Origin of the sequence: Halorubrum sp. SD690R (genome assembly GCF_005435035.1) — an archaeon.
GTDB classification, from domain to species: domain Archaea; phylum Halobacteriota; class Halobacteria; order Halobacteriales; family Haloferacaceae; genus Halorubrum; species Halorubrum ezzemoulense.
On record NZ_SGTV01000004.1, the window covers coordinates 109,768 to 162,725 of the forward strand.

Genomic DNA, 52,958 nt, shown 5'->3' on the forward strand with positions numbered 1-52,958 from the left:
CCGTCGTCGAGTACGGGAGCGTGAGCTCGAAGGTCCCGTCGTCGTCCGCGGTGGCGTACTGCGTGTACTCGAAGGTCTGCCCGTTCGGCTTGCGGAGCTCGACGGTCGCTTCGACCTCCTGACCGGGAGCAGCGCCCGAGCCCTCGACGGTCGCGCCCGGAACCCGCTCGAACGTCTTGACGAAGTCGTCGCCGAACGCGCCGAACAGCGACTCGCCGAACGTCGCCTGGAGGTCGACGCCGAACCGCTGGGCGAGGATCTGCGCCTGCTGGGCGTACGGCGACCGACCGGGGGCCTGCGTGGCATGGACCAACCGGTAGTGTTCGAGCGCGTCGACGCGCTCGGAGGGGACGCCCATGACGCCGCCGACCTGCGCGGAGCCGTCCTCCTCGACGTACGACCGCGCCGCGGAGAGGTTGTCGAACCGCTGGACCGGCTGTCCCTCGCTCGGCAGGACCTTGATGTCGACCTGCTCGCCCTCGGCCGTCTGTGCCGTCTGCGGCTCCCAGTCGACGACGACCGGCTGCGGCTCGACCGCGCTCCCGTAGTGCTGGTAGAGCCGGATCATCTGGCTCTCGTGGTAGCGCTGGGTGCGGGTCTGGAGCGCGGCCCGGAGCCCGCCCTGCTGGCCGTTCTGGCCCTCCACGCGCTGGTAGAGCAGCTCGTTGAAGTCGCGCACCGTCTCGTTGCCGCTGTAGAACGTGACCGGCGCGTTGAACTTGGAGTTCGGCGACGCCATCTGCCAGTCGACCATCACGTAGCGGGTGTCGTTGCCCTCGGTGCTCTGGCTCGCGAGCACCTCCGCGGCCTCTTCCTCGCTCGGCGCGAGCAGGTAGTCCGCGGCTTCGCCCGCGTTCTGCTGGAACGGATTGGCGTTCGGGATGCGCTCGGCGCGCGTGGTGATCCAGTGGCCGTAGTCCCACCACGACTGGACGCCGTACGCGCCCTCGGGGTACTCGAAGTCGCCGTCTGCGGGCCGCTCGTAGGTACCGTACAGCTCCATCGGGTTGTCCGCGCCCTCGAGTTCACCTGGTTGGGGCGTCTCGTCGTTCATCCACTGGAGGCTCTCGTCCCACTGGACGACGCTGCCAGGCCCGCTGGAGTTGCCCGCCTGCCAGACCGGGGTGGCGACGCCGACGAGCGGGACGAGGAGGACCGCGAGGACGGCGGCGACGGTGAGCACCTGCCACCCCTCGATATCGCGGAGCGCGGCGAGCGAGGTGAGATCGATGGCGTCGAGCGCCACCTGGAGGAAGTATGCCGTCCCGACCGCAACGACGACGGCGAGGTAGTAGTTGAAGCGGCCTTGGGTGAACGCGGCGCTCCCGATGAACGCCGCCCACACGACGAAGAACAACTCCTCAGCGTCGTACTCAACGAGCAGTGTTGCGCCGACGAGGAACCCGGCGGCAATGAGTAGGCCGACCACCTGCCAGTCGACGCCAACGAGCCCGCCGATCGCACTGTACGCCTGCGGGACCGCGTAGACGGTACCGATGACGGCGAGTGCGGTCGGGATGTAGAGGGTGTGGTTGATGTCGTCAGACCGGTACAGTGGGCGTGCGAGGATGTAGAGGACCGCCGCGAGCGCGAGGAAGAAAGCGAGCCCGTACTGCCCGAGGACGAAGTCGGCGAAGGAAGCCCCTTGGAGTGGGGGCTGGGCCTCGCCGATGGTGCGGGCATTCGCGGTCGCAGAGAAGCCGACGGTGCTGAGCAGTCGCCCGGTCAGAACGGACCACAGTGACGGAATTGCGACCCAAATAGAAACCGCTGAAGCAAGAATTAATCCCACGACGGCCGCGGGGTAAGTGTCACTATCGAGTTCGTTCGACTCCCACTGGCGAGCCAACCATGCGAGAAAGATTGAGCCGAGTGCGACACCTAGCGGAAGAATGATCTGAAGATACGAGTATTCACTCACCGCAAAGCGGAAGGTGTCAAGCGGGATCACTTGCATCAGGCCGGCGACAATCATTGCGACCGCGCCCGCAAACGCTACCGGCTCGGGGCTTTTGCCGTGGTAGGTGTCGCTCGTGAGTTTGACCGCGAGGAAAATGCCCGTGAATCCGACCATCAGTATGCCGGGCTGCCACGTCCACATGTACAGACCGAGGGCGACGCCCGCTGCGGCGGCGTAGGCGACAGGGCGACGGAGTGCCTCCCAGTCTTGGTCGGCGACGAGTTCCCACACCGGTTTCTCACGTTCGGCGACGCCGAGCGCGACGAGGAACGCGAGGACCGCTGTACTCTGGAAGAGGACCTCTGCCGCACTGTGATCGGGGAACCCGACGAGCGTGTAGCGGAGGAAGGTCCCCGAGAACAGCGCCAGCGTCGCCGCGCCGACGAGCGCGGGCACGCGGTCGACGAACCGCTGCGCGATGAAGTACGTCGGCACGGCAACGAGTGCGCCAGTGATAGGAGCCATGACGAGCATGACCTCCTCGGTGCTGCCCATGATCGGTCGGGCGATCCAGATGCCAACGGCCATGATGTGGTCCCATAGCGTCCCGAACTGGCCGGCGTTGGTCCCGACTGGGAAGCCCGTCCACACGTCGTACGGGAGCGTGCTCGGCCAGTTTTCGAGAAGGTAACTCGTCGTACGGAAGTGATACCACGCGTCGTTGCCGCGGAAGTACACCTCACCGTTCCGGATGAAGTTCTCGTACGAGCGCAGTCGCGTCCACAGCATGAACGCGACCACCCCGAGGAGGACGGGAACGGGGTACCACCGCGTGAGGAGATCGGACGGGGACGCGTCCGATTTATCGGGCGGATCGTTCGAATCGCTCATTACCGCATGGAACTGGCAAAACGCGCATAAGGCTTGTCATATACCCGCGCCCGCTGGACGTTCTCGGGGGTACCCGCACGCGAATTGGCACCCGCCTGCGACGCGAGGCGGAACCCCTAAGCGCGCGGGTCGAAAGCGTGTCGGTGTGAAGCTCTCGGTCGTCGTCTGTACGTACACGCTCGACATGTACGAGCACTTCTGTGAGGCCGCAGACAGCGTCCTCGCGCAGACCCACGACGACGTCGAGCTCGTCGTGGTCGTCGACGGGGTACCCGAGGTGTACGAGCGCGTCGCTGAGGATTACGGCTACCGCGAGGACACGGTAATCGAGTGTAACGACGAGAACGTGGGTTTATTAACGAGTCGGAATCGGGGCGCGGAGCTGGCGACTGGGGATGTAGTCGCGTTCATCGATGACGACGCGGTCGCGGACGAGGCGTGGGCCGAGCGGCTGGTTCGGGCGTACGATGAGGAAGACGCGATCGCAGCGGGCGGGAAGATGATACCCGAGTGGGTCGCTGGGAAGCCCGCGTATCTTCCCGAGGAGTTCTACTGGCTGATCGGGGTGACGCACAAGGGATTCGCGGACGGATCGGGCGAGGTGCGAAACACCTTCGGATCGAACATCTCGTTCCGGGCGGACGTGTTCGAGGACTTAGGCGGGTTCGATGTCGACATCGGCGGGCGGAAGGGCGACAAGAACCTCCAAGGCGGCGAGACGGAGCTATGTGCACGAATGCACGAGAAGTACGGACAGGGTGTGTGGTACGACCCCGAGGCGGAGGTGGCGCACAAGGTGTTCGAGTACCGGACGGAGTTTCGGTGGTTGGTTGATCGGGCGTTCTGGCAAGGGTACTCGAAGCGGGCGATGGAGTCGATGGTTAATGACGGGCAGGCTAGTGAGGAGGCGTTCCTCAAGCGACTGGCGATGGAATTCGTTCCCGATCGTCTCGCGACGCTCATACGGAACCCATCCATCCCGGAAATGATCCAGTTGATCACGCTGGTCGTGTTCACTGCGTTAGTGGGTGTGGGCTACCTGTACGGTTACACGCGCTACTGAATGGACAGCGATAAACTCTCGTCGGTTGAACCACGCTTTATGACAGACAGTGGTGTCTGCGTCGTAACGCATCCGCTGAGTGCCGCCGGGGAGAACGCGACGCGGACCCTTCTAAATGTTCTCGCGGAACTCGGACCGGTATCACTGGTGACTGCGGACCTCCCGGCTGATTCCACAATCCGCGAGGACCGAGAAGTCGTAGAACTGACCCAGAAGGAAACAGGCGATAGCGTCCCGGTCGCAGCCGTGCGATTCATCCTGAACCAGCTGCGGATGTGCGTCGCTATCGGCAGGCGCCCCGAGGAGACGATCCTGTTCTTCGGCGCGACCGCGTATCTCCTCCCGATTCTGTTCTCGCGTTCGATCGGTAAGACGGTATTTGTCGAACCGAGAGGTGACGTACCGCTAACCTTGCGACTTACATGGGAACAGCGGATGCCGGACGCCTTCGCCGCAGCGCTCGCCGGAAGTGTTCGCTTGCTCGAGCGGATTGGATTCCTGACCGCCCACACCGTGGTCACATACACGCCGAACATGGCTCGGGAATTAGGTCTCGATCCCGATTCTCCGAGGGTGTACGCCCACGGTGCTAGGTACGTTGACACAGAAGCCTTCCGACCGGAGATTCCGTTCGAGGAGCGTGACACCGTCGTCGGATTTGTGGGTCGACTCGACGAGGAGAAGGGGATACGAGAGCTCGCAGCGGTCGCGAGTCGGCTCCCCGACGGACTCACCTTTCGTTTCGTTGGTGACGGGCCGCTCCACGAGTGGTTAGAGTCGGAGTTGACTGAGGAGATCGAGGACGGGACGGTCGAACTGGCGGGATGGGTCGACCACGATGATGTGCCTGCGGAACTCACCCGCATGAAGCTGCTCGTGATGCCGTCGCAACCAACGGAGGGACTTCCGACGACAATTCTGGAGGCGATGGCCTGTGGGACGCCGGTCTACGCCACGCCTGTCTCGGGGGTTCCCGATGTTGTCCTGGACGACGAGACCGGATTTACGATGCGTGAGGACGACCATGAGGAGATGGCTCGACGCGTCGTTTCAGCCCTTGAGAGCAAGGAATTAAACGAGATGAGCCGTCGATGTCGAGAACTCATCGAGACGGAATACAGCTTTGACGCGGCAGTGCGGAGGTATCAGCGTCTCCTCAAGAAGGAAAGCTAGCGAGCGTCCATCGGTTTCCCAGCCGTTCGACGACTGATCCGTCGGGGATATCGATAGACCGTTCGAATTATGAACGCCAAAAGGCTAGTTATCGAGAGATGATTGAGTTTAACAATGAACGGATCGGCAGTGATCAACGACCATACATCGTCGCCGAGGCTGGCGTCAACTTCCGCGATGACATTGAGCTCGGGAAGGCCTTCGTTGAGGAAGCGGCCGCCGCGGGAGCTGATGCCGTCAAGTTCCAGACGCACGTTCCCGTGGCCGAGATGGTCGAGTCGGAGATGGACGACCTCGGGATGTCCGACCTGTACGATCGGATGGGTGTTTACGAGCTCTCTCTGGAGGAGCATCGAGAGTTGAAACGCCACTGCGAGGAACACGATGTCACCTTTCTCTCGACCCCGTTCTCACCGGCAGCCGTCGAGCGCCTCGAGGAAGTTGGTGTGGGCGCCTATAAGGTCGGTTCTGGCGAACTAACCAATCATCATCTCCTCCGGACTATCGCTGAGACAGGCAAGCCGATGATCGTCTCCACTGGCATGCACGACATGGAGACTGTTCGGGAGACGGCTGCACTCCTCAACGAACACGCTTCAGAGTTCATGTTCCTCTACTGCGTCTCAGAGTATCCCACTGAGCCGTCGGACTTCAATCTCGGCCTCATTGAGCGGATGGGTGCAGAGTTCGACGTTCCGGTTGGGTTCTCGGATCATTCGACCGGCGTCGAGGCCGCCGCGATCGCGATGGCGCGCGGGGCCGCCCTCGTCGAGAAGCACTTCACGATTGATCGGCGTTTGCCTGGAGGTGATCAAGAGGTGTCGATCGAGCCCGAAGAACTCGAGAAGTTGGCCGAGTACGCGACTCTCTGCCACGAGACGATGGCCGATGAGAAGGAAGTCCGGGACGACGAATCCGCGATCGCCGAATGGGCTCGACACAGCGTGGTTACGGCGAATGACGTGACGGCCGGAGAAACGCTCACGACCGAGAAGCTGACGACGAAACGCCCCGGAACCGGAATTCCTGCGACAGAGTTTGAAAATGTCGTCGGAAGTGTTGTAACACGCGACATGAAAGCGGACACGACGGTACGGGAGACGGATCTGGAATAATCTGTTCATCGCGTCATACCCAAGTTCACGCACCACGGAACCAGTGAATTTATTCAGCCGATGAACCCTACCTCTAGCTATGCGAAAGATCTGCTTCCCCGTGACCACCCGAGGGAACTACGGAAAATTCAAGCCGGTGATGCGGGCTGTGAAGGCCCACCCTGAGTTGGAACTTCAGCTCATCGTGGCCGGTGGTGCGCTCCTACACAAATACGGGAACTTCGTCGAAGACGGTTATCTGGGCGAGTTCGAGGTGGACAAGAAGATCTACTTCCTTTTGGAAGGGGAGAATCCGATTACGATGGCGAAGTCGACTGGAATCGCGTTGACCGAGTTCACGTCTGCCTTCGAGAATCTCGATCCGGACGTCGTCATGACGATCGCCGATCGGTTCGAGGAGCTCGCTATCGGGACGGCCGCTGCCTTCCAGAACATCCCGTTGGCACACATCGAAGGGGGAGAGGTGTCCGGATCGGTCGACGAGAGCATTCGACACGCGATAACGAAGATGTCTCACCTCCACTTCCCGTCGACTGAGCGTGCCGCGGAACGTGTTCGCAAGCTGGGCGAGCGGCCGGAGAGTATCTTCAACGTGGGAACACCGAGCCTCGACGTAATATCGAACCTCGATTTAGACGACATTGAAACCGTGGAGTCGGATCTTCGTGATAAGGGCGTCGGCGCTGATATTCGCTTGAGTGACGACTACCTACTGGTCATACAGCATCCGATCACAACCGAGTACGATCAAAACCGGCGGTATATCGACGAAACGATCAAGGCAATCGATGAGCTCAATCGACCGACGGTCTGGCTCTGGCCCAACATGGATGCGGGATCCGACGCAGTCTCGAAAGGAATTCGGGTCTATCGGGAGCAAAACGATCAGGACTTCATCCGCTTTTTCACGAGCCTTCCGTTGGAACAGTACGCAGTCCTTCTGAACAATGCTTCCTGTATCGTCGGGAATTCAAGCAGCGGAATTCGCGAGTCAGCCTATCTCGGGGTACCCTCCGTTAACATCGGAAATCGACAAAACGGTCGTCAGCGGGCTGATAACGTTGTGGATGTCCCCCACGACGCGGACGCTATCAAAGAAGCTATCGGAAGCCAGATGAGCCACGAACCGTATGAATCCAGCGACATCTACGGCGATGGAAACTCTGGAGAGTGGATCGCGGATGTCATCGCCGAATTCGAGTTCAACATCCAAAAACAGATCTCGTATTGAGAGAGTGAGGCAGGGACCTCCCGGGTGAGGACACGCCATCTAAACCGAGCCCAAGAGGAACTTCGATGGTCTCAGGCAACTCGATACATCACGATTTTACCTCTCATCATCGACGTATTCCATGATCTGTTCAGCCAGCCAGAAGTCGAACTCGGTGTCAATATCGATCGAACGGCGTTCGGACATCTCGAAGAGTTCGACGGTTCCACTCCGGAGATTTCTCTGTGTTAAGAACAGATCCGTGTCCACGACGTAAATCGCGCCGTTCTCGACGTACTCCGAGGATTTATTCTGTCTCCGACTGACATCGCTGGTGTAGTTTAGTTGCTTGGCGCCCTCTGACTTTGGTTGCCACCGGTAGCTATGGTCCTCGAAAGTCGAAATGACGGTCGTGACATCGGAAGTCCGGTGGCGCTCCACAGCACGATCGATGTGGTTCGCGTTTCGAAGTGGTGAGGTCGGTTGGAGGAGAACGATCGCCGAACACGTATAATTCTCCTCGTCCTCAAGATACGAGATCGCGTGCTCGACGACCGGCGCCATCGATGCCCCGTCTGTCGCGAGTTCGTCTGGCCGGAGGAACGGTGCCTCGGCACCACACTCCCGAGCTACTCGTCTGATCTCCGGATCGTCAGTCGTCACGATTGTTCGATCCAACTTGTCGGCGTTCTCCGCGGCCGCGATGGTGTGAGCGATGAGTGGCTGTCCCGCGAGCGTCCGAACGTTCTTTCGCTCGACTCCCTTCGAGCCGCCGCGGGCGGGAATTATCCCTAGATACTCCGTCTCCGTCATTATGTCTGTGAGATTTTTCCACTGCTATAGTCGTAGGGGATTTCGGTCCGTCTGAAACCCGATGTCCGCTCGCGGACGGCTTTCACGGGATAAACACCATCAGAGCAGCGCGCGGAAGTATGGGTAATCGGAGAGGATAGAGACAGTCTTCTGTCGGACCGTGGACGATAGTATAAGCAGTGCGATCGAGTAGACGCCTGCGGCCAGAAGAACGAGGACGACCGTCTCGATCCGCCCCGAGTCGAGGACTGGGGATAGCCCGAACACGGCAAGAACCATGATCGAACTGGCGACGACTTGGAGTCCGATCTCCCGGTACGGGACCCGGATCGGTATAATCTGGTTGACCCAGTAGTACCCGAATAAGAGACCGATGGTCGCCGAACTTGTAGTTCCGATAGCTGCCCCGTACCAGCCGAATAGGGGAATTAGCGTGAAATTCAGGGCGACGTTTGAGGCCACCGCCACGGCGTTGATCCGAAAACCGATATCAGGTCGGTCGATCGCGTTTATCGTGTTTTTGAACAGCCCGTTATACGCGTTCGTGAGCCTGGCGATGACCAAGAGGACGAGGATCAAAGCCCCCTGACCATACTCGGGACCATAGATCTCGAGGACTCGAGGACCGACTGTTAGCGCCCCTGCCAATCCGGGGATCATGAATATGCCCGCGAACGAGAGCCCCTCAGTGCAAAGCTCGCTGATCTCATCGTAGCGATTGTCGGTACTTAGTTCACTGAATGTCGGGAACAGCGTAGTTCCGATAGACGAGCTGACGACCGAGAGGGCTGAAGCCATCGTCCAGGCGGCCTGATAGATGCCGATCAGGGTCGAACTCACGAACAGCGCCAGAATGACTGTGTCGAGCCAGTTGAACGCTTTGACTGACAGCTGTCCCAACCAAGAGTATCTCGCATACTCGAAGAGCCGCCTGAAGTGTTCTCTGCTCGGCCAAGTGGGACGTACCGAGTTGATAGTGACTGCGAACGCTGTAGCGACCAGAAACGAGAGCGAGTGGCCCCAGAGTAGTCCCGAGACTCCCAGTCCCAAGAGGAGGGTCAGCCCAATCTGGAGTCCGGTTCGGACTACCCTTCCAGATGTCCAGATGATACTTGCTTGTGCGACCTTTTTTTGTCCATGAAGAACAGCACTCATGAAGTTCGCAGCGAACGAAAAGAAGACAAGCGTCGCCATCTCGATGCTTACTGGATGACCAACGTACGACTCGACTCTCTGGGGGAAGAGCAATATACAGGTGATTACCGAAAGAGCGATAACCGTGTTTAACAGGGCACCCGCCGACAATATCTCGCCTTGGTCGACCTGTTCACTCACGCGCTTATTGACTGCGGAATCAACCGCTGACGCCGGCAAATACACCCAATACAGAACTCCTACCGCCACCGAGTAAGCTCCTAGTGTCTCTGGCCCGAGATAGGAAGCGATGTAGAATGTCGCCACGAACCCGACCAGTGTACTGAACTGGCCTGATGTAAAAACGACAATGGAAGTTTTTGCTAGTCGCATCGATGAGACTCTATGATATAACCGTATAATATCTCATTTTGAGACGGAGAATAGAATCTTTTCATTTTGATTGAAGTGTCGTAGAGCGATCTAGAGAGTAAGGTTGATTTTGATACACTACATACATGTTGTATTACAGGATAAAGCTCTGTTGGGATCATTGTTCTCACAAATAGAAAGTCATAATATCAGTATTGGTATAGAATCCATTCATTCATTATCGAAATCACCAATTGAAGATGTTAAAACCATTTTGGAAATACTATGATCTCGGTATGTAAACAGTTCTGTGATTTATATCCGTCAAATTTATATATGCGATTGGGAATTCGTATTTATGACGCTCACTGATTTTCTTCGGAAGTATATTAATAAGTCTCAGCGAGACGGGATCCCTAACGCAGCACGAGGAGCTGTTGTTGAAGCGACCTCAAAGACAGTTCTTCGACGAATTATTGATTGGCAATCTGAACCAATATGGTCAGATGATTGGGATATATGTTTGGTTCTTGATAGCTGCCGTTGGGATACCTGGAAGACAGTTGATGGACGAGGACGGCCTGCTTGGTCAGTTGGCGGATCTAGTCTTGAATGGCTAGAGAGAACGTTTGCTGAAGAATACGAGGAACAGATGGCCCGAACAGGGTATGTTACAGCAAACCCCAATACTGATAGAACGGATTTATTGGATGGGCGGTTAGCGTATATAGACGAGTTATGGCGTGATCGATGGGATGTTGAAGAACAAAAAACGGTCACTCCGGTTGATGTTACGGATCGAGCAATTTGGGCATGGTTGCAGCGCGAACAGCTTGGTTTCGACCAGCTGATTGTTCACTACATGCAACCACACGCTCCATTTCGGTCACTCGGTGAGCGTGGTGGTTGGGGTCCTCAGAATACAGGATACGAGAGTATCTGGAATCTACTTCGAGACGGTGAAATTAGTCAAGAAACGCTAACAGAGGCATACGCTGACAACCTTGTGTGGGTTCTTGAAGAAGTAGAGCGCTGGGAAGAAAAAACTGGAGGGGATCTACTTGTGACCTCTGATCACGGGAATGCGATGGGTGAACTGGGAGAGTGGGGACACAAGCAAAAGAATACAGGAAATCCAGTAGTACGGCGGGTTCCTTGGCTTAATATTGAAGGCACAGGAAAAGATGTAGACTCTGAATCGGTCGATCCACCGGGAGATCCACCGGTAACGAATCAGAACATGTCTGTTGCAGTTGAGGAACGACTGCGTGGATTCGGCTACCTCTGACTTGAGGTATCTACGTCCGTCTATCAGAGTACATCGATTGGCTCCGCAATCGACGTAAAAAGACGACGTATTCCCGGCTGAAATTACATCGCGAGTAATCGATAGTTGCCGTGAACAGGATCTTCCGGAAGTGACTGTCGATCGAGCGGTTTAAACTTCACATCACTGGAGTGGATACTTGCTACTTTCAGATCATATCCGACAGTAGTAAGTAGGTCGATCAGTTCCTCCTGAGTTCCGCCCATATTACTGATATATTCTGGGTGCACTTCGACAAGTAATTCCGGCATCATCTGATTGAGTAACGTCTTCGCACCACGTAACGCCTTCAGTTCGGCCCCCTCAATATCGATCTTCATCACTGTTGGAGGGTTATTACTGGAGATATACGAGTCCAATCGTATGGTTTGGGCGTCATCGGTGTCTGATACGTAGACGTTGTTAATGACCTGTCGGTCACCTACGTTTCTCCGTAGTATTTCGAATGTTTCGGAGTTTGCCTCAAAGCTATGTATATTTAGATTATTAACTCCACATTTTTCAGCAAAGATTGAAAAAATACCCCATCTTGCCCCGACATTATAAAATACATCGTCTTCTGAGAGACGTTCGTACAACCTTCGTAACAGCAGGGGCTCGTACATCTCTCCAGTTGCGTAGTCATATGCTCGGCCCCAGTCAGGATCGACCTCCAGTTCAATATCACCGGCTGGTGTAGTAGTGGTTATGGACCTGTCGTCTTTGTACAGGAAGTAGGCCTTCGTCAGCAGAGTTCTTCGTCTCCAGTCGTAATAGTCTCGAACAGTATCAAACGTAGCAGACGCAATACTCTTCGCGCTCTTCGGTATCATCTGGACTCAGTTCGTGTGGTGGAACAATTAACCATTTCGGTGAGTCCCTTTTGGTGTCTATATCACTTCGAACTCGTTGATGATATAGTTCCTTTTAATTATTGTATTGAGAAACAATTCTCAGTATCTACGTGAATTGTTCACCTCATTAGTGGGACCGAGCCAAGTACGTATTTTTCGCAGATTGAGACTCAAATACCGAGTTGTTTGCTCTTTGATTACTGTTTTCGAGTTTCGGCCAGCGATTCGAGATATTGGAACGCCGTCCTATTCCCTGCCGGAAGGAGAGAGACTAATAGCAAACCAATAACAGGTGTCTCCACCATTCCATCACGGAGAAGATCTAAGAACACTGACCGCGATCGTGAAGTACGACCGATCCGGAGCAGATGCTTACCGTAGCGGTACTTAGCCATCTGCTCCCGCTCAGAGCGATACTCCTCAAGCTCAGGGAATTCCTCACAGAGTAGGTCGATCTCTCGGAGTTCGTTATCGTACAGCATTTCCGGGTCGCCTGTGGCTGAGTCCTCTCTTCGGCGCTTGTACGCCAGTGCTTTGTCTATCTTCGAAACGTCGTACCGTTTGAACAACCGGACCCACAGGTGGGGATCCTCTCTGACCTCGAGACGTTCGTCGAACGGTTCTGACCGGAAACAGTCGGCTCGGCCAAACACGGTGAGGTGGGGGACGCCGTGACCTTCCCTGAAATATTTCACATAGTGGTGTTCGGGATCGTCTACCGGAAGGGCTGACAGATACGTCACGCTTCCGTCCTCGTCAATCACGTACTCGTCAGCATATACAAGGTCGTATCCTTGATTGAGATGCGTAACTTGTATTTCGACCTTCTCTTCTGCGTAGTAGTCGTCGTCTGAGAGGAATCCGATGAACTCGCCGGTCGCCGCGTCGATACCCGCGTTCCAAGCGGCTGGTAATCCTGCCGGCTCTTGATACTGATAAGTGACCCAGGAGTACTCCTCGCCTAGTTCGCGGAGCCAGTCTAAGCCAGTACTGTCGACGATGACCAGTTCGATGTCGTCGTAGGTTTGGTCTGCAATACTCTGTATAGACTGGCCAATATGTTCTGTCTTAGGTTCGTAAGTCGGGAGTATGATCGACACGCAATCGATGGAGTCCGACCCTATCGAATCGGGTAGAGAGATGTTCGGGCGATCCATAGCGCTATCGTAGACGCCGTATCCTTTCAACTGACCGGTCTTTCACGTGAATCATTTTTCTCCTTAGTTTAACCATCACAGAGAAAACATGATCGAGGACGCAGCACCGTCACGGATCACGATACCCCAAGCGACGGAGACGTTCTTCTACACCGGGATCAACCGCGCTACTGTCGTATGATTTCGGCTCGTACATCCCGTGGTCGACGGCGGAGGTCTCAACCCACGGAACGGTTCGGACGGCTTCGGTCTTTACGTCTTCGGGGTGTCGGTATATCCCTTTCTCGCCGAATGCGTTTGCGTGGTCGGCCGTGATGATTGCCGTCTCCGCGTCGTAATTCTCGAGTAATGTCTCCACGCTGTTGAGAACGTATTTACAGTTCTCTCGGTAAGCGTGCCAAACTTCATCATGGGTCAGCTCCCCGCGGCGTAACCGGGGGAAAATGTCGGTTCCGCCCCCCTCCCCGAACCGATCGAGGTCGATCTTTGATCCGAGGTTAACGGGAATACTCGGGAAGTGCGGTTGCATGTAGTGTACCAACAAGCGCTTCGGAGATTCGTTTCGGCCGATGTCGACTGCTCGATCGGTGAGCGGACCCGGGGGTTGTGTCCCAAGCTCGTCCGACCACGCGTACGTCCAGACCTCGTCGACGGCGTCGAATCCGGACGTATCGACTTGACTCGTGTACGGGTTTCCGGTCACATACGTTGTTTCTGCGAGATAGTTAGCGTATTCCGGAGTGAAGTTTCGCTCCATCCATTGATTTGACTGCGACGCGTTCGACCGTCGCTTCGGCACGTCTTCGGGGATGAAATCAAAGTCGGCAGCACACTCAGCTAACACGTCCGGTCGACATGCATCTAGAATGATACATAGATCCCAGTCGTCCCAAACAGAATATTCAGGGACATTATTGAAGAGGTAATAACTATTGAGTACTCGCTTCCAGAGATCTCTCGAGACGTATCTCGCTGCCTCTCCGGGGTTCTTGATCCCTTTTATTATACGTTCCATCTCTGATGAGACTGAGGAATGGCCATGGTATACAAATATCGGTTGCAATCTTCGTCAGTCGATATCATTTGATGAATTTTTACAATTATATACCATCACATAACCGTTTTACCAATTTAATAGTATAATAAACGTTTTCGGTGCGTCTGTGGCGACACTATCCTTATATCAACGTTCGCTCTCCCCGAATCTATGGCCGGCCATGTTATTTCTGTCCTTGATAGCATCACCCTAGGTTGGAACGATTGTGATCCGTATCGTATATATGTGCGGATATCACTCTAAAACTGATCTATATGGCCGTAGAAGTGAGATTAAAACTTTCACTCACATCTCTTCTGTAATTCCCGAAATATTTCAGAAGTTAGTCAACTATCAGTTATATATTCTTCCGAAGCGTGTGTTCGACTTATCGAAACCATTTTTACTGCGTATATCAACCAGCGAATGTTCAATGCCTGAAGGAGCACCAGTATCGGTTGTCAGTTTTAGTCACCTCGGATACGATTCAGATCAGATCAGCGAAGTGACTTACAACACTGTAAAGAAACTCGCCGATGACGGGCTCTTACGGGCACTATACGTACTGGACACCGAACCTACAGTCAGTCTAGATGAGTGGATGATCGAGACGCCGATTCCAGGCGGAAAAACTCTTCCACGTATAATTTATCTTCTTGATCAACTCGCTCCAATTGATGGTTTTGACCCTCGCCAGGTGATATCAGAAATTTTCGATCGAATAGTAGCCAGTAACATAGGTGGTGGTCAAATTGTACACTTATTCCCAGAGTTCCAACACACCGCTGAGCGTGCTAAACGCGAAGAGCTCACGACGGTGGTGTACGCACGTGGGTGCCATCCTGAAGAAACTCTGAGACTCTATGAAGAAGAGCAATCCCGGTTCGATGCCGACATCGAGGTACCCTATGATTGGTTCCACAGGTATCAGCGAACCTACGACCACGCCGACCACGTCTTTTACCTATGTGACTACGTCAGAGAAACCTTCATCGAACGGGGATTCTCCGAAGACTGCCTATTCAAGGTTGGTCCGCTTACTGTTGATCCGAACGTATATCGTCCCAGTCGCAGTAAATCAACAGAATTCACCGTCCTCGCCGTCTCGAACATGACGCCACTGAAGGGAACTCGATATCTTCTCGATGCTTGGGACCTAATTGATATCGACGAGGCTCAGTTGGTTCTGTGTGGCGGAATAAGCGACGATGTCCAAGCCGAGCTCGGTCCCCGGATCGAACAGGATGCGTCGATCAATCATCTGGGCCACGTTGACGATATCGCTGAGCAGTATCGTCAGGCATCGGTTTTCGTTCATCCATCATTGACCGAGGGGTTCGGAAAGGTCTACCCCGAGGCAATGGCATCGGAGGTACCGGTCATCGCCACGGAGAACGGACCAACCGAGTTCATCGACGATGCCGGATTCATCGTACCGATCCGGGATCCCAAAGCGATAGCCGAGAAGCTTCGATACCTCCACGATAATCCAGATGAAGCTCAACACATGGGCGAACGGGGACGCACCATCGTTGAGGCGAATTCGTGGGAAGGTTTTTCCCAGCGGGTCTTTGATGGTCATAAGACCATATTAAAAAATTTGCAATAAATCACCGTGTTAATATATTAATATAAAGCCATTATTGTCAATTTTCTTGAAATGAGTAGTTCATAAGTTTTGGCGTTACTATTTAAACTGGAACCGCTCAAGGGACGTGGGCATCGACTAGGGTAGCACTTGATGAAATCTATTTAGGATATAAATAACCAAATTGCATTATATTATAAATTTGTTTCCATGACGGTATTGACAATTTGATCAACTGATTGACCAATGTCTAAAAGTTGGGTGTTTTGAACGATTTCTTCATCAGCGTCTATTGACGAGATTCTTTTCTGAATTTTTTCTTCCAAATCGTCATCGTTTGCAAATTCGACTCCAGAAATTGGTTTCAATTCGTTCAATCCATGATCCCAGTCATCGCTGAGTATAATCGGCGTACCCAGCGCAATACTCTCAACAAATGCTGAGGAAAAATGTGAAACAGCAATATCTGTGTTGTTCAATGCATCACGTATATTGTCGAAATCCACAATATACTGATCCCATCCATGTTCGCGGTACCAATCACCGTTTTCAACTGGATGAAGCTTAATCGCAAGTGTCCATCTGTTGTCGTTACAGGCTTGAACGAGACTCTCAACGAGTTCTGTATATAATTGATTTCGTTCCGCTGAGTGAGTAGTTACCTGAGACCCTCCGAGAAATAGTACATCTAAATCGGAGGTTATCGACTCTTTCGATTTGGATAGATGGTCATGCCATGGACTTCCAGTTACTTTGATTCTCGTATCTGGATGGGCCAACTGCTCAAAATTTTGAACCCACGCTTCACCCCACACGAAGATCGTGGCCGGAAAGAGCGTTGTAGCGGCCCATTCGTCCTTCTCCGGACTTCGCTGAACGCCGTGCTGGTATACATACAAGTGCTCCGGAGATGTGGCACGTACCTGGTACGGCATCAAAGAGTACGTATGGACGGTCGGATCGTCCTCCATCAACTGCTCCAATGACGAAAATTTTAGATATTCCAGAAATGTCGAGTTGAACGCGTATGTCAGTGATGAATCTTGGAATTCACCTGATGTGATTCGCCTGAGCCGGTAGATCGAAACGATAGATCGAACAATATGGCCAAAAAGATCGGACAAATGGACAAACCGGAGCAGTTGGGTAAACGATTCTGTTCGGAATCCCTTCGCTCGCCACTCGTCCATTCGATCGGCAGCACTAGGGGAACATAGGAACATTACGTCTTCACCTTCGTCGAGGAGCCGTTTTCCGATCTCCTCGAACGTGTGGGTGCGATATGCGTAAGTTGAAGTCATGACGAACACGTGATCTGGCGGCGTGGCGGAAGACAATTCAGTCCGACTGAGTCTCCGTTCGATATGATATACCGTCCGTTTGAAGATAGTGTACACGATAATCAGAGGCGCGAAGACTACCGAGAAAATGAACGGAACTTCATCTTTCTCTGCGATCGTCTGCTCTCTTCCTTTAGTGGAAACGTCGAGAGCTCGCAGCCCGGCGTACGCGGTGGGATTTTCGTCGAGATATCTTCGGACGCGCTCGATGTCCATACACTGACTCCTGTCGCGTTTCGCAGTAATAAAGCTCTGGAAGAGGAAGCGATCCTCGGTGTCGCAATTAGGCGGCTATCACATCTATCCACTCAGGAAAGACCAAGGTCCGAGACGGGTGGACGATCGAACGCACGGAAATAAATTCGGGTGACCACCGTCGAGGAAGGCTGTTCGGCGAGTCAGCATCGGATGAAGTGATACAATCAAAACCAAAGAGCGCGAAGCTGGGATGGCCAAAAGACGCCCTAATGGGTTGAAACCGGAACCGACAAACGAACTCTGATCGAATGACAGTCCATGCAGGTTCTGGTCACAGGTGGTGCAGGGTTCATTGGGTCGAATCTCGCCGAGCGTCTCCTTGCAGGCGGCCATCGCGTCGCCGTGCTTGACAATCTCGATCCCTACTACGACCTCGATATAAAACGCCGCAATCTCAGTACTTGTCGAGAAGTCGGTGAGGACCGCTTCGAATTCGTCGAAGGTTCGATCACCGACGAGTCACTCGTTGAGGAGGTTGTCGCTAGCCGTGATGTGGATATTATCTTCCACAAGGCCGCGAAGGCGGGCGTCCGTCCGAGCGTCGAACAACCGAAGGAGTACAACGCGAACAACGTCGGTGGACTCCTCACGGTCCTTGAGGCGGCCGCAGATCACGGTGTCGACCGCTTCGTCAACGCCTCTTCTTCCTCGGTGTATGGTGTTCCCGAGTACCTCCCTTACGACGAGGATCACCCGAACCACCCGAAGAGTCCCTATGCCGTGACCAAACTCTCCGCGGAGCACTACTGTAACGTCTACGACGATCTCCACGATCTCCCGACTGTCAACCTCCGCTACTTCACGGTGTACGGTCCACGGATGCGGCCGAATATGGCGATCTCGAACTTCGTCTCGCGGTGTCTCAATGGCGAGCCGCCGATCATCTACGGCGACGGCGAGCAGACGCGTGACTTCACGTTCGTCGACGACGTAGTTGACGCCAACCTCGCGCTCCTGGACACCGATGCGGCCGACGGCGAGACGATGAACATCGGATCCAGCGACAACATCTCGATCCGCGAGCTCGCCGAGTACGTCGTCGAGGAAACCGGTGCCGATGTCGACATCGTCCACGAGGAGGGGAAGGACGCGGACGCGAGACATACACATGCTAATGTCTCGAAGGCGGGCGATCTCATCGACTACGAACCCAGCGTGGACATCCGCCAAGGCGTCTCGGCGTTCATCGACTGGTACCGCGAGAACCGAGACTGGTACGAACCGCTGGTCCGAAACTGACTGAGCCGAAGGTATTTACTAGCGACCCGCCGACTAGCCGCCAATGAAAGCGATCGTGCTCGCAGCCGGCCAAGGGACTCGTCTCCGACCTCTCACGGACGACAAACCGAAGGGGATGGTCGAGGTCGCGGGGAAACCGATCCTCTCCCATTGCTTCGATCAGCTCGCGGAACTTGGTGCGGGCGAGTTTGTCGTCGTGGTCGGGTATAAAAAGGAAGTCATTATCGACCACTACGGTGACGCCTACGAAGGAATTCCGATCACGTATTCACACCAACGGAATGCGAAGGGTCTCGCACACGCTCTCCTCACGGTCGAAGACCACATCGACGACGACTTTATGCTGATGCTCGGCGACAACATCTTCGACGCAAATCTGGAGGACGTGGTGAAACGCCAGCGCGAGGACCGCGCGGACGCTGCGTTCCTCGTCGAAGAGGTGCCGTGGGAGGAAGCCTCTCGCTACGGGGTCTGCGATACGAACCAGTACGGCGAGATAACGGATGTCGTCGAGAAGCCGGACGACCCGCCGAGCAACCTCGTGATGACCGGCTTCTACACCTTCACACCCGCAATTTTCCACGCCTGTCACCTGACGCAGCCGTCCGACCGCGGCGAGTACGAACTCTCGGACGCGATAGATCTCCTCATCCAGTCCGGCCGCACGATCGACGCCATCGGTCTCGACGGCTGGCGTATCGACATCGGGTATCCCGAAGACCGCGACGAAGCGGAACGTCGTCTCACGGGGGGCGAAGAAAATGCGGATAACTCTACTGAGGAAGCGACTGTCGACTCCTGAGGACCGATCGAGCCTCTTGCTGCCGGTTCGGTGTGTCAGGTCAGCGAGTCCGCGGTGACTCACAGTCGATTAAATGGTTTTGCCGAGCGTCACTCCTGCAATAACCGTGAAACCGACCGCCGTATGTTCTCTTTACGTTCCCACCCCAACTCTTCATGAGCACCGGACGTATCCACCCCGAACTCCTCCACCATCGTCTCCGCACTTCGCGGATTCTCGACCAACTCGATATCCACGTCGATCCCCTGCTCTTCGCGCGCGACCTCCCGAACGATCTCGGCCACGCGCATCACGCTCAGGTCCTCCTCACTCGCAATTTCGAACGCCTCCGTCCCGGTCACCCCACTTTCAAGCTGCTCCAGTAGTCGCTCCGCGCTCCGGACGTACACGCGCGCCACGTCTTTCACGTGGACGAAGTTCCGGGCCTGCGTGCCGGGCTCGTAGACGGTCAGCGTCTCGCCCGCGAGCGCCCGGTTCACGAAGAAGTTGATCACGGTCGGTTTCCCCACCTCCGTCCCGTCGACGACGTGCTCGCCGTAGAGGTTCGACTTCAGGAAGAGGTGCGCAGGGAACGCGCCGTCGGCGAACGCCTCGATCGACCGCTCGCCGAGCAGCTTCGTCCGCCCGTACCAGTTGAGCGGGTCGCGGGGCTGGTCGGCGGTGATCGGGAACGACTGCGGGTCTCCCAACACCGCCATACTGAACGGGAACGCCAGCGCCGCGCCCGTCTTCCGACAGAACCACGCGACGTTGTTCGTCCCGGTGACGTTCACCTCGTAGGCGAGGTCCGAGTTCTGTTCGCAGTCGTCGACGCCGCTTATCGCCGCGAGGTGACAGACCACGTCCGCGCCCGCGAGCGCGTCCTCCAGTCGGTCGCGGTTCCGAATATCGACGTGGTCGATCTCCACGTCGCCGATCGAATCCACCTGTCCGCGGTACTGGTTGTCGATCGCGACAATCTCCCAGTCGGGATGCGCCTCTTGAAACTCCACGATCACGCGGCTGCCGATGTACCCGGCCGCGCCAGTGACCGCGATCGTCGGCGTCTCGGTTGACCTGCCGCTGCTCTTGCTGTCCGCTTCGGTCTCTGTCGTATCAGTCATACCTGTGTCGCCTCCGTACCGGTCAGTTCGCTCGCGATGTTGCGGATCCCCTCGCGCAGCGTCCACTCCGTCTCGAAGCCCGTCTCGGCCAGGCGGTCGAAGTTCACGTGATAGGAGGGGCCGGGCTGTTCGTCTTCGAGATACGTCACGTCTAGGTCGCGCTCCAGTTCCTCGCGGACGATTTCCGCGATTTCGCTGATGCGGTAGTTCCCCTCGTTCGATCCGACGTTGTACACCCGCTTGGGCCACGCGTCCGGATCCAAGGCGGCGTCGAGGTACGCTCTCGCCGCGTCGCGCACGTGGATGAACGGGCGCCAGTTCGAGCCGTCGCCGTACACCGTCAGCGGCCGGTCGGTGAGCCCGCGGAAGACGAAGTGGTTCACCACGAGGTTGAAGCGGACCCCCGGCGACCACCCGTAGTTCGTGCTCATGCGGAGCGCGGTCGCGTCGAAGTCGTACGCCTCGACCGCCTCGTCGAGCAGGCGCTCGCAGGCGACCTTCGACTCGGCGTACGGGTTGAGCGGGTTCTGCTCGGTCGTCTCGTCGATGTCGCGGCTCGCTGCGCGCCCGTAGTTGTTACACGAGGAGGCGACCACGACGCTGTCGACGTCGAACTTCCCCGCGGCCGTGAGCACGTTCTCGGTGCCGTCGCGGTTGACCGCGAACGTCTCCTCGCGCCGGTCGTGCGTCGACGCGGCGCCGGTGATCGCCGCGAGGTGGATCACGGCGTCGGCGCCGCGGGTCGCACTCTCGACGGCGCCGTACTCCCGCACGTCGCCGCGGCGGAAGTCGAGCCGGTCGCCGACGCAACCGGCGAGATGCGCCGGCGAGCCCGCCGCCAGCGAGTCGAGGACGACGACATCGCTCACGCGGGAATCGTCGAGCAGGCGCGGGACGAGCGCGCTCCCGATGTAGCCGCAGCCGCCGGTGACGAGGACGCGCCGGCCGTCGCCGCGGGCGGCGTCGGTCTCGCCCAACTCACTCATCGGTCAGCACGCCCGGCAGGAACCGGTCCTCGTGGGCCGCGATCCGGTCCCGCTCCTCGACGAGCGTCCCGAGCACGTCGCGGATACCCGCTTCGAGCTCCTGCCGCTGGCCCCCGACCAGGTCGAGGAACCGCTCGTTCTCCATCTCCATCTTGTGTTCCTCGTCCTCTTCGCGCGGGTTCTCGTAGTGCTTCACTTCCGGGTCGAGGTCGAACTCTGCGCCCACCTCGGCGATCGTCTCCGCGAGTTCGACGATGGCGACCGGTCGGGTGACCTGATTGTACACGTCGATCCCGTCATCGCCGGAGTGACCCTCGTCGACGAGTCGGACGAGGCTCTCGACGGCGTCTTCGAGGCTCACCATCGGCTTGCGCTGCTCGCCTTTGCCGTACACCGTGATCGGGTAGCCGGCGACCGCCTGCGCGCAGAACCGGTTCACGACCGTGCCGAAGTAGTAGTCGAAGTCGAACCGCGTCGGGCTCTCGTGCGCCCGCGTCTCTGCGGTCTCGGTGCCGTAGACGATGGCGGTCCGGACCTCGCTCATCGAGAAGTCGAACTGCGATTCCGCGAGCCGCATGTTCGCCGCGTCGAACGACTTCGTCTGGTGGTACCAGCTGCCGCCCATCGCCGGGAACGGGACCTCGTCCGTGCCGCCCTTCCGATCGACCTCCAGCCCGCCCTCAGGAATCGGGAAGTGCGGGGCGCCGTAGATGCCGGTCGTCGTCGTCTCGATGAAGTGGGTGTCCGACAGCCCCGTCTCGTGGAGGCCGTGGAGCAGGTTCAGCGTCATCGAGACGTTGTTGCGCTGGGTGTACAGCGCGCGCTCGCCGTTGATCGACGAGTAGGGCGCGCTGGGCTGGGCGGCCGCGTGGAGCACGGTGTCGGGCTCGTGGGTGTCCAGCAGCTGGAGGACGAAGTCGCGGTCCGCGAGGTCGCCCTCGACCAGGCTGAGGTTCTCGACGCGCCCGAACCGCTCTTCGGGCTCTTCGACCCGCGTCGCCGACACGCTACCCGACTCGGCGACCCAGTCACGCCGCGAGAAGTCGTCGACGCAGACGATCCGTTCGTCGACGCGGTCGGCCAGTCGCAGCGCGGTCGGCCATCCGAGGTACCCGTCGGCACCGGTGAGTAGGACAGTCATCGTTACTCGGTAGTCGAGTAACTACGAGTAAATGCTTTGCGGTTAGGTTCGCTGTCGCGAGAGCGACCGGGGCGAGAGCGACGCGTCCGCGCCGGTCGACGCCGCCCCAGCCGGCGCTCACACTACTCGACGGCGCCTCCGCTCGCGGTCGGGTCGCGTTCGGCGTCTGGGTCCGGATCGGCGGGGACGCTCTCGTGGCGCCACAGCAGGTCGAAGTACTGCCACATGCCCGCCACGAACGACGGGTTCTCCGTCACCGCGGCCTGCCGGTGGTGGTTCGGCACGTCCTCCTGTTCGACCATGAGCAGCCCCTGTCCGGACTCGTACGACAGGCTCGGGTCGACGAAGGTTCCGCGCCACGGAAGTACGCGGTCGCTCACGCGCACCGCGACCGACGGGAACTCCGCGGCGAGCGAATCGCGGATCTCGGCCTGTCGCTCCCGGTTCTCCGCCGAGAGCGAGCCGGGGTTCAACAGTAGCACGTCGATGTCGACGCCGCGGTCGACCGCGTCCCGCATCGCCGGCCGGACCGCGTCGACGTACCCGAAGCTCTTCGAGAGCACGTACACCGCCTCCTCCGCCTCGCTGAACAGCCGCCGCGTCTCGCGCTCGCTCGGCTCCCCCACGTCGACGACGTGGAACAGGTCCTCGGTCGGGCTGAGCTCGTCGACGCCGCGGTCGCGGACCGGTGCGTACTCGTCGACGAACGCTTCCTCGACGGCCGCCACGTCCTCGCGGAACCGCTCGTAGGCGTGCCGGCGGTTCTCGACCGCGCGCTCGGCGATCGCCGCCGGCTCGTGGGGCTCGTACCGCTTCGGACGGCCCGGGATCACCTTCACGTACCCGGCCTCCGAGAGCGCGTCGAGGACGCCGTAGATCCGCGCCTTCGGGATCCCGGTCGCCTCGGCGAGGTCGGGCGCCGTGGTCCGGCCGAGGAGCAGCAGCTCCTCTAACGCGTCGGCTTCGTACTCCGTCAGATCGAGCAACGAGAAGAGGTCTTCCCCGGAATCGGCCATAGGCGTTCGTCCTCGTTCGCTCCGTAAGTACGTACTGGTGCCGCCGGAAAGGTTATTACGTGGGCGCTAATACGGTTACTCAGAACATGAGTAACTCCGACCCCACCGACGACGCGCACCTCGCCGACGTCCCCGACGGCGCGGGCTGTACGGAAATTTGGGAGCGCCTCTCCGACGGCCGCGACGAGGAACCGGACGAGGAGTAGCGACTGACTTTCTGGGCGCCGATTTCTGCGGTTCACCGGCCCGATGCCGGCTCGACGCCGGTTCGAACCTCGGGTACCGCCGGGTGTCGATGCGGAACAAACGCCGGGTGTCGAACGGAGCAAACACCGCGTGTCGAACGGAGCAAACACCGCGGAACAAGCGCCGCCGAAAAGAGCCGAAACTGCGCTACTCGACCGTGACGCTCTTCGCGAGGTTCCGCGGCTTGTCGATCGATCGGCCCTTATCGTTCGCCACGTGGTACGCGAACAGCTGGAGGTAGACGTTCGCGACGAGCGGTTCTGCGATCCCAACGTCCGGGACCGGAAGCGACACGTCCAGCGTACTGTACTCGTCGCCGGCGGAGACGCAGCCGATCGCGGGCGCTCCGCGCGTCTGCGCCTCGGTCACGTTGTTCATCGTCTCGTCGGCGCGCGCGCCGTCGGTCAAGACGGCCAGCACGGGCGTGTCGGGCGTCACGAGCGCGAGCGGGCCGTGTTTCAGCTCGCCGGCGGGGAATCCCTCGGCGTGGTCGTAGGAGATCTCTTTGAGCTTCAGCGCGCCCTCCAGCGCGACCGGGACGCCGAGCTTCCGGCCGACGAAGAAGAACGCCTCGCTGTCGCCGTACTCGGTCGCGGCCTCACGCACGCGGTCCTCGTTGTCGAGGACCTGCTGGACCGCACCGGGGAGGTCGCGGAGCCCCTCCAGCACGGGGCGCGCGTCGGCGGCGGCCAGCGCGCCGCGCTCGCGGCCGATCGCCACCGCGAGCATCGTCAGCGTCGCCACCTGCGAGGCGAACGTCTTCGTCGCGGCCACGCCGATCTCGGGGCCGGCCCGGATGAACGCGGTGTCGTCCACCTCGCGCGTGACGGTGCTGCCGAGCGTGTTCGTCACGGCGAACGTCCGCGCCCCGGCCGCGTTCGCGCGGCGGATCGCACCGAGCGTGTCGGCGGTCTCGCCGCTCTGGGTCACGGCGACGACGAGCGTGCGGTCGGCGCTGCGGCCCGCGCCGAACTCGTACTCGCTCGCGGTCTCGACGGTCGCGCGCACGCCGGACAGGTCCTCGAACAGCTGCGCGGCGTAGCGGCCCGCGTAGTTGGAGGTGCCGCACGCGACGATCTGGATCTCCTCGAGGTCGGCGAGGAAGCCCGGCGGGAACGAGACGTCGAGGTCGGCGTCACCGGCGTCGACGTCGAGCCGTCCCGCGATGGTCTGGCGCAGCGACTCCGGCTGCTCGTGGATCTCCTTCCGCATGTAGTGTTCGTAGCCGCCCTTCTCGGCCGCGTCGGCCTCCCACGTCACCGTCTCGGTCTCGCGGTCGACCAGCTCGCCGTCGGCGTAGACCTCGACGCCCTCGGCCGACAGCGACGCCACGTCGCCGTCTTCGAGGTAGGTCACGTCCCGGGTGTGTTCGAGGAACGCCGTCACGTCGCTGGCGACGAAGGTGGCGTCCTCGTCGTGGCCCAATACGAGGGGGCTGCCCCGGCGCGCCACGACGATCCGGTCGTCGCCATCGCGGACCGCACAGATCGCGTAGCTCCCCTCCAGCCGGCTCTCGACGGCTCGCACCGCGTCGAGGAGGCCGCCGCCGCCCGACGCCGCCGCGAGTTCCTCCTCGATCAGGTGCGGGATGACCTCGGTGTCGGTGTCGCTCGTGAACTCGTGGTCGGACAGCTCCGTCTTGAGCGCCTCGTGGTTCTCGACGATCCCGTTGTGGACGACGGCGACGTCGCCGACGCAGTCGGTGTGCGGATGGGCGTTCTCGTCCGTCGGCGGACCGTGCGTGCTCCAGCGCGTGTGCCCGATCCCGAGCGCCGCGTCGGCCACGTCGGGCACGGTGAGGTTGTCGACCTCGCCCGACCGCTTCGCGACGGTGAGCCCGCTCGCCTCGCCGACGAGCGCGACCCCCGCCGAGTCGTAGCCGCGGTACTCTAGATTGCGGAGCCCCTCGTGGACGATGTCGCCCACGCGGGCGAACCCGCCCCCGTCGCCCGCGGCGTCGCCGGTCGCCCCGTCGTTCGCGGCCGACTCTCCGTCGTCCAGCGCGATACCGTCGCCGATGTAGCCGGTGATTCCACACATCGTTATCCCCTCCGAACGACCGCGCCCGACTCGATCCGCCCGTCGATCACGACCCCCGCGTCGGCGGTGACGTCGTCGCCGACGACCGCGCCGTCGGCGAGCGTCGCGCCGCTCCCGACGGTGGCGTTGTCGCCGACCACGCCGCCGAGCTCAACGCCGCGGTGGACGGCGTCGCCCACGACGACCGTCGCCGGGCCGCCGGCGACCGTCGCGTTCGGACCGATCCGGGCGTTGCCGGCGACGATCGCGTCCCTGACCACCGCCCCGGCGCCGATCACGGCGTCGGGGAAGATCACGGCGTTCTCCACGACCGCGCCCGCCTCGACGGTCGCGTTACTGCCGACCGCGGTGCTGCCGCCGATCGTCACGTTCGGGCCCACGCGGACGTTGCCCGCGAGCGCTGCGTCGTCGGCGACGGTCACCGAGTCGCCGAAGGTGGGACCGTCGGCGTCCGACGCCCCGGAATCGCCGATCAGTGCCGCGTTCACGGTCAGGAGGTCCCATAGGTTCGACACGTCGAGCCAGCGGCCGTCGTACCGGACGGCGGACAGCGTTTCGGTCGCGGCGAGGTCGTCGAGCGTCGCCGTGATCGCCAGCTCGCCGGCCACGTGCGTCTCGCGGATCGCGTCGAAGACGGCCGGGGAGAAGGCGTAGACGCCGGCGTTGATCTGATTCGTCTCGACGGCCCCCTCCGGCTTCTCGTCGATGTCAGTCACGCGGTCGCCGTCGAGCGTCACCACGCCGTACTGGCGCGGGTTCGCGGCGGTCGTGACGGCCATCGCGGGGAGGTCGTCGTCGATCGCCCGGTCGCGGACCTGCGAGACGACGGCGGGGTCGACGATCCGATCGCCGTTGAGCACGACGAACGGGCCGTCGACGACCGGCTCGGCCTGTAACACGGCGTGGCCGGTTCCCAGCTGGGTCGACTGCTCGACGTACTCGATCGTCACCCCCCAGTCGTCGCCGTCGCCGAAGTGGTTCCGGATGCGCTCCTGCTCGTAGCCGACGACGAGGACGATCCGGTCGATCGCCGTCGCCGTGATCGCCTCGACCACGTGTTCGAGCAGGGGCCGGTTCGCCACCGGCACCATCGGCTTCGGCCGCCGGTTCGTCAGCGGCGTCAGGCGCCGTCCCTCGCCCGCGGCGAGGATCACCGCGGTCACGGATTCGCTTCCCATACGGGAACGGTCCGTCCGCCGCGATTTAAATCGTTCGCGGGACCGAGCGTCGGTGCCGAAAAGTAAAGTGGCCAACCGAACGTATTCCTAACGTGGCTAAATCGGCCGTCATCGCGGACGACGACGAGACGATCCGGTCGATCCTCCAGTACAAACTGTCGAACGCGGGGTACGACCTAACGGTGTGTCTCGACGGCGAGGAGTGCCGGCAGGCGTTAGACGAGGCCGACGCCGCCCCCGACGTGGTCGTCCTCGACGTGATGATGCCGCGGATGAAGGGTACTCAGCTGCTACGGACGATCCGGCGCGGCGAGCTCGCGGTCGACCCCGAGGTCCCCGTCGTGATGCTCACCTCGCGCGGCCAAGAGGCCGACGTGTTGAAGGGGCTCGACTCCGGCGCCGACGAGTATCTCACGAAGCCGTTCAGCCCGAACGAACTGCTGGCCCGGATAGACCGACTGGTCGAGGCGTAACCGTGCCGCTCGCGGCCCCGACTACGGCGACGTCCGTGTACGGTCCGCTCGTGGGTCCTCAGTCGGGGACGCTCTCGCTCGCCGTCGTCGTGCTCGGCTCGCTGCTGTTCGCGGCCGCGGTCCTCACGCTCGGGTACTCGCTTCTCGCGGCCCGGCGACGCCGGCGTCGCGTCCCGATGCGCGCCGCGCTGCGGTCGGAGCTCCTCGACCGGCTCTACGGCCGCGACGACCCGGCGTGGGACGAGTGGGTCGCCGGCCTCTCGGCGGCGGAGCGGGACGAACTGGAGTCGCTGCTCGACGTGTACCTCCGCGAGCTCGACGGTCGCGACGCCGACGCGCTGGCCGGACTCGGGCGAGCACTGGGCGTCCACGAGCGGGCCCGCCGCGAGATCGCGAACGGCGGCTACTGGGACCGCACCCACGCGCTCGTCTGGCTCGCCCTGCTCCGCGACGCGCCCGACCGCGACCTGCTCAAAACGCACTGTACCGAGACGCCGCGGGAGCGCGCCGCGGCCGCTCGGATACTGTACGCGGCCGAGACGGACGACTGCGCGACGACCGGCGTCGACCTGCTCCTCCGCGACGAGCCGGAGTCGTTCTCGGTGTTCGGCGTCGACACGCTGTACCGCGTCGCCGAGCGCGACCCGAGCCCGTTCTTCGAGCGGGCGGCCGCCGACTTCGCGAGGTGGCCGCCGGCGCTCCAGCGGCAGGCGCTGCTCGTCGTCCGCCACCTCACCACCGTGGTCGGGGATGCCGATCTCTCGTGGGTCGTCGGGTCGCTGTCGAGCCCCCACCCGAGCGTCCGGTCGGCAGCGTGGCGGGCGCTGGGCGCGTACGGGTGGAACCGGGCGGTCAGGGACACCGTCGACCTCGCCGCGATCGCCGCCGACCCGACCCCGCCGGTCCGCGCGAGCGCGTACCGAGCGCTCGGGACGTGGGGGGACGCGGAGGCGATCGCGGCGATCGAGGCCGCCGGGACCGCGGACCCCGACGCGCGGGCGCGGGTCACCGCGGCCGAGACGCTGGTCTCACAGCGGACCTCGGCGGAAGCGGTGGACCCGAACGACCCGCCGCGCGCCGACCTCGGGGCGGACCGAACCGCGTCCGCCAACGGTCGCTCCGTCGACGAGACCGCCGCATTCGACGTCGCGTGGGCGTGGGCGGTCGAGCACGCCCGCTTCGATCGGCTCGCGCGAGACATCTCCCGCGACCGCGACCGGCTCCACGACGAGGTGCGCGGATGACGACGCTCGAAGCCCTCGGGACGACGCTCGTCGTCGGGTCCGGCGTGTTCATCGTCACGTACTACCTGCTGATCAACGTCGGCTACCTGCTGATCCACGTGCTCGCGCTGGTCCAGCTCCGGGACAGCGTCCGCGAGTCGGAGTGGACCCCGTCGTTCCGCGCGTTCGACAGCCCGTTCTACCCCGGCGTCGCGATGGTCGTGCCGGCGTACAACGAGGCGGCGAGCATCGTCGAGAGCGTGCGCTCGATGCTCGCGCTCAACTACCCCGACCAGGAGATCGTCGTGGTCAACGACGGCTCCTCGGACGCCACGCTCGAACGGCTCGAAGAGGCGTTCGGGCTCCGCCCGGTCGACGCCGAGGTGCCGTACGACGTGCCCTCGGAGCCGATCCGGGGCGTGTACCGCTCCGCGACCCACGAGAACCTCCTCGTGGTCGACAAGGAGAACGGCGGGAAGAGCGACGCGCTCAACGCCGGCGTCTGGCTCACCGACCAAGAGCTGTTCTGCGCGGTCGACGCGGACACCGTGATCGACCGCGACGCGTTGTTAGACGTCGTCGCGCCGTTCCTCGAGGAGCCCTCGCGGACGGTCGCCAGCGGGGGCACGATCCGTGTGGCGAACGAGTGCGTCGTTCAGGACGGACAGGTCAAGGAGGTGAACCTCCCGAAGACCGGGCTCGCGGGCGTTCAGGTGATGGAGTACCTGCGGGCGTTCTACTCGGGGCGGCTCGGACTCGCCCGGTTGAAGGGGCTGATCCTCATCTCCGGCGCGTTCGGCGTGTTTCGGACCGACCGCGTCCGCGAGATCGGCGGCTACCGCCACGACACGATCACGGAGGACTTCGACGTGGTGATCCGCCTCCACGAACACCTCTCGGACAACGACATCGACTACCGGATCGAGTTCGTCCCGGAGCCCGTCGCGTGGACCGAAGTCCCGGAGACGCTCCGGACGCTGGGGCGCCAGCGGCGGCGCTGGTACCGCGGCATGATAGAGACCGTTGTCGCGAGCCGGCGGATGTTCTTCCGTCGGGCGTACGGTCGCGTCGGCACGGTCGTGTTACCGTTCTTCACCGCCGCCGAGGCGCTCGGCCCGCTCATCGAGGGGTTCGGCTACGTGTTGCTTCCGCTGGGGTGGTACCTCGGCATCCTCAACGTCGAGTTCTTCCTCCTCTTCCTGCTGCTCACGGTCGGCGCCGGCGTGTTCCTCTCCTGGTTCGGCGTGTTCAGCGAGGTGTGGAGCTACAACCGCTACGAGTCCCCGTGGGAAGTCCTCCGACTGCTCTGGTACGGCGTGTTAGAGAACTTCGGCTACCGCCAGTGGAAGACGATCGTCGCATGGCACGGCCTGATCGAGTACCTCCGCGGCGACCAGTCGTGGGGCGCCATGGAGCGGCGGGGCTTCGGCGATGCGGGGACCGACAGCGCCGAGGCGGTGGGCGCCGCCGGGCCAGGTGTCGCAACGGCCGCGGCGACGGACTCAGAGGCCGGACCGGACGATTCGGCGTCCGAAACGGGTGCCGCCGCGGCGGCGGCGGACGACGGCGGATTCGTCTGGGTCGACCGGCTCGTCGACGCGTCGGACACGGACGGGTTCCGCTGGCTCGCCGGGGTCGCGGCCGACGAGAGCACCGGCCGGTTCGTCCCGAGCGGGGAGCTGACCGCCGGCGCCGGCGACGGGGGATTCGTCTGGACGACCGACTTCTCGGAGGGGGTCGGCGACGGGGGATTCGTCTGGGTTACCGACCCGCCGCTCGGCGCCGGCGACGGGGGGTTCGTCATCGCGCTCGACGACGACGGATCCGCGCGGCTCGCGGCGACGACCGACTTCTCGGAGGGGGTGGGTGACGGCGGGTTCGTCTGGGTCACCGACCTGTCGCTCGGCCCCGCTGACGGCGGATTCGTCTGGACTCGCGACCCCCTGGACGGCGCCGGCGACGAGGGGTTCGTCTGGGTCCTCGACGGGGGCAGTTAGTCCGAGCGCAGCGCCTCGTGGACCGGCTCCGCGGCGTTGACGTCGCTCACGGCGAACCGCGTCCCGTCGTCGTCGCTGTCGACGGCGAGGTCCCAGCCGTGGCCCGTCACCACGCGCTGGACGACCAACAGCCCGAGCCCGAACGACTTGACATTCTCCGCGTCGGCCGCGGTGAGCGCCGCCTCGACCGCCGGCGGGAGCCCGGGCCCGTCGTCCGCGATCACGAAGCCGTCCGCGTCGCCGGTCACGGTCACCGAGACGCCCGGCCCGCCGTGTTCCACGCTGTTGCGGAAGAGGTTCTCGAAGAGCCGTCGGAGGCGCATCTCGTCGGCGACGATAGCCGTCTCGGAGGCCACGTCCACCGTCAGCGTCGCGTCGCGCGTCTGGACCGTGTCCCACGCCTCTCTGACGAGGGGTTCGAGCGCGACCGAACTCCGCTCGCCCACGTCGGCGCCCTCCTTCGCGAGGATCAGGCACTCCGCGATCATCGACTCCATCCGGTCGAGCGCCCCCCGGACGCGGTCGAGGAACTCGGCCGTCTGCCTGCTGACGCGCTCCTGCGCGAGTTCGACGAAGCCGATGGCCCCCGACAGCGGGTTCCGGAGGTCGTGCGCGACGATCCCGGTGAACTCGTCGAGGCGCTCGTTCTGTTCGCGCAGCTCCGCGTAGTGTTTCCGCCGTTCGAGCTCGGTGCTCACCCACCGCGCGAGCACCGAGACGAAGTCGCGCTCGGCGTCCGTGATCGGGTCGTCTCGCGGAACGTCGTCGGAGAAGCAGAGCGTTCCGTACGTCTCTCCGTCGACGGTCACCTCGGCGCCGACGTAGCAGTGGAGCCCGGTCGTCTCCAGCGCGCGGTCGTCGCGGTACTCGGGTTCGCTCGCGTCCGCGAAGCCCATCGCCTCGCCGCTTTCGACGACGTGGCGACACCACGTCCCGTCGAGGTCGACGACGCCCCCCTGGGTATAGGGGCCGGTCTGGATGTTCGTCTCGACCACCTCGTAGCGCCCCTCGCCGGTGTACGAGAGCACGCCGTTGTCGACGCCGAGGTACTCCCGGCCGACGTCTATCGCCTTCAGGAGGCGCTCCTCGGTCGACTGGTCGGTCGCGGTCAGCTGTAGCAGGCTCTTGAACGGTTCGGAACGGGACGTGTCAGATACCATGGTGAAGCGGGTCGCTGGCTAGGATCCGGTTTGTCGCGGGTCCGGCATAAAACCGCATCTCGAACCGGGCCGAAGACAGCCTTATTCCGGTCCGCCGACACGTGCCCTCATGCGCAGACGCCGATTCCTCGGTCGCGTCGGGGTCGCCGGTGCGGTCGGGACCGCCGGCTGCGGCTTCCGCGGTCTCGGCTTGAGCGAGGGCCCGCCGCGCCGGTTCCGCGTCGGCGACGACGGGTTCGAGGTCGCGGTCGACGGCGGGGCGTTCGACTCTCTGTCGGTCCGCGGCGTGAACCTCGGGATGGCCAAGCCCGGCCGGTTCCCCGGCGAGGCGGCGATCACTCGCGCCGAGTACGACCGGTGGCTGGGGCTGATGGGCGAGCTGAACGTCAACGTCGTCCGGGTGTACACCGTCCACCCGCCCGCGTTCTACCGGGCGCTCGCGGCGTACAACCGGTCGCACGCGGACCCGATCTACGTCATCCACGGCAACTGGATCGGGGAGGAGACCCTCCGGGAGGCGGGCGACGCGACCGCGCTGTCGCCCTCGTTTGACCGCTCAATGCGGCAGGTGGTCGACGCCGTCCACGGCGCGACGACGATCGACCCGGAGCCCGGGTACGCCAGCGGCACGTACGACGCCGACGTGAGCAACGCCGTCCTCGGCTACGTCGTCGGCATCGAGTGGCCGCCGGCGGTCGTTCGGGAGACCGACCGGCTCGGTGAGGCGACCGGCTACGACGGCGAGTTCTTCGCCGCGCCAGCGGCGAGCCCCTTCGAGGCGTGGCTCGCGGCCCGCCTCGACGCCGCCGTCGCGTACGAGGCGGACGAGTACGGCGCGCAGCGCCCGGCGGCGTTCACGAACTGGGTGACGACCGACCCGCTCGAACACCCGTACGAGCCGTTCCACGACGAGGACTCCGTTTCCGTCGACCCCGACGCGATCCAGGCGACCGACGCGTCCGAGGCCGGCACGTTCGCGGCGTACCACGTGTACCCCTACTACCCGCCGCTGTTGAACGAGACGCCCGAGTACGCGAACTACGTCGACCACCGCGGCGAGCCGAACAGCTACGCCGGCTACCTGAACGACCTCGTCGGCGCGACCGACCACCCGCTGCTCGTCGCCGAGTTCGGCGTCCCGGCCTCCCGCGGAATCGCCCAGCGCGACGTTCACAGCCGCGATCAGGGCCGACACACCGAGACGGAGCAGGGAGAGATCCTCGCCGCCATGTACGAGGACATCCGTGAGGCCGGCACGCTCGGCGGGATCGCCTTCAGCTGGCACGACGAGTGGTTCAAGCGGACGTGGAACCTCGCCCCGTTCTCCGACTCCGACCGTCGGCCGTTCTGGTCGAACGTCCAGACGCCCGAACAGCGGTTCGGCCTGCTCGCGTTCGACCCCGCGGGCGCCGTTCCGCTCGACGGGTCGGCCGACGCGTGGGCGGACGCGGCCACCGCGACGCCCGAGCGCGACCCCGTCCGGCTCGGCGACGGCGCGGACGCGAGCCGCGAACTGACTGGGCTCCGCGTCACGAGCGACGCGGCGTACCTCTCGGTCAGGATCGAAGCGGACGCCCTCGGCGGCGGGGTCGACTGGGACGCGACCAACTACCTCCTCGCGATCGGGCTCACCGACCGGGGCGAGCGAGCGCTCCCGCACGGTCTCGGCGCGGCGGCACCGGCCGACTTCGTCGTCCGCCTCGGCGGTCCCGATGCCTCTCGAGTGACCGTCCGTCCCCGCTACGACGCCTTCGCGTACGAGTACGGCGCAGAGGCCGGGCTCGACCTCGACCGCTACCGGGAGCCGGACCCCGGCGTCTTCTCGCCGCTGCGGCTGGTGATCAATCGCGGCTACACGGTTCCGAAGACCGGCGAGCGCGTTCCGTTCGAGTCGGTGGAGACCGGACGGCTCCGCTACGGTAACGGGAACCCGGACTCCGACCGGTACGACTCGCTCGCTGACGTCCACGTCTCGCCGTCGAACGACGCGATCGAGGTCAGGCTCCCCTGGCAGCTGCTCAACGTCGCCGACCCGAGTCGCCGCCGTCGGCTGGGCGACTTCTGGAGCGAGGGACTCGACGACTACGAGACGTTCGAGGCGATCGACGTCGCCGCGGCCTCCTACGTCCCGGTCGACGCAGACGGGACCGCGGCCGAACTCGACGCCGAGACGAACCTGACGCACGCGGTTCCGGGCGTCCCTGACGGGAGCCTGCGCTCCCTCCGGTTCGAGCCGCCGACGTGGGACCGACCGGCGTACACGGAACGGCTCAAGGAGTCCGGTCGGATCGTGGGCGACGTGTTCGCGCGCTACGCGAACGGAGAATAACGCGAGCGGTCGCCGCGCAGGCGTCCCGAGCGGCCGACCCCGGTTCACGCGTCGACGAGCGCCGTGACTCCGAGCCCCCTATTCGGAGAGCCGGTCCCGCGTCAGCGACTCACCCGGCCCGGTGGTCTCGCCGGCCCCCAGTTTGACGCCGGCGTTCAGGGCGGTGTTGATGCCGGTCTTCGCACCGCCGCCGACGATCGCGCCCAGCTTGCGGCGCCCGGTGTCGACGCGCTCGCCTTTCACCGTCAGCCGCACGTTCTCGCCGTCGTGGCGGAGGTTGGCGACGTTCGTTCCCGCGCCGAAGTTGACGCCGCGGCCCAGCACGGAGTCGCCGACGTACGAGAGGTGGCCGACCGACGCGCCGGCCATTAGCACCGAGTTCTTCACCTCGACGGCGTGGCCGACGTGGGCGTCCGGTCCAACAACGGTGGCCCCGCGGAGGTAGGCGTTCGGCCCCACGTCCGCGCCCTCGCGGATCAGCGCCGGCCCCTCGACGTACGCGCCCGAGCGGACGCGCGCGCCGTCTTCGACGACGACCGGGCCGCGGAGCTCGACGCCGTCCTCGACGGTACCGCCGATCGCCGTTCCGTCGTCGAGTGCCGCCAGCGCCAGCTCGTTCGCTTCCAACAGCTCCCACGGGCGCCCCACGTCGAGCCACGTCCCGTCGTAGGTCGCGACCGCGATCCGCCGACCGTCACCGAGCAATCGGTCGATCGTCGTCGTGATCTCGTACTCGCCGCGCTCGCTCTCCGGGGTGTCCTCGATGTACTCGAACACCTCCGGTTCGAACGCGTAACAGCCGACGTTCGCGAGGGTCGTCGGCGGGTCGTCGGGCTTCTCGACGATCCCGGCGAGCGCTCCGTCGTCGCCGACCGAGAGCACGCCATACGCCCGTGGGTCCTCGACCTCGGTGGCGGCGATAGCGGGGGCGCCGGCCTCGGCGAGCGCGTCCGGGAGCGACGCGTCGACGACCACGTCGCCGTTGAGCACGAGGAAGTCGTCGTCGACGACCGGTTCGGCCTGCGCGACGGCGTGGGCCGTCCCCAGCGCCTCGGCCTGCTCGACGTAGTGGACCGGGCGGCCGCGGTACGACTCGCCAACGGCATCGCGGATCGCGTCGCCGCGGTACCCCGTCACGACGACGAACTCGTCGACCACGTCGCGGGCCGTGTCGAACACCCGTTCGAGCAGCGAGCGGTCCCCGACCGGCAGCAGCGGTTTCGGGCGGCGGTCCGTCAGCGGTCGCATCCGAGTCCCGCGGCCGGCCGCGAGCACGACTCCGTACATGTGCGGAGCCGACGGCGGGCCGAGGTTTATTGACTGCGGTCGGATCCGGGGCGTCAGTCGAGGCTCGCGTCCGCTCGATCGATGAGCCCGCGCGCCGTCTCGAACAGCGCGTCTGCGTCGGCCTCGTCGCGCGCCTCGGCCGTGATCCGCACCAGCGGCTCGGTCCCGCTCGCGCGCACGAGGAACCAGCCCGCGCCCGTCTCGACACGGACGCCGTCGAGGGTCGACACGTCGTCGTACTCGGCGGCCGCGGCCTCGCCGACGCGCTCGACGGTCTCGGACTTCCGGTCCGTGCGCACGGAGTCGCGGCGGATCGGGTACTCGGGGAGGCCGTCGACGAGCGCCGCCAGCGATCCCTCCGCGCCGACGAGCGCGGTCAGGATACAGGCCGCGAGCGGGCCGTCGGGACACAGCGTCCGGTCCGGCCAGATCCACGCGCCGCTCGGCTCGCCGCCGAAGGCGACGCCGGGCTTCGCCGCCTCCGCGGCCACGTACGCGTCGCCGACGGGCGTGTACGTGACCGCGGCGTCGACTTCGCTCAGCGCGTCCGCGACGAGGAGGCTCGTGTCGACCGGGACCGCGACGCGGTCGCCCGCGCCGGCCTCGCGGCGGGCGAACAGCGCGAGTAGCGCGTCGCCGGCGACGAACCGCCCGCGCTCGTCGACCGCCATCAGGCGATCGGCGTCGCCGTCGTGGACCAGCCCGAGGTCGGCGTCGGTCGCGGCGACCACCTCGCAGACGGTCTCGCAGTTCGCCGCGGTCGGCTCGCTCGGTCGCCCCGGGAACCGACCGTCGCGCTGCCCGTTGAGCGTCTCGACGTCGCAGCCCGCGGCGTGGAGCGCGTCGGCGGTGACGCGCCCGACGCCGTTGCCGAGGTCGACGACGACAGAGAGGTCGTCCGGCAGCGGAACGGTCTCGCGCAGCGCGCGCTCGTGGCGTCGTCGCGCGTCGCCGCCCGCGACCGCGTCGCGCGCCTCGACCGTGCCGATCCCGTCGTGGCTTGCGAGGTCGGACGCCTCCGTCCCGACGATCTCGGCGATCCGATCGTTCCGGTCCTCGCCGAAGGCGCGCCCGGACGCCGTCCAGAGCTTGATACCGTTGTCGGGCGCGGGGTTGTGCGAGGCCGTGACGACGGCGCCGGCGTCCGCGCCCTCCCGGGCGACCGCCCGCGCAACCGTCGGGGTCGCCTCGACGCCGACGTCGATCACGTCGCTCCCGCACTCGGTGAGTCCCGCGGCGAGCGCCCGCGTGAGCATCGCGCCGCTGTCCCGGGCGTCGCGCCCGATCACGACCGTCTCCGCGCCGTCCGTCGCGAGCGCGCGCCCCACGTCGAGCGCGAGGGCCGCCGTGACCTCGTCGCCGACCGGGCCGCGAACGCCGCTGGTGCCGAACATACCGAGGCGATCGCCGGCCACCGCAAAGACGGTTCGGGACGGCGGCCAGAACGGAATCGCTCCAAGGCTTTTAGCGATCGAACCCCGCAGCCTCGCGCATGGTCCCCGGCCCCTCCTCGGTTAGCAGACGGACGGTCTTGGCGACGCTCGGCGGCGGCGCCGCGGTACTCGCCGGCGGCACCGCGGTCGTCGGCGTGACGGAACCGACCGCGCTGCCAGACTCGATCACGGACGCGGCGACGACGCATTACCCGACCCCGCCGGAGGTCGACGCCCTCTGGCGGCCGCCGGTGACCGAGGCGCACGCCCGCGAGGCCGTCGAGACGCTCGCGGAAACGGTCGCGGAGAGCCGGCGCCGGTGGGCCGAGATGGACTCCGTCGGGGACGACGCCGCGCCGATCACGACGGATGCGGGCGGCTGGCTCGAGGACGCCCGCGAGGCGCTCGACGAGGCCGACCACGACACGGCCCTGTTCCGAGCGCGGTACGGCCTCCAGTTCGCGGGCGAGGCGCTGGGGTACGCCCGCGCCGAGCAGGACGCGGTCGACCGGGCGACGCTCCGCGACCGCGCCGCCGTACTGACGGACCGCGCGCGGGCGGTCGCGGACGACCTGAAGCCCTACCCGACGACGGATCCCGCGCGCGACCTCGGGTGGTACGTCCGCATCGAGGGCGAGGTGCAGTCGGCGAGCGCGCTGGCGGCCCGCGCGCTCCCGGACGATTCCGACTCAGGGCAAAACGCCGATTCCGGGGGCGAAAGCGACGCCTCCGCCGACGCGGTCGACCCGGAAGTCGCAGGTGAGGTGACGGCCGCGCTGCTCCGAGGCGAGGTCGACGCCATGACCGCGGAGCGGTACCGCGACACCCTCTTCGACCGCCTCGGGAGCGACACGGGCCCGCACGTGGAGGCGCTGTGCGCGGCCGCCGAGCGCTTCCGCGCCGACCTCCGCGAGTACTCGTCCCGGGACGATGTGCGGGACCGGTACGTCAGGGAGGTCGACGAGTACGGGCCGTGGGAGTTCGCGCACTCGCGGCTGGCGCGGTGGTGTCTCGGATCGACCGCGCCCGTTCCGTGGCGGACGCCGATCGACGCCGACCTGCTCGCGTTGCGGACCGTCGCGCTCTCGATCGGGGTAGCGCGCCGTCGTGCCCACGGGACGGCAGTCGACCGGCTCGTCGTCGAGCCGGACGACACCGCGTTCGACTCGGGCCACACCCTCGCCGCGAAGCGCCGGGCGCAGGCGACCTACGAGTCGGTCGTCGGCTCCGCCCCTGAACCCCTGCTCGTCACGCAGATCGACCGCGCGGTCGAGGACCTCCAGGTCGCGGAGGTCGGGTTCGGCGGCGGCCGCGACCGGCCGATGTGGCGCGAACGGTTGGAGGCGTACCTCTACGCGCTGGTCGGGCGCGCCAAGTTAGAGGCGTTCCCGCCGCTACGGGACGCGATTCTCGACCCCGACTGATCGGCCGCGGCGCTCCGGCCGTCGAGGGGGCGACGGGCCGCCGGCACGCCCGACCGCGTCAGTCGGTCACCGACCGCGCCAGCGCGCCGAGTCCAATTAGGTGCGCCACGGTGACGCCGAACACGGTTGCCGCGTCGGAGAGCCCCAACAGCGGCGTCAGGCCGTACGCGACGACGTACGGGAGGACCGCGATACAGGCGACGCCGACGGCCAGAAGCAGCATCGTCCGGCTCTCGTTCCGGCGCCAGCCGTCGTAGGCGAGGTACGACACGTACGCCCCGAGGCAGGCGGTGGCGACCCCGCCCGCGGTCGCGACAACGGAGAGCGTCACCGGTAGACCACCCCGAGGATCAGCAGGAGCCCGCAGAGCTTGCTCGCGGTCACGACCACGGTCCGCTCAGTGGCGGTCACCCACGCGACGTTGCCGGACGCCAGCCGGAGGAACATCGGGAGGGGCGCCAACAGCAGTAGCCCGAGCGTCAGGAACAGCAGCGGCCGGCGGCGCGTTCGCAGGTATCCACGCGCGAAGCGGTAGGTGACGAACACCGCGAGCAGCACCGACAGGAAGAACGCGGCGATCGTGATCGCGGCGAGCCCACCGCCGCCGCCGACCACGTCGACCTGAATCGGGAGACTCTGTCGCCCGATTACCGAGACGCTCTGCTCCGTGACCGCCGCAAGCGCCGTCGCCACGGGCCACGTTCCGATCATCCCGAAAGCTCCTCGTAGAGCCGCGTCAGTCGGTCGGCGGCCGTCTCCTCGACGTAGTCGACGCTCACTTCGAACCCGCTCGCGGTCAGGTCGACGGAGACGCGGTTGAGCCGAGCGGCGTACACCTGCTGGGGACCGCGGTCCGGGTCGACCTCCTGTACCGTCTCGACGAGGTCCTGTTCGCGGAGGCGTTCGAGCCGGCGGTAGACGGTCGCCTCGGAGGCGTCGCAGGCCTCGCTGAGCGCGCTCGCCGACCGCGTCTCCTCGTAGGTCTCGATGAGGATCTGCCGGGCGTACTCGTCGTCGAGCAGCGAGTACACTTCCCGCGGATCGACCGACGCCTCCGTGCCCATTCGGTCGAACCTCGTAATCGGGAAACTTAGTCTTCCCGCCGAGGACTGAGTTCGGTCGCGCCGCAGTCCGGCGCGCAGCGTCGGTCCGCGTCACGAGAACCGTCGGATCGCTGACGAGACCGAGATTTCTTACGGCTGCTGGCCGACGCTTCACTCAGCCGATGGCCCTCTCGGACGCGCTCTCGGATCCCCCCGCGAACAGACGGGTCGCCGAAGCGGTGCTCTCAGCGCCGTTCCGGATTCGGACCTACGCCGCTGCGGCGTACCTGGCGCTGTCGTTTCCCCTCGGGATCGCGTACTTCGTCTGTACCGTGGTCGGGCTGTCGCTCGGTGTCAGCCTCTCCGTACTCCTCGTCGGCGTACCGATCCTCGCGGCGACGCTGGGCGGCGTGGTGCTGGTGTCGATCGGCGAACGCGTGCTCGCTCGTCGGCTCCTCGGCGCCGACATCGCCGACCCGTCGTGGAAGGTGACAGAGGCGTCGGGCATCGCCGACCGGGCCCTCGCCGCGGCGACCGACCTCGCCGTGTGGGGCGCCCTCCTGTTCGTCCTGTCGAAGCTGATCATCGGCGTCGCCGGCTTCACGCTCCTCACGGTCGTGCTCAGCGTCGGCGCGTCGCTGCTGGCGGCGCCGCTGTACTACGACGCGCCCGGCGCGTCCGTCGGGCTCATCCTCCCGGAGCCGATCCGTCGGGAGCTGTCGGTCGTCGTCCCGTGGGAGCAGTTCGAGGTCGGCGTCTCGTTCATCGTCCGACTCACGTCGTGGGAGGTGTCGACGCTGCCGGGCGCGCTCCTCATGTCTCTGTTCGGCGTGCTGGCGGCCCTCGTCGGGCTGAACGTCGTGAGCGCCGCCGGCTGGCTCTGCGCGCGGTGGGCAGAGTTCGCGCTCGGCGCTGGCACCTCGCCGGTGAGCGACGACTGACCCGGCGTTCGCCCGCTGCGAAAAACATCGTACTTATATTTTTGGTGGCGTTGCCCGCTGAGCAGCGTTCGATTCTTTATATGTGAGCTCGGTCGCAAGCGGTAGGTACAGCATGAGCGATCACCGCTGGTCCCCACGCTCACCGGTCGCGGCGCTCGCGCGCTTCGTCGGTGTGCCGTTCGACGCGCAGACGTATCGCAACCTAGCGTACCTCCTGTTAGCGTTCCCGCTGGGCATCGCCTACTTCACCGTCGTCACGACCGGCCTCTCGACGGGACTTGGGCTCCTCGTCACGTTCGCCGGCGTCCCGATCGTCCTCGCGACGCTGGTCGTGACGCTCGGTATCAGCTCGTTCGAGCGCCGGCTCGCCGACCACCTCCTCGACGTCGAGGTCGACGGCGACGACGGAGGGATCGAACTCGCCTTCGGGTCGGTCGAGGAGGCGATCGGCACGACGAAGCGGGTCCTCACCGCGCCGGCGGCGTGGACCGGGCTGCTGCTCGTCGGGCTCAAGTTCGTTTACGGCGTCGTCGCGTTCACCGCGCTCGTCACCGCGTTCGCGGTGTCTGCGACGCTGCTCGCCGCGCCGGCGCTCTACGACGCGCCCGGCGTCACCTACACGTTCGGCCCGTACGTGGTCGACACGCTGGGTGAGGCGGTCGCCGGGGGCGGCCTCGGCGTCCTCCTCGTCCTCGTGTCGCTCCACGTGACCAACGGCGTCGCCCGGTTCGGCGGCTTCCTCACCGACGCGCTGCTCGGCGGCGCGGCGCGGTCCGCGGAGGCGGCCGATGCGTGACCGTTCGGCAGCCGACGGGTCGTCGACGCGGCGGCGACTGCTCGGCGCGGTCGGTGTTGGACTGGGAACGACCCTCGCCGGCTGTAGCGGCGTCGTCGACGTCGACCGCCGGACGGAGACGGAGCGGCGCAGCGTCGACCCCTCGACGGTCTCGACGCTCGCCGTGACGGAGGCCACCGGCGATATCGACTTCCGCGCGGAGTCCCGCGACGACATCGCGGTCGTCGCCCGGAAGCACGCCCTCGGCCGCGTCTCGTTCGACGAACTCGGCGCGACCGTGCGGACCGTCGGCGACCGCCTCGAAGTGACGACGGACGAGCCGCGGGTCGTCGGGTTCGGCGGCGGCCGCGTCGACCTCGAGATCCGCGCGCCGCCGAGCGTCGCGGTCGACGAGGTCCGCACCGCCGACGGCGACGTGCGGGCGGAGTCGGTCCCCGACGGCGCGACGCTGGCGACGACGGACGGCGACGTGTCGGTCACCGACGCCCGCGGCGACGTGCGCGCCGAGTCCCGCGACGGCGACGTTCTCGTCGACGGGACCGACGGAACGCTCTCGGCGACGACCGTGGACGGCGAGATACGCGCGCGGGACCCCGCCCGCGTCGACGCCCTGCGGACGCGGGACGGCGACGTCGTCGCGGACGTGCCCGCCGCGGCGTCTGACGCGGTCGTCGCGTCGACCGACGGCGACCTCCTGCTCCGGCTCGGCGACGATCTGAGCGCGACCCTGACCGCGAGAACCGACGACGGGGAGTTCGTCGTCACGGACGGCGGCGGCGCGGTCAGCGTCCGCGAGCGGACGGAGTCTCGGCTCCGAGCGGCCGTCAACGGCGGCGACGCCGCGGTGACAGCCCGGACCCGCGACGGCGACATCACGATCCGGGCGTGAGCCGTCGGCGTCGCCGTTGTCGACAGCGGCGACCTGCGCTCCCGCGCGAAACCGAAGCGCTGAATTGTCGCCTCCGAGGACACTCGATCATGCAAGGCAAACGCGTCCTCGTCACGGGCGGCGCCGGGTTCATCGGCTCGAACCTCGCGAACTGCCTCGCGGTCGATAACGACGTGATCGCCGTCGACGACCTCTACCTCGGCGCCGCCGAGAACCTCGACGACGCCGTCGAGTTCGTCGAGGCCTCCGTGGTCGACGACGACTACCCCGTCGACGTCGACGTCGTCTTCCACCTCGCCGCGCTCTCCTCGCGGAACATGCACGAGAACGACCCCCAGCGCGGCTGCCGCGTCAACGTCGAGGGGTTCGTCAACGCTGTCGAGCGTGCCCGCGAAGCGGGCTGTGAGACGGTCGTCTACGCCTCCACCTCCTCGATCTACGGGAGCCGCACCGAGCCCTCGCCCGTCGACATGGACGTGGAGGCGCACACCGCCTACGAGGCCTCGAAGCTCGCCCGCGAACGCTACGCCGAGTACTTCGCCAACCACCACGACATGAACGTGGCCGGCCTGCGCTTCTTCTCGGTGTACCAGGGCTTCGGCGGCAACGAGGAGCACAAGGGCGAGTACGCGAACACGGTCGCGCAGTTCGCGGACGCGATCGCCTCCGGCGAGGCGCCCGAGCTGTTCGGCGACGGGAGCCAGACCCGAGACTTCACGCACGTCTCGGACGTGGCCCGCGCCTGCGAGCTCGCCGCCGACCACGAGCTGACGGGCGTGTACAACGTCGGCACCCAGGAGGCGTACACGTTCAACGAGATGGTCGCGATGATCAACGACGCGCTCGGGACGGACGTCGACCCCGAGTACATCGAGTGCCCGTTCGACGGCTACGTCCACGACACGATGGCCGACTACTCGACGTTCCACGAGGCCACCGGCTGGGAGCCCGAGATCGGCTTCGAGGAGGGCGTCGAGAGGGTCTGCGAACCGTATCAGTAGCGCGACGACGGCCCGGTAGGGAGGGCCGCGGCCTCCGGCGACGACCGGCCGCTCGACGGCTCAGATGATCGAGGCGACCGCGTCGGAGAGCGACGCGTCGCCGTCGGCGACATCGCGGCGGTAGTGCATATACACCGCGCCCAGCGGCGGTTGGACGACGTAGGCCAACGTGATCGGCAGCACGGCGGTCTCGGGGACCGCCGGCGCGGCGACGACGACCGCCACCGCGATCGAGAGGTTACGCATGCTCGTGGCGTACACGAGCGCGACGCCGCTGGCGGCGTCCCGGACCGCGCGTCCGAGCCCCGACCCGACGGCGAGCAAGAGCGCGTAGAACGCCACGATGGGGACGATCGTGGCCCCCGATGCGACGGGGTCGGCGAGAATGCTCTCGGATCGCATCGCCATGGCGATGAACACGATCAGCATGACGCCGAAGGAGCTGAGCCCGCCGAGCGTCGGCTTCAGTCGCCTGAACCCGTCCGCGCCCAGCCGACCGAGCAGCACCCGCCGCGTGAGCGTGCCGGCGATCATCGGGAGGACGACCACGCGGGCGAGCTGCCCGTACAGCGCGGCGGCGTCGAAGCCGACGCTCGCCGGGATCAGCGCGGCGAGGTACGTCGGCAGGACCGCGACGGCGACCAGCAGGTTCACCGCCATCGCCACGAGCGCGGACTCCAAGTCGCCGTTGGCGAGCCCGGTCCAAGCGGCGGTCATTCCGGAGGTCGGGATGAGCGCGATGAAGTAGAGCCCGAACGCGTAGCCGACGCTCCCGTCGAAGAACAGCCGCGCGAGCCCGACCGCGAGTAGCGGGGCGACCCCGAAGTTGACGAGGAGACTGAGCGCGACGACCCGCGCGTGGCTGCGGACGTTCACCACCTCCCTGAGGTCGATGTTGATCATCATCGGGTAGATCATCAGGAACAGCACGGGGACCACCGCGGACTGGAGGAGTCGCTTGAACGACGCCCCGGTGAACTGCCCGACGATCAGCCCCGCCGCCAGCGACCCGACCACGACGTAGATCAGGTTCGACTTGATCCCTGTGAGGAACCGCCGTATCATCGTGTATATTATTGTGGTTACTACACAATAATATTTCGGGCAGAACGCGGGTGACCCGACAATTTCCGGCGCGGCCCGACGCGCACGGCGATGCGGGCCGACGCGTGCGGCGACGCGAGCGCGCGGGGGCTGCTCCTGTCGAGACGGGCGCGTCGCGGGTCGCGGCCGGGCTAGTGCCCCTCGACTGCGCTGCCAGCGGCGATCAGGAATCCGGTGATCGCGGTGATCAGCGCCACCGTCCCGATCGCGATAGCGCCGATCCGGAACGTGTCGCCGGAGAGGCGCTCGGCGATGAGAAACAGGAAGACGGTCGTGACGAAGCCGATGAGCACGAGCGTTCGCCCGAAACGGCCCGTGTCGATGCCGGGCTCGCTAGACACGATTTAATATCTCCTTGAGCACGCCCTGATACTCGTCCTCGGTGGCGGCGTTGCCGAGCGAGTGGATCGACTGGCAGATCCACAAGCCGGCGGTGAAGTTGATGAACGCCGCCATCGAGACGACGCCGAGCTGTCCGTCGACGAACAACCCCGTGACGACCGCGCCGACGAACCCCACCGCCATGAGCGCGTGGGTGACGAGCGATCGGGTGCCGAAGTCGGCGAGCTGTAGTGATAACCGAGTGCCAACGGCCATGCGATCCGTTGCGGCTGCCAGTGTAAAGAGGTAGCGCGTCACAGCGTCCTGCCGCGTCGGGTTCGGCGGCGTCCCGGTTCCGGCGACGCGTACCCCCGTTGGTTTAGGCGGCCGGCCCGTACGCGCTCATGGATGTCGAACGCGGATCGGAAACACGACGTGGTGGTGTGGGGCGCGACCGGCGTCGCCGGGCGCTTCGCGGCCGAGTACCTGACCGAGCGATACGACCCCGAAGCCCTCTCGCTCGCCGTCGGCGGGCGGAGTCGAGAGCGGCTCGACGCGCTCGTCGACGACCTCACGCGGCGGAGCGACGCGTGGGACGACGTGCCCGTCGTCGTCGGCGACGCGACCGACCCGGAGAGCCTGCGCGCCATCGCCCGCGACACCGAGGTCGTCTGTACGACGGTCGGCCCGTACACGGCGTACGGAACGCCGCTGGTCGAGGCCTGCGTCGAGGCCGGGACGGACTACTGCGACCTCACGGGCGAGGTGAACTGGGTGCGCGAGACGGTCGACCGGTTCCACGAGGTCGCCGTCGAGAACGAGGCGCGGATCGTCCACAGCTGCGGGTTCGACTCCGTGCCGGCGGACATCGGGACGCTGCTCGTCCAGTCGTTCGCGGCGGAGACCCACGGCGCGCCCTGCGAGTCAGTCCGGATCTACCTCGACGGCGGGAGCGGGAGCGTCAGCGGCGGCACGCTCGCGAGCTTCGGCGAGCTGTTCGAGGCGGCCGCGACCGACCCCCTCGCCCGCGAGGCGCTCCGGAACCCGTACTCGCTGGCCCCCCGCGGCGAGCGGAGCGGCGTCGACCCCGGCGAGCAGCGCTGGCCGCGGCGCGATCCGCTCCGGGGCGAGTGGACCGCCCCGTCGCCGATGGCGCCGGTGAACGAGCGCGTGGTCCGGCGGAGCAACGCCCTGCTCGGCTACCCGTGGGGCCGCGAGTTCAAGTGCGGAGAGGTCGTGCCGACCGGGTCGGGACCGGTCGGCGCGGCGACCGCGACCGCCGCCGCCGGCGGACTCGGGCTGTTCTCCGCGGCCATGTCGGTCGGGCCGGTGCGCGACGCGCTGCGGCGCTACGTCTTCCCCGACCCCGGCGAGGGGCCGACGCGGGAGGAGGCGGAAGCGGGGAGCTTCCTGATCCGGGTGTTGGGCCGCGGGACGGGCGCTGACGGGCCGTTCACCGTCGAGGCCGAGTTCGGGGCCGACCGAGACCCCGGCTACGGCGCGACGGCGCGGATGCTCGGCGAGTCGGCCGTCTGTCTGGCGCGCGACGACGTCGACTCCCCGTTCGACGGTGGCGTGTTGACGCCGGCGTCGGGGATCGGGCTCCCGCTCGCGGAGCGACTCCGCGACGTGGGGTTCACCGCAGCGGTCGGCGAGTCGTAAAAGAAGCGTGTCGGGCGGACCGCTCCCGCCCGTCGATTACATGTAGCCGAGGTCGCGCAGGCGCTCCATCAGGTCCTCCTTGTCCTGGGCGCGGCCGGCGCGCTCGGTCGTGCCTTCGAGGTTCTGGAGCCAGGCGGGCTCCTCGGTCGTCTTCTCGGTCGAGACCTCGCTGCCGAGCGAGCGGAACCCGGCGAAGTACTTCGGCGAGATCGGGATGTCCTCCTGCGTGACACCCTCCGGCAGGTCGTCGTCGGCCTGCGGGATGTACCCCTCGTCGGGGAACGCCTCGACGGTGTCGGGGACGACGAAGTTCCAGAAGGCGTCCCACACGTCGGCCTCGGCGAACTGGAGGATAGGCTGGATGCGGTCGTGCGGCGGGAACAGGTCGGGGTCGTGGCGCGGCGAGAAGAACGTCTCGTCGGCGCGGGCCTCCTGCTCGTCCCAGCGGACGCCGGAGATGACGCCGTCGATGTGGTACTCCTCGAGGGCGTCGTTGAGCGCGACCGTCTTCAGCAGGTGGTTGCCGACGTAGGTGTCGAGCAGGAACGGGAACGTGTCCTCCTCGAACTCGAGGATCTCCCGGATGTGGTGCTGGTTGTGCTCCGAGAGCGCGTCGACGGGGATGTCGTCGCCGGGTTCGAGGCCGTGTTCCTCGACGTACGCGCCCACGTCGTCGTTGCGGGCGTACACGAGGTCGATCTCCCACTCGTCCGCCCAGTGCTCGACGAAGTCGGTGATCGAGTCGAAGTGCTGGAAGTGGTCGATGAACACGGCCGTCGGCTTCTCGTAGCCGTACTCCTCGGCCACCTGATTGATGAAGTACAGCGTCAGCGTGGAGTCTTTCCCGCCCGTCCACATCACGGCGGGGTTGTCGTACTGTTCGAGCCCGCGGCGCGTGACCTCGACCGCCTTCTCGATTTTGTGCTGGATCGACGGGTAGTCGTCGGGGGTCTCCCCCTCGCCGTCGGCGTAATCGACGTCGACGCTCGCCGGGAAGTCGTCGCTCATACGCCCGAGATGTCGCCGCGAAAGGAAATAGGCCTTCTGAATCGCGACCGGGGGCCGCCGGTCCGTTGCCGGGCCGTCGTCGCCGCGCCCTCGCGGAACACAAGGGATATGCCGACCGCCCCGGAATCGTCGGTCATGGGTCTGTTCGACCGGCTCCGCGGCGAGGACGACGACCGCGTCGTCTTCCTCGGCATCGACGGCGTACCGCTCGACCTCGTCGAGGACCACCCGGAAGTCTTCGAGAACCTGACCGACATCGCCGAGACCGGCTCCGGCGGGCGGTTGGAGAGCATCGTGCCGCCGGAGTCGAGCGCCTGCTGGCCGAGCCTCACGACCGGCGTGAACCCCGGCGAAACGGGCGTGTACGGCTTCCAAGACCGCGAGGTCGACTCCTACGAGACGTACGTCCCGCTCGGGCGCCACGTACAGGCGACCCGGCTGTGGGACCGCGTCACCGACGCCGGGCGCGACGCGACCGTCCTCAACGTCCCGGTCACCTTCCCGCCCTCGACGCGGATCCAGCGGATGGCCTCCGGCTTCCTCTCGCCCGACCTCGAGTCGGCTACGAGCGACGAGTCGCTCCGCGAGACGCTCGACGGCTTCGACTACAAGATCGACGTCAACGCCAAGCTCGGCCACGACGACGACAAGACGGAGTTCATCGAAGACGCGCACGCGACCCTCGACGCCCGGTACGAGGCGTTCGACCACTACCTCGCCGAGGACGACTGGGACCTCTTCTTCGGCGTGTTCATGAGCACCGACCGCGTGAACCACTTCCTCTTCGGCGACTACGCGACGGACGGCGAGTACGCCGAGGAGTTCCTCGAGTTCTACCGCACGCTCGACGAGTACATCGGCGCGATCCGCGACTCGCTCGACGACGACACCACCCTGGTCGTCGCCTCCGACCACGGCTTCACTCGGCTGGAGTGGGAGGTGAACTGTAACCAGTTCCTCGCCGACGAGGGGTGGCTCTCATACGAGGACGACGACCACGATTCGCTGACCGATATCGACGACGAGGCGCGCGCGTACTCGCTCATTCCCGGGCGCTTCTACCTCAACGTGGAGGGCCGCGAGCCGAACGGCGTCGTGCCCGAGGACGAGTACGAGGCGACGCGCGAGGAGCTCATCGACGACCTCGAATCGCTCACCGGCCCCGACGGCCGACAGGTGTGTAAGCGGATCGTGAAAGGCGAGGACGCCTTCGACGGCGCCCACGACGACATCGCCCCCGACCTGGTCGTCATCCCCGCGGACGGGTTCGACCTCAAGTCGGGCTTCTCCGGCAAGGAGGCGGTGTTCACCGAGGGACCGCGCAACGGGATGCACAAGTTCGAGAACTCGCTGCTGTACGCGACCGATCCAGACCTCGACCTGGCCGACGCGAACCTCTTCGACGTGACGCCGACGGTGCTCGACCTGCTCGACGTCGACGCCGACGCCGAGTTCGACGGCGAGAGCCTGCTGTCGTAGCGACCTCGCCGACGCCGCCGTCCCGCGGCGGGCGTATCCGACACGGTCACCCTCCGGGCGGACGGCGTATCGCGTGTGATGACCGACGGCGTTCGCTTCGTCGCGCTCGGCGCCGTTCGACGAACACAGCCGCGAGGGGGTCGTCCGCGAGTTCGACGAGATGCTCGGCGTGGAGCCGCTCGACCCGACGGCGGTCGGTACCTTCGAGCGCGTCTTCGAGCGCGGCGGGGAGCCTGCCCACGAGGTGTGGCGCGTCTACGAGGGTCGAATCGCTGAGGAATGGCCGTATTGCGGCGATTCGTTCGCGCTCGTTGAACCGGAGCGAGGGACCGAACACGTCTCGCGGTGGGTTCCGATCGACCGACTACGGCAGCCCAACGCGACGTTCAACGTGCCGGATGTGCTCGACGCGCTCACCGCGTAGCCGGACGACGCCCCGAACTCACAGTCCTCACAGCGGCGACCAGCGCTCGCCCGGGGCCGCGCGGAACGCGTACGCGTTCTCGCGCTCGACGGCGACCAGTCGGCCGCCGATGGCGAACAGGGCCCGCGGTTCGATCTCGTCGGGAAACGGCGCCTCCCACCGCATGGACCCGCCGGAACCGAGCGCGACCATGCGCCCCCGGGTGGGATCGTTGAATCCGCCCGAGTTCTCCGCGACGTACGCTCCCGTCGCGTCGACCGCGAGGTGGTCGGACGGGAGGTCCGACCGCTCGAACGCGATCTCGCCGGCGGCGATGTCGACTGCGGTCAGTGTCCTCCCGCGCGCGCAGTAGAGGCGCCCCTCGGTCGCCGCGACCCCGGACGGGCGCCGCTCCGGGGCGGAGACGTCGAGCGCGAACCGCCGGTCGAGGCCACCGTCGTACCCGACCAACGACTCACCCGGAGCGGCCGCGACCGCAGTCCCGTCGAGGGCGACGAGCCACTCGGTCGCGGCGTCGACCGTGCGCTCGCCGCGCCGATCGCCGCGCCGGTTGAAGCCGACGATCGCCGGTCTCGTCCCGCCTGCCGCGGACGAGGCAGCTCCGGGCGCGAACGCCCACGCGGTCTCGGCGTCGACCGCGACGCGCTGCGCCGCGTCCCCCGGTCCCCCGGCACCGTCCGCGCCGGCCCACAGGTCCGGAACCGCGAACAGGGGATCGCCGGTCTCGGCGTCGACCGCCGCGATCCCCCGCGTCCCCACCGCGACGGCGAGCACGTCGCTCGCGCGGACGGCTCGGAGGGACGGCCCGGTCTCGTCTCTCCCGTCGGTCGACTTTTCGTCGCCGCCGGACTCGCTCGCGAGGCGGGACCCGATATCGACCTGCCACCGGACTGGGTCGGCCGACGACCCGCCCGCGACCGACCCGGCGTCAGGCAGGTCGATCGCCGTCAGCCGCGCGCCCTCAAGCGGGAGGAAGACGGCGTCGTCGGCGACGGCGGGCGCGCCCGCGACCTGTCGGGCCGTCTCGTCGACCGTCTCGACGGTCCCCTCGGAGGTAAGGACGGAGACGGCCGCGTTCGAGACCTCGCGCCAGACCTCGTCCTCGAAGTCGTACGTGCGCCCGGACTGGTTCGTGACCGTGACCAGTCGGTCACCCGCCGGGAGGTGGAACCGCTCGTCGGCGAACGCGAGGCCGCCGGTTCGGATCGACTCCTCCCACGCGAGGTCGCCGCCGCCGGGAACGTAGCCGCAGCCGGCGGTCGCCGCCGCGAGCGCGGTCCCCACCCCCGCGAGCAGGCGGCGGCGGGTCGGCGTCGGCGAGGGAACCCCGTCGCCCGTCACGCCGGTTCACCCGCCAGTTCGCGGAGCCGCGCGACCCGCTCTCGGGTCGGGGGGTGCGTCTCGGGGAACACGTCCGTGCTCACCAGCTCCCTGTCACCGAACGCGCGGGCCTCCAAGGGTGCGAGGTACAGCGCCTCCGCGCCGCCGTCCAGCTCGCGGAGGTCCTCGTCGGGCATCTCGGGCATCGCCTCGTCGACGGTCCGGAGCGCGCTCGCCAGCGCGGCGGGGGAGCCGGTGATCTCCGCGGCCCCGCGGTCGGCCGCGTACTCGCGGTACCGCGAGAGCACGCGGTGGATCAGCACGCTCCCGAACCAGAACATCGCGGAGACGCTGAGTGTCGCGACGGCGCTGACCGTGATCACGACGAGACCGACCAGCAGCCCGCGGCCGTCGCGGTTCCCGCCGCCCCCGCCACCGGCCCCGAGGAACCTGACCAGTCCGTAGAGGACGTAGGAGGCGAGGACGGCGAGGTAGTAGGTGACGGTCGGCAACACCCACGCGACGGTCATCAGGCTCGCGTCCCGGTTGGCGAGGTGCGACAGCTCGTGGGCGAGCACGGCCTCCAGCTCTTCGTCGCCGAGCCGGTCGAGCAGCCCGGTCGTGACGACGACGGTGCCGTCGCCGGGGGTCCCGACCGCGAACGCGTTCGGGATTTCGGTGTGTTTGACGGCGACATCGGGACCGGGCACGTCGGCCTGCGCGGCCAGCCGCGTCACCGCGGCGTGGAGTTCCGGGTACTCGTCTGCCGAGACGCGCCGCGCGCCGACCGACCGGAGCACGGTCCGCGGCCCGTAGCGGTACTGGACCGCTAGCCCGCCGAGGACGACGACCGCGAGGAAGACGGGGTTGACGTACACCTCGCCGGTGTAGGGGCGCTCGTTCGCCCACTCCAAGAGTGGGAGGCCGACCGCGTTGATCAGGAAGACGAACGCGTATACGAACGCGAACGGGAGCGCGACCACCAGCGTGGTCGCGACGAGCATCCGGATCCAGAGCCCGCGGTCAGCGCCGAGCGCGCCGGAGCCGGGAGCGCCCCGGGGCGGCGACCGCTCGTCGCTCCCGAACGAGGGAATGGAGGGCGACATCGGTGTCGATCGGCCGGTTCGACTCTGACCGTTAAATGCTCTCGGTCGGCGTCGAACACCGCAGACAGAGGATCCCGGTGCCGGCCCAGTTCACGTGGGTCGACCCGCAGTTCGGACAGCGGTTCCCGTCGTTGTTGTACTCGGTCGTCCCTCGGGGCGCGGCGAGGTGGCCGTCATCAACCGCGCGCTCGATCAGGCCGCGGAACCGCTGCTTCTTGAATCGGGCGCGGTGCGCGAGGAAATCGCCCGGGCGGTCGGGGTCGGCGCCGTGGAGGTCCTCCCACTTGATCGCGATCTCGCCGTCCGCCTGCCCCCGCGCGACCTGCTTGATCGTCGCGGCCGCGGCCTCGAAGAGCGGCGTCGTCGCGAGCGCCTGCGGCGCGTCGACGCCGTCGCCCGCCGCCTCGTAGCGCGCCGCCGCGTCGTCGTACGCGTCGTCGGCGCCGCCCAGCCCGCCGGCGACCCGGAAGTCTGCGACGAACTCGCTCAGGCAGGCCCCCTGCCCCGGCTCGTCGAGGACGCGTCCGAAGTCGCGGCTCGCGGCGATCCCCTCGACCGCGCGCTGGGTCGCGCGACCGTCGGCGCCCGCGACGCGGTACGCGACCGCCGCGGCGAGCAGCTGTTGGAGCCCCTGTCCGATCCACCCCTTCTCGTCGGGCTCGAAGGGGTCGACCTCCGGCCGCGGGTCGGCCAGCACGCGTCGCCCCCCGCGGGTGTAGCGGTCGCCCGCCCGCTCGTACGCTCGCGCCGCCAGCGCGTCGACCGCCGCGTCGTGGTGGCCGCCGTCGTCAGTGTTCACACCCTGCTTACGGGCGGCGATGAGTTACGCTTGACGGGGACCGCTCGCGCGGCGGCGCCGACGCACCGCCGACCCGACGCACCGCCGCCCCGACGCCCCGACCATACTTACTTCCGGGCGTCGAACCGCTCGCATGGAGAGACCGGACGGCGCTTCGGGGTCGGGGGCAGGGTCGGGGTCGCAGTCGCCGGCCGAATCGACCGCACGGCCGGAGGCGGAATCGAGGCCCCGACCCGCGTCGAAGTCGGACGGCCCGTCGACCAGCGGGCGCGTCGAATGGCTCCTCGCCGCCGCGTTGCTCGCGGTCCCGATGGCGGTCGTGCCCGGCGGCGACGGGACCGCGACGCTGGTGAGCCTCTGGGGATTCGTGACGCTCGGCGCCGACGGCGGGATCGGCGGGTACCCGGTGTGGTCGTACTTCCTCGACCAGCCGCGGCCGTTCGCGACGCTCCCTCCGTCGATCCGCGCGTGGCCGCTCGCCGTCGGGTTCCACCTGCTCGCGCTCGGGAGCGCCACGGGCGGAGTCGCGCTCGGTCGCGAGGACCGGCGGGTCACCGGCGGCCTGCTCGTGTTCGCCGCGGCCGCGACGCTGTGGGTCGCCGCGGGGCTGGGCGTGCGCTTCGGCGTCGGGTCGACCGCTGGCTGGCTCTCGGTCATCCCCGCGGGCGCGGTCGCGGCGCTCCTCGTCGCCCTCGGGGCCTACGGGCGCGACCTCGCCGGGATAGCGACTCGCTGAGCGGCCGCCGGAACCCGCCCCGCCCTCCCGCCGTCCCCGCCC

At 65.2% G+C, this 52,958-nt stretch carries 48 protein-coding genes (1 of these 48 running past the window's edge); 21 read left to right on the top strand and 27 right to left on the bottom strand.

Annotated elements, in window-relative coordinates; translation table 11 throughout:
- On the bottom strand, window positions 1-2,791 hold the 5' portion of the coding sequence (locus EXE41_RS04075) for an oligosaccharyl transferase, archaeosortase A system-associated (protein ID WP_137690343.1). It extends 347 nt beyond the left edge of the window; the window shows 2,791 of its 3,138 coding nt (coding positions 1-2,791); the start codon lies at window positions 2,789-2,791; the stop codon falls past the left edge of the window.
- 145 nt (window positions 2,792-2,936) lie between these two features.
- On the opposite strand from EXE41_RS04075, the gene aglG reads away from it, so the two are divergent.
- The 4 genes from aglG (at window position 2,937) to neuC (ending at window position 7,373) form a co-directional block, all read left to right on the top strand.
- The gene (gene aglG, locus EXE41_RS04080; protein ID WP_137690344.1) at window positions 2,937-3,854 is read left to right on the top strand and encodes a glucosyl-dolichyl phosphate glucuronosyltransferase; all 918 of its coding nucleotides are present in this window, start codon (window positions 2,937-2,939) and stop codon (window positions 3,852-3,854) included.
- Between the two features lie 39 nt (window positions 3,855-3,893).
- Window positions 3,894-5,027: a glycosyltransferase family 4 protein gene (locus tag EXE41_RS04085; protein WP_137690345.1), complete on the top strand. Its 1,134-nt coding sequence runs from the start codon at window positions 3,894-3,896 to the stop codon at window positions 5,025-5,027.
- Between the two features lie 98 nt (window positions 5,028-5,125).
- The gene (locus EXE41_RS04090; RefSeq protein WP_137690346.1) at window positions 5,126-6,142 is read left to right on the top strand and encodes an N-acetylneuraminate synthase family protein; all 1,017 of its coding nucleotides are present in this window, start codon (window positions 5,126-5,128) and stop codon (window positions 6,140-6,142) included.
- A gap of 79 nt (window positions 6,143-6,221) precedes the next feature.
- Window positions 6,222-7,373 (top strand): UDP-N-acetylglucosamine 2-epimerase, encoded by a 1,152-nt coding sequence (neuC, locus tag EXE41_RS04095; RefSeq protein WP_137690347.1) that lies wholly within the window; start codon window positions 6,222-6,224, stop codon window positions 7,371-7,373.
- A gap of 96 nt (window positions 7,374-7,469) precedes the next feature.
- Here the strand turns inward: neuC and EXE41_RS04100 are convergent, their stop codons facing one another.
- On the bottom strand, window positions 7,470-8,165 hold the full coding sequence (locus EXE41_RS04100) for an acylneuraminate cytidylyltransferase family protein (RefSeq protein ID WP_137690348.1): 696 nt from the start codon (window positions 8,163-8,165) through the stop codon (window positions 7,470-7,472).
- Window positions 8,166-8,264: 99 nt separating this feature from the next.
- Window positions 8,265-9,692, bottom strand: coding sequence for a polysaccharide biosynthesis C-terminal domain-containing protein (locus EXE41_RS04105; RefSeq protein WP_137690349.1), 1,428 nt, complete (start codon window positions 9,690-9,692; stop codon window positions 8,265-8,267).
- A 337-nt stretch (window positions 9,693-10,029) separates the two neighbouring features.
- Between EXE41_RS04105 and EXE41_RS04110 the strand changes: the two genes are divergently transcribed.
- Window positions 10,030-10,959 carry a hypothetical protein gene (locus EXE41_RS04110; RefSeq protein WP_137690350.1) on the top strand — a complete coding sequence of 310 codons (930 nt, stop codon included), beginning with the start codon at window positions 10,030-10,032 and terminating at the stop codon, window positions 10,957-10,959.
- A gap of 83 nt (window positions 10,960-11,042) precedes the next feature.
- On the opposite strand, the gene EXE41_RS04115 is transcribed toward EXE41_RS04110, so the two are convergent.
- The 3 genes from EXE41_RS04115 to EXE41_RS04125 form a co-directional block, all read right to left on the bottom strand.
- Window positions 11,043-11,810, bottom strand: coding sequence for an FkbM family methyltransferase (locus tag EXE41_RS04115; protein ID WP_137690351.1), 768 nt, complete (start codon window positions 11,808-11,810; stop codon window positions 11,043-11,045).
- A 218-nt stretch (window positions 11,811-12,028) separates the two neighbouring features.
- A complete protein-coding gene (locus tag EXE41_RS04120; protein WP_158294388.1) occupies window positions 12,029-12,931 on the bottom strand; it encodes a glycosyltransferase in 903 nt (300 codons plus the stop codon).
- 166 nt (window positions 12,932-13,097) lie between these two features.
- On the bottom strand, window positions 13,098-14,003 hold the full coding sequence (locus EXE41_RS04125) for a hypothetical protein (RefSeq protein WP_137690353.1): 906 nt from the start codon (window positions 14,001-14,003) through the stop codon (window positions 13,098-13,100).
- Between the two features lie 454 nt (window positions 14,004-14,457).
- On the opposite strand from EXE41_RS04125, the gene EXE41_RS04130 reads away from it, so the two are divergent.
- Entirely contained in the window at window positions 14,458-15,633 is a 1,176-nt protein-coding gene (locus EXE41_RS04130) for a glycosyltransferase family 4 protein (protein ID WP_158294389.1), read from the top strand.
- 173 nt (window positions 15,634-15,806) lie between these two features.
- Here EXE41_RS04130 and EXE41_RS04135 read toward each other — a convergent pair whose 3' ends face one another.
- Complete coding sequence (locus EXE41_RS04135) at window positions 15,807-17,168, bottom strand: hypothetical protein (RefSeq protein ID WP_137690355.1); 1,362 nt, start codon at window positions 17,166-17,168, stop codon at window positions 15,807-15,809.
- A gap of 300 nt (window positions 17,169-17,468) precedes the next feature.
- Between EXE41_RS04135 and EXE41_RS04140 the strand changes: the two genes are divergently transcribed.
- Together EXE41_RS04140 and aglF are read left to right on the top strand one after the other, a co-directional pair.
- Window positions 17,469-18,449: an SDR family oxidoreductase gene (locus EXE41_RS04140; RefSeq protein ID WP_137690356.1), complete on the top strand. Its 981-nt coding sequence runs from the start codon at window positions 17,469-17,471 to the stop codon at window positions 18,447-18,449.
- 43 nt (window positions 18,450-18,492) lie between these two features.
- Window positions 18,493-19,251 (top strand): UTP--glucose-1-phosphate uridylyltransferase AglF, encoded by a 759-nt coding sequence (gene aglF / locus EXE41_RS04145; RefSeq protein WP_137690357.1) that lies wholly within the window; start codon window positions 18,493-18,495, stop codon window positions 19,249-19,251.
- 89 nt (window positions 19,252-19,340) lie between these two features.
- Here aglF and EXE41_RS04150 read toward each other — a convergent pair whose 3' ends face one another.
- The 6 genes from EXE41_RS04150 to EXE41_RS04175 form a co-directional block, all read right to left on the bottom strand.
- The gene (locus tag EXE41_RS04150; RefSeq protein WP_137690358.1) at window positions 19,341-20,354 is read right to left on the bottom strand and encodes an NAD(P)-dependent oxidoreductase; all 1,014 of its coding nucleotides are present in this window, start codon (window positions 20,352-20,354) and stop codon (window positions 19,341-19,343) included.
- Complete coding sequence (locus EXE41_RS04155) at window positions 20,351-21,340, bottom strand: NAD(P)-dependent oxidoreductase (RefSeq protein ID WP_137690359.1); 990 nt, start codon at window positions 21,338-21,340, stop codon at window positions 20,351-20,353. Before EXE41_RS04155 ends, EXE41_RS04150 begins: the two co-directional genes overlap by 4 nt.
- The gene (locus EXE41_RS04160) at window positions 21,333-22,481 is read right to left on the bottom strand and encodes an NAD-dependent epimerase/dehydratase family protein (RefSeq protein WP_137690360.1); all 1,149 of its coding nucleotides are present in this window, start codon (window positions 22,479-22,481) and stop codon (window positions 21,333-21,335) included. The genes EXE41_RS04155 and EXE41_RS04160 overlap by 8 nt, the downstream gene beginning before the upstream one ends.
- Before the next feature lie 122 nt (window positions 22,482-22,603).
- Window positions 22,604-23,497: a TrmB family transcriptional regulator gene (locus tag EXE41_RS04165; protein WP_137690361.1), complete on the bottom strand. Its 894-nt coding sequence runs from the start codon at window positions 23,495-23,497 to the stop codon at window positions 22,604-22,606.
- Window positions 23,498-23,890: 393 nt separating this feature from the next.
- Window positions 23,891-25,783: a glutamine--fructose-6-phosphate transaminase (isomerizing) gene (gene glmS, locus EXE41_RS04170; protein ID WP_137690362.1), complete on the bottom strand. Its 1,893-nt coding sequence runs from the start codon at window positions 25,781-25,783 to the stop codon at window positions 23,891-23,893.
- A gap of 2 nt (window positions 25,784-25,785) precedes the next feature.
- Window positions 25,786-26,961, bottom strand: coding sequence for a sugar phosphate nucleotidyltransferase (locus tag EXE41_RS04175; RefSeq protein ID WP_086215936.1), 1,176 nt, complete (start codon window positions 26,959-26,961; stop codon window positions 25,786-25,788).
- Between the two features lie 92 nt (window positions 26,962-27,053).
- Here EXE41_RS04175 and EXE41_RS04180 point away from each other — a divergent pair, with 92 nt between their 5' ends.
- From EXE41_RS04180 to EXE41_RS04190, 3 genes are all read left to right on the top strand, one after another.
- A complete protein-coding gene (locus EXE41_RS04180) occupies window positions 27,054-27,434 on the top strand; it encodes a response regulator transcription factor (RefSeq protein WP_049929707.1) in 381 nt (126 codons plus the stop codon).
- A 176-nt stretch (window positions 27,435-27,610) separates the two neighbouring features.
- Entirely contained in the window at window positions 27,611-28,678 is a 1,068-nt protein-coding gene (locus EXE41_RS04185) for a HEAT repeat domain-containing protein (protein WP_137690372.1), read from the top strand.
- Window positions 28,675-30,654 (top strand): glycosyltransferase family 2 protein, encoded by a 1,980-nt coding sequence (locus EXE41_RS04190; RefSeq protein WP_137690363.1) that lies wholly within the window; start codon window positions 28,675-28,677, stop codon window positions 30,652-30,654. Before EXE41_RS04185 ends, EXE41_RS04190 begins: the two co-directional genes overlap by 4 nt.
- Here the strand turns inward: EXE41_RS04190 and EXE41_RS04195 are convergent.
- On the bottom strand, window positions 30,651-31,814 hold the full coding sequence (locus EXE41_RS04195; RefSeq protein ID WP_241987188.1) for a GAF domain-containing sensor histidine kinase: 1,164 nt from the start codon (window positions 31,812-31,814) through the stop codon (window positions 30,651-30,653). The genes EXE41_RS04190 and EXE41_RS04195 overlap by 4 nt on opposite strands.
- Before the next feature lie 109 nt (window positions 31,815-31,923).
- Here EXE41_RS04195 and EXE41_RS04200 point away from each other — a divergent pair, with 109 nt between their 5' ends.
- The gene (locus tag EXE41_RS04200; RefSeq protein WP_094520071.1) at window positions 31,924-34,143 is read left to right on the top strand and encodes a hypothetical protein; all 2,220 of its coding nucleotides are present in this window, start codon (window positions 31,924-31,926) and stop codon (window positions 34,141-34,143) included.
- Between the two features lie 78 nt (window positions 34,144-34,221).
- Here EXE41_RS04200 and glmU read toward each other — a convergent pair whose 3' ends face one another.
- A complete protein-coding gene (gene glmU / locus EXE41_RS04205) occupies window positions 34,222-35,430 on the bottom strand; it encodes a bifunctional sugar-1-phosphate nucleotidylyltransferase/acetyltransferase (RefSeq protein WP_049929704.1) in 1,209 nt (402 codons plus the stop codon).
- 53 nt (window positions 35,431-35,483) lie between these two features.
- Entirely contained in the window at window positions 35,484-36,824 is a 1,341-nt protein-coding gene (gene glmM / locus EXE41_RS04210; protein WP_137690364.1) for a phosphoglucosamine mutase, read from the bottom strand.
- Window positions 36,825-36,922: 98 nt separating this feature from the next.
- On the opposite strand from glmM, the gene EXE41_RS04215 reads away from it, so the two are divergent.
- Window positions 36,923-38,287 carry a hypothetical protein gene (locus tag EXE41_RS04215; protein WP_137690365.1) on the top strand — a complete coding sequence of 455 codons (1,365 nt, stop codon included), beginning with the start codon at window positions 36,923-36,925 and terminating at the stop codon, window positions 38,285-38,287.
- A 58-nt stretch (window positions 38,288-38,345) separates the two neighbouring features.
- Here the strand turns inward: EXE41_RS04215 and EXE41_RS04220 are convergent, their stop codons facing one another.
- From EXE41_RS04220 to EXE41_RS04230, 3 genes are read right to left on the bottom strand one after another with little or no spacing between them, the layout of a single operon-like run.
- On the bottom strand, window positions 38,346-38,618 hold the full coding sequence (locus EXE41_RS04220; protein WP_049929701.1) for a hypothetical protein: 273 nt from the start codon (window positions 38,616-38,618) through the stop codon (window positions 38,346-38,348).
- Window positions 38,615-38,998, bottom strand: coding sequence for a hypothetical protein (locus EXE41_RS04225; RefSeq protein WP_241987189.1), 384 nt, complete (start codon window positions 38,996-38,998; stop codon window positions 38,615-38,617). The genes EXE41_RS04220 and EXE41_RS04225 overlap by 4 nt, the downstream gene beginning before the upstream one ends.
- Window positions 38,995-39,351 (bottom strand): winged helix-turn-helix domain-containing protein, encoded by a 357-nt coding sequence (locus tag EXE41_RS04230; RefSeq protein WP_049929700.1) that lies wholly within the window; start codon window positions 39,349-39,351, stop codon window positions 38,995-38,997. Before EXE41_RS04230 ends, EXE41_RS04225 begins: the two co-directional genes overlap by 4 nt.
- Window positions 39,352-39,512: 161 nt before the next feature.
- On the opposite strand from EXE41_RS04230, the gene EXE41_RS04235 reads away from it, so the two are divergent.
- The 4 genes from EXE41_RS04235 (at window position 39,513) to EXE41_RS04250 (ending at window position 42,957) form a co-directional block, all read left to right on the top strand.
- On the top strand, window positions 39,513-40,271 hold the full coding sequence (locus tag EXE41_RS04235; RefSeq protein WP_049929699.1) for a sensor domain-containing protein: 759 nt from the start codon (window positions 39,513-39,515) through the stop codon (window positions 40,269-40,271).
- A gap of 112 nt (window positions 40,272-40,383) precedes the next feature.
- Window positions 40,384-41,067: a sensor domain-containing protein gene (locus EXE41_RS04240; protein ID WP_233125175.1), complete on the top strand. Its 684-nt coding sequence runs from the start codon at window positions 40,384-40,386 to the stop codon at window positions 41,065-41,067.
- Window positions 41,060-41,956 (top strand): DUF4097 family beta strand repeat-containing protein, encoded by an 897-nt coding sequence (locus tag EXE41_RS04245; protein ID WP_086215931.1) that lies wholly within the window; start codon window positions 41,060-41,062, stop codon window positions 41,954-41,956. Before EXE41_RS04240 ends, EXE41_RS04245 begins: the two co-directional genes overlap by 8 nt.
- Before the next feature lie 89 nt (window positions 41,957-42,045).
- A complete protein-coding gene (locus EXE41_RS04250; protein ID WP_137690366.1) occupies window positions 42,046-42,957 on the top strand; it encodes an NAD-dependent epimerase/dehydratase family protein in 912 nt (303 codons plus the stop codon).
- Between the two features lie 60 nt (window positions 42,958-43,017).
- Here the strand turns inward: EXE41_RS04250 and EXE41_RS04255 are convergent, their stop codons facing one another.
- The 3 genes from EXE41_RS04255 to EXE41_RS04265 form a co-directional block, all read right to left on the bottom strand.
- Window positions 43,018-44,022, bottom strand: coding sequence for an arsenic resistance protein (locus EXE41_RS04255; protein WP_094520074.1), 1,005 nt, complete (start codon window positions 44,020-44,022; stop codon window positions 43,018-43,020).
- A gap of 170 nt (window positions 44,023-44,192) precedes the next feature.
- Complete coding sequence (locus EXE41_RS04260) at window positions 44,193-44,402, bottom strand: hypothetical protein (RefSeq protein WP_049911035.1); 210 nt, start codon at window positions 44,400-44,402, stop codon at window positions 44,193-44,195.
- Complete coding sequence (locus tag EXE41_RS04265) at window positions 44,395-44,658, bottom strand: hypothetical protein (protein ID WP_049929695.1); 264 nt, start codon at window positions 44,656-44,658, stop codon at window positions 44,395-44,397. Before EXE41_RS04265 ends, EXE41_RS04260 begins: the two co-directional genes overlap by 8 nt.
- A 132-nt stretch (window positions 44,659-44,790) precedes the next feature.
- Here EXE41_RS04265 and EXE41_RS04270 point away from each other — a divergent pair, with 132 nt between their 5' ends.
- Window positions 44,791-46,044, top strand: coding sequence for a trans-acting enoyl reductase family protein (locus EXE41_RS04270; protein ID WP_137690367.1), 1,254 nt, complete (start codon window positions 44,791-44,793; stop codon window positions 46,042-46,044).
- Between the two features lie 36 nt (window positions 46,045-46,080).
- Here EXE41_RS04270 and EXE41_RS04275 read toward each other — a convergent pair whose 3' ends face one another.
- Both EXE41_RS04275 and EXE41_RS19020 read right to left on the bottom strand, forming a co-directional pair.
- The gene (locus EXE41_RS04275; RefSeq protein WP_086215956.1) at window positions 46,081-47,052 is read right to left on the bottom strand and encodes a phosphoadenosine phosphosulfate reductase family protein; all 972 of its coding nucleotides are present in this window, start codon (window positions 47,050-47,052) and stop codon (window positions 46,081-46,083) included.
- Complete coding sequence (locus EXE41_RS19020; RefSeq protein WP_158093604.1) at window positions 47,049-47,189, bottom strand: hypothetical protein; 141 nt, start codon at window positions 47,187-47,189, stop codon at window positions 47,049-47,051. The genes EXE41_RS04275 and EXE41_RS19020 overlap by 4 nt, the downstream gene beginning before the upstream one ends.
- Between EXE41_RS19020 and EXE41_RS04280 the strand changes: the two genes are divergently transcribed.
- The gene (locus tag EXE41_RS04280) at window positions 47,188-48,531 is read left to right on the top strand and encodes an alkaline phosphatase family protein (protein ID WP_049929693.1); all 1,344 of its coding nucleotides are present in this window, start codon (window positions 47,188-47,190) and stop codon (window positions 48,529-48,531) included. The two genes, EXE41_RS19020 and EXE41_RS04280, sit on opposite strands and share 2 nt — an antisense overlap.
- Window positions 48,532-48,691: 160 nt before the next feature.
- Window positions 48,692-48,955, top strand: coding sequence for a hypothetical protein (locus EXE41_RS04285; protein WP_086215927.1), 264 nt, complete (start codon window positions 48,692-48,694; stop codon window positions 48,953-48,955).
- 27 nt (window positions 48,956-48,982) lie between these two features.
- On the opposite strand, the gene EXE41_RS04290 is transcribed toward EXE41_RS04285, so the two are convergent.
- Genes EXE41_RS04290 through EXE41_RS04300 form a run of 3 tightly spaced genes read right to left on the bottom strand, consistent with a single transcriptional unit; the run spans window position 48,983 to window position 52,180 of the window.
- The gene (locus tag EXE41_RS04290) at window positions 48,983-50,296 is read right to left on the bottom strand and encodes a hypothetical protein (protein WP_137690368.1); all 1,314 of its coding nucleotides are present in this window, start codon (window positions 50,294-50,296) and stop codon (window positions 48,983-48,985) included.
- The gene (locus EXE41_RS04295) at window positions 50,293-51,381 is read right to left on the bottom strand and encodes a M48 family metalloprotease (protein ID WP_137690369.1); all 1,089 of its coding nucleotides are present in this window, start codon (window positions 51,379-51,381) and stop codon (window positions 50,293-50,295) included. The genes EXE41_RS04290 and EXE41_RS04295 overlap by 4 nt, the downstream gene beginning before the upstream one ends.
- 31 nt (window positions 51,382-51,412) lie before the next feature.
- On the bottom strand, window positions 51,413-52,180 hold the full coding sequence (locus EXE41_RS04300) for a hypothetical protein (protein ID WP_049929691.1): 768 nt from the start codon (window positions 52,178-52,180) through the stop codon (window positions 51,413-51,415).
- A gap of 133 nt (window positions 52,181-52,313) precedes the next feature.
- Between EXE41_RS04300 and EXE41_RS04305 the strand changes: the two genes are divergently transcribed.
- The gene (locus EXE41_RS04305) at window positions 52,314-52,916 is read left to right on the top strand and encodes a TIGR04206 family protein (protein WP_094582781.1); all 603 of its coding nucleotides are present in this window, start codon (window positions 52,314-52,316) and stop codon (window positions 52,914-52,916) included.
- Window positions 52,917-52,958: the final 42 nt, after the last annotated feature.

Excerpts from the sequence above, each read along its gene's own strand:
- EXE41_RS04270 (WP_137690367.1), top strand. The coding sequence starts at position 44,791 with ATGTCGAACGCGGATCGGAAACACGACGTGGTGGTGTGGGGCGCGACC.
- glmU (WP_049929704.1), bottom strand. The coding sequence starts at position 35,430 with ATGTACGGAGTCGTGCTCGCGGCCGGCCGCGGGACTCGGATGCGACCG.
- EXE41_RS04130 (WP_158294389.1), top strand. The coding sequence starts at position 14,458 with ATGCCTGAAGGAGCACCAGTATCGGTTGTCAGTTTTAGTCACCTCGGA.
- glmM (WP_137690364.1), bottom strand. The coding sequence starts at position 36,824 with ATGTTCGGCACCAGCGGCGTTCGCGGCCCGGTCGGCGACGAGGTCACG.
- EXE41_RS04105 (WP_137690349.1), bottom strand. The coding sequence starts at position 9,692 with ATGCGACTAGCAAAAACTTCCATTGTCGTTTTTACATCAGGCCAGTTC.
- EXE41_RS04225 (WP_241987189.1), bottom strand. The coding sequence starts at position 38,998 with ATGATCGGAACGTGGCCCGTGGCGACGGCGCTTGCGGCGGTCACGGAG.
- EXE41_RS04255 (WP_094520074.1), bottom strand. The coding sequence starts at position 44,022 with ATGATACGGCGGTTCCTCACAGGGATCAAGTCGAACCTGATCTACGTC.
- EXE41_RS04235 (WP_049929699.1), top strand. The coding sequence starts at position 39,513 with ATGGCCCTCTCGGACGCGCTCTCGGATCCCCCCGCGAACAGACGGGTC.
- EXE41_RS04155 (WP_137690359.1), bottom strand. The coding sequence starts at position 21,340 with ATGAGTGAGTTGGGCGAGACCGACGCCGCCCGCGGCGACGGCCGGCGC.
- EXE41_RS04165 (WP_137690361.1), bottom strand. The coding sequence starts at position 23,497 with ATGGCCGATTCCGGGGAAGACCTCTTCTCGTTGCTCGATCTGACGGAG.
- EXE41_RS04230 (WP_049929700.1), bottom strand. The coding sequence starts at position 39,351 with ATGGGCACGGAGGCGTCGGTCGATCCGCGGGAAGTGTACTCGCTGCTC.
- glmS (WP_137690362.1), bottom strand. The coding sequence starts at position 25,783 with ATGTGTGGAATCACCGGCTACATCGGCGACGGTATCGCGCTGGACGAC.
- EXE41_RS19020 (WP_158093604.1), bottom strand. The coding sequence starts at position 47,189 with ATGACCGACGATTCCGGGGCGGTCGGCATATCCCTTGTGTTCCGCGAG.
- EXE41_RS04295 (WP_137690369.1), bottom strand. The coding sequence starts at position 51,381 with ATGTCGCCCTCCATTCCCTCGTTCGGGAGCGACGAGCGGTCGCCGCCC.
- EXE41_RS04195 (WP_241987188.1), bottom strand. The coding sequence starts at position 31,814 with ATGGTATCTGACACGTCCCGTTCCGAACCGTTCAAGAGCCTGCTACAG.
- EXE41_RS04115 (WP_137690351.1), bottom strand. The coding sequence starts at position 11,810 with ATGATACCGAAGAGCGCGAAGAGTATTGCGTCTGCTACGTTTGATACT.
- aglF (WP_137690357.1), top strand. The coding sequence starts at position 18,493 with ATGAAAGCGATCGTGCTCGCAGCCGGCCAAGGGACTCGTCTCCGACCT.
- EXE41_RS04125 (WP_137690353.1), bottom strand. The coding sequence starts at position 14,003 with ATGGAACGTATAATAAAAGGGATCAAGAACCCCGGAGAGGCAGCGAGA.
- EXE41_RS04150 (WP_137690358.1), bottom strand. The coding sequence starts at position 20,354 with ATGACTGATACGACAGAGACCGAAGCGGACAGCAAGAGCAGCGGCAGG.
- EXE41_RS04305 (WP_094582781.1), top strand. The coding sequence starts at position 52,314 with ATGGAGAGACCGGACGGCGCTTCGGGGTCGGGGGCAGGGTCGGGGTCG.
- EXE41_RS04250 (WP_137690366.1), top strand. The coding sequence starts at position 42,046 with ATGCAAGGCAAACGCGTCCTCGTCACGGGCGGCGCCGGGTTCATCGGC.
- EXE41_RS04140 (WP_137690356.1), top strand. The coding sequence starts at position 17,469 with ATGCAGGTTCTGGTCACAGGTGGTGCAGGGTTCATTGGGTCGAATCTC.
- EXE41_RS04285 (WP_086215927.1), top strand. The coding sequence starts at position 48,692 with ATGCTCGGCGTGGAGCCGCTCGACCCGACGGCGGTCGGTACCTTCGAG.
- EXE41_RS04085 (WP_137690345.1), top strand. The coding sequence starts at position 3,894 with ATGACAGACAGTGGTGTCTGCGTCGTAACGCATCCGCTGAGTGCCGCC.
- EXE41_RS04215 (WP_137690365.1), top strand. The coding sequence starts at position 36,923 with ATGGTCCCCGGCCCCTCCTCGGTTAGCAGACGGACGGTCTTGGCGACG.
- EXE41_RS04280 (WP_049929693.1), top strand. The coding sequence starts at position 47,188 with ATGGGTCTGTTCGACCGGCTCCGCGGCGAGGACGACGACCGCGTCGTC.
- EXE41_RS04245 (WP_086215931.1), top strand. The coding sequence starts at position 41,060 with ATGCGTGACCGTTCGGCAGCCGACGGGTCGTCGACGCGGCGGCGACTG.
- EXE41_RS04200 (WP_094520071.1), top strand. The coding sequence starts at position 31,924 with ATGCGCAGACGCCGATTCCTCGGTCGCGTCGGGGTCGCCGGTGCGGTC.
- EXE41_RS04135 (WP_137690355.1), bottom strand. The coding sequence starts at position 17,168 with ATGGACATCGAGCGCGTCCGAAGATATCTCGACGAAAATCCCACCGCG.
- EXE41_RS04240 (WP_233125175.1), top strand. The coding sequence starts at position 40,384 with ATGAGCGATCACCGCTGGTCCCCACGCTCACCGGTCGCGGCGCTCGCG.
- EXE41_RS04275 (WP_086215956.1), bottom strand. The coding sequence starts at position 47,052 with ATGAGCGACGACTTCCCGGCGAGCGTCGACGTCGATTACGCCGACGGC.
- EXE41_RS04160 (WP_137690360.1), bottom strand. The coding sequence starts at position 22,481 with ATGACTGTCCTACTCACCGGTGCCGACGGGTACCTCGGATGGCCGACC.
- EXE41_RS04090 (WP_137690346.1), top strand. The coding sequence starts at position 5,126 with ATGATTGAGTTTAACAATGAACGGATCGGCAGTGATCAACGACCATAC.
- EXE41_RS04185 (WP_137690372.1), top strand. The coding sequence starts at position 27,611 with ATGCGCGCCGCGCTGCGGTCGGAGCTCCTCGACCGGCTCTACGGCCGC.
- EXE41_RS04110 (WP_137690350.1), top strand. The coding sequence starts at position 10,030 with ATGACGCTCACTGATTTTCTTCGGAAGTATATTAATAAGTCTCAGCGA.
- EXE41_RS04190 (WP_137690363.1), top strand. The coding sequence starts at position 28,675 with ATGACGACGCTCGAAGCCCTCGGGACGACGCTCGTCGTCGGGTCCGGC.
- EXE41_RS04265 (WP_049929695.1), bottom strand. The coding sequence starts at position 44,658 with ATGGCCGTTGGCACTCGGTTATCACTACAGCTCGCCGACTTCGGCACC.
- EXE41_RS04175 (WP_086215936.1), bottom strand. The coding sequence starts at position 26,961 with ATGGGAAGCGAATCCGTGACCGCGGTGATCCTCGCCGCGGGCGAGGGA.
- neuC (WP_137690347.1), top strand. The coding sequence starts at position 6,222 with ATGCGAAAGATCTGCTTCCCCGTGACCACCCGAGGGAACTACGGAAAA.
- EXE41_RS04100 (WP_137690348.1), bottom strand. The coding sequence starts at position 8,165 with ATGACGGAGACGGAGTATCTAGGGATAATTCCCGCCCGCGGCGGCTCG.